This window comes from Bacteroidetes bacterium GWF2_43_63 (genome assembly GCA_001769275.1).
Classification (GTDB): Bacteria; Bacteroidota; Bacteroidia; order Bacteroidales; family DTU049; genus GWF2-43-63.
This window is the reverse complement of record MEOQ01000041.1, coordinates 1-57,671: the sequence shown is the minus strand read 5'-3', so window position 1 is coordinate 57,671 and position 57,671 is coordinate 1. Positions and strand designations below refer to the sequence as shown.

At 42.9% G+C, this 57,671-nt stretch carries 55 protein-coding genes (1 of these 55 running past the window's edge); 32 read left to right on the top strand and 23 right to left on the bottom strand.

Annotated features, from left to right (window positions below; translation table 11 throughout):
• Positions 1-968: the 5' portion of a hypothetical protein gene (locus A2W93_15520; protein ID OFY53428.1), read on the bottom strand. It extends 2,386 nt beyond the left edge of the window; only the first 968 of its 3,354 coding nucleotides appear in the window; the start codon lies at positions 966-968; the stop codon falls past the left edge of the window.
• 224 nt (positions 969-1,192) lie between these two features.
• On the opposite strand from A2W93_15520, the gene glyA reads away from it, so the two are divergent.
• The 18 genes from glyA (at position 1,193) to A2W93_15430 (ending at position 21,246) form a co-directional block, all read left to right on the top strand.
• Positions 1,193-2,473, top strand: a complete 1,281-nt coding sequence (glyA, locus tag A2W93_15515; GenBank protein OFY53427.1) for a serine hydroxymethyltransferase — start codon at positions 1,193-1,195, stop codon at positions 2,471-2,473.
• 52 nt (positions 2,474-2,525) lie between these two features.
• Entirely contained in the window at positions 2,526-3,020 is a 495-nt protein-coding gene (locus A2W93_15510) for a hypothetical protein (protein ID OFY53426.1), read from the top strand.
• Positions 3,001-5,073, top strand: coding sequence for a polyphosphate kinase 1 (locus A2W93_15505; protein OFY53425.1), 2,073 nt, complete (start codon positions 3,001-3,003; stop codon positions 5,071-5,073). The genes A2W93_15510 and A2W93_15505 overlap by 20 nt, the downstream gene beginning before the upstream one ends.
• Positions 5,070-5,948, top strand: a complete 879-nt coding sequence (locus tag A2W93_15500) for a hypothetical protein (protein ID OFY53424.1) — start codon at positions 5,070-5,072, stop codon at positions 5,946-5,948. Before A2W93_15505 ends, A2W93_15500 begins: the two co-directional genes overlap by 4 nt.
• Positions 5,949-6,354: 406 nt before the next feature.
• The gene (locus tag A2W93_15495; GenBank protein ID OFY53451.1) at positions 6,355-7,197 is read left to right on the top strand and encodes an antirepressor; all 843 of its coding nucleotides are present in this window, start codon (positions 6,355-6,357) and stop codon (positions 7,195-7,197) included.
• A gap of 145 nt (positions 7,198-7,342) precedes the next feature.
• Positions 7,343-8,536, top strand: a complete 1,194-nt coding sequence (locus tag A2W93_15490) for an aminotransferase class III (GenBank protein OFY53423.1) — start codon at positions 7,343-7,345, stop codon at positions 8,534-8,536.
• 2 nt (positions 8,537-8,538) lie between these two features.
• On the top strand, positions 8,539-9,018 hold the full coding sequence (locus A2W93_15485; GenBank protein OFY53422.1) for a tRNA-specific adenosine deaminase: 480 nt from the start codon (positions 8,539-8,541) through the stop codon (positions 9,016-9,018).
• A gap of 83 nt (positions 9,019-9,101) precedes the next feature.
• Positions 9,102-10,001 (top strand): cysteine synthase B, encoded by a 900-nt coding sequence (gene cysM, locus A2W93_15480; protein ID OFY53450.1) that lies wholly within the window; start codon positions 9,102-9,104, stop codon positions 9,999-10,001.
• A 139-nt stretch (positions 10,002-10,140) separates the two neighbouring features.
• Positions 10,141-10,482, top strand: coding sequence for a hypothetical protein (locus A2W93_15475; GenBank protein OFY53421.1), 342 nt, complete (start codon positions 10,141-10,143; stop codon positions 10,480-10,482).
• Positions 10,483-10,573: 91 nt separating this feature from the next.
• Complete coding sequence (locus A2W93_15470; protein OFY53420.1) at positions 10,574-11,353, top strand: chromosome partitioning protein ParA; 780 nt, start codon at positions 10,574-10,576, stop codon at positions 11,351-11,353.
• A 34-nt stretch (positions 11,354-11,387) separates the two neighbouring features.
• A complete protein-coding gene (locus tag A2W93_15465; protein ID OFY53419.1) occupies positions 11,388-12,257 on the top strand; it encodes a hypothetical protein in 870 nt (289 codons plus the stop codon).
• 2 nt (positions 12,258-12,259) lie between these two features.
• Positions 12,260-12,805 carry a hypothetical protein gene (locus A2W93_15460; GenBank protein ID OFY53418.1) on the top strand — a complete coding sequence of 182 codons (546 nt, stop codon included), beginning with the start codon at positions 12,260-12,262 and terminating at the stop codon, positions 12,803-12,805.
• The gene (locus A2W93_15455; protein OFY53417.1) at positions 12,802-13,530 is read left to right on the top strand and encodes a 4-hydroxy-tetrahydrodipicolinate reductase; all 729 of its coding nucleotides are present in this window, start codon (positions 12,802-12,804) and stop codon (positions 13,528-13,530) included. Before A2W93_15460 ends, A2W93_15455 begins: the two co-directional genes overlap by 4 nt.
• A 207-nt stretch (positions 13,531-13,737) precedes the next feature.
• A complete protein-coding gene (locus tag A2W93_15450) occupies positions 13,738-15,162 on the top strand; it encodes a hypothetical protein (GenBank protein ID OFY53449.1) in 1,425 nt (474 codons plus the stop codon).
• 486 nt (positions 15,163-15,648) lie between these two features.
• Positions 15,649-18,009 carry an ATP-dependent DNA helicase gene (locus A2W93_15445; GenBank protein OFY53416.1) on the top strand — a complete coding sequence of 787 codons (2,361 nt, stop codon included), beginning with the start codon at positions 15,649-15,651 and terminating at the stop codon, positions 18,007-18,009.
• Positions 18,010-18,076: 67 nt separating this feature from the next.
• A complete protein-coding gene (locus A2W93_15440) occupies positions 18,077-18,706 on the top strand; it encodes a hypothetical protein (protein OFY53415.1) in 630 nt (209 codons plus the stop codon).
• 4 nt (positions 18,707-18,710) lie between these two features.
• The gene (locus A2W93_15435; protein OFY53414.1) at positions 18,711-20,015 is read left to right on the top strand and encodes a UDP-N-acetylglucosamine 1-carboxyvinyltransferase; all 1,305 of its coding nucleotides are present in this window, start codon (positions 18,711-18,713) and stop codon (positions 20,013-20,015) included.
• A 22-nt stretch (positions 20,016-20,037) separates the two neighbouring features.
• Positions 20,038-21,246, top strand: a complete 1,209-nt coding sequence (locus tag A2W93_15430) for a hypothetical protein (GenBank protein ID OFY53413.1) — start codon at positions 20,038-20,040, stop codon at positions 21,244-21,246.
• 389 nt (positions 21,247-21,635) lie between these two features.
• On the opposite strand, the gene A2W93_15425 is transcribed toward A2W93_15430, so the two are convergent.
• The 5 genes from A2W93_15425 to A2W93_15405 all read right to left on the bottom strand — a co-directional run bounded on the left by A2W93_15425 (position 21,636) and on the right by A2W93_15405 (position 29,827).
• Entirely contained in the window at positions 21,636-21,968 is a 333-nt protein-coding gene (locus A2W93_15425) for a hypothetical protein (GenBank protein OFY53412.1), read from the bottom strand.
• Between the two features lie 154 nt (positions 21,969-22,122).
• Positions 22,123-22,998, bottom strand: coding sequence for a hypothetical protein (locus A2W93_15420; GenBank protein ID OFY53411.1), 876 nt, complete (start codon positions 22,996-22,998; stop codon positions 22,123-22,125).
• Positions 22,999-23,431: 433 nt separating this feature from the next.
• Positions 23,432-25,801, bottom strand: coding sequence for a transglycosylase (locus A2W93_15415; protein OFY53410.1), 2,370 nt, complete (start codon positions 25,799-25,801; stop codon positions 23,432-23,434).
• Between the two features lie 84 nt (positions 25,802-25,885).
• A complete protein-coding gene (locus A2W93_15410) occupies positions 25,886-29,293 on the bottom strand; it encodes a hypothetical protein (GenBank protein ID OFY53409.1) in 3,408 nt (1,135 codons plus the stop codon).
• A gap of 21 nt (positions 29,294-29,314) precedes the next feature.
• Positions 29,315-29,827: a hypothetical protein gene (locus A2W93_15405; protein ID OFY53408.1), complete on the bottom strand. Its 513-nt coding sequence runs from the start codon at positions 29,825-29,827 to the stop codon at positions 29,315-29,317.
• A 62-nt stretch (positions 29,828-29,889) separates the two neighbouring features.
• Between A2W93_15405 and A2W93_15400 the strand changes: the two genes are divergently transcribed.
• The 5 genes from A2W93_15400 to A2W93_15380 all read left to right on the top strand — a co-directional run bounded on the left by A2W93_15400 (position 29,890) and on the right by A2W93_15380 (position 33,291).
• Entirely contained in the window at positions 29,890-31,191 is a 1,302-nt protein-coding gene (locus A2W93_15400; protein OFY53407.1) for a hypothetical protein, read from the top strand.
• Positions 31,191-31,724, top strand: a complete 534-nt coding sequence (locus A2W93_15395; GenBank protein OFY53406.1) for a TIGR00725 family protein — start codon at positions 31,191-31,193, stop codon at positions 31,722-31,724. Before A2W93_15400 ends, A2W93_15395 begins: the two co-directional genes overlap by 1 nt.
• Positions 31,725-31,876: 152 nt before the next feature.
• Complete coding sequence (locus A2W93_15390) at positions 31,877-32,110, top strand: hypothetical protein (protein OFY53405.1); 234 nt, start codon at positions 31,877-31,879, stop codon at positions 32,108-32,110.
• Between the two features lie 240 nt (positions 32,111-32,350).
• Positions 32,351-32,641: a hypothetical protein gene (locus A2W93_15385; protein ID OFY53404.1), complete on the top strand. Its 291-nt coding sequence runs from the start codon at positions 32,351-32,353 to the stop codon at positions 32,639-32,641.
• Between the two features lie 2 nt (positions 32,642-32,643).
• A complete protein-coding gene (locus A2W93_15380) occupies positions 32,644-33,291 on the top strand; it encodes a hypothetical protein (GenBank protein ID OFY53403.1) in 648 nt (215 codons plus the stop codon).
• A gap of 35 nt (positions 33,292-33,326) precedes the next feature.
• On the opposite strand, the gene A2W93_15375 is transcribed toward A2W93_15380, so the two are convergent.
• From A2W93_15375 to A2W93_15350, 6 genes are all read right to left on the bottom strand, one after another.
• Positions 33,327-33,848: a hypothetical protein gene (locus tag A2W93_15375; protein ID OFY53402.1), complete on the bottom strand. Its 522-nt coding sequence runs from the start codon at positions 33,846-33,848 to the stop codon at positions 33,327-33,329.
• Positions 33,849-34,080: 232 nt separating this feature from the next.
• Positions 34,081-35,409, bottom strand: a complete 1,329-nt coding sequence (locus tag A2W93_15370) for an ATPase (protein OFY53401.1) — start codon at positions 35,407-35,409, stop codon at positions 34,081-34,083.
• A 205-nt stretch (positions 35,410-35,614) separates the two neighbouring features.
• On the bottom strand, positions 35,615-36,838 hold the full coding sequence (locus tag A2W93_15365; protein OFY53400.1) for an ornithine--oxo-acid transaminase: 1,224 nt from the start codon (positions 36,836-36,838) through the stop codon (positions 35,615-35,617).
• Positions 36,839-37,014: 176 nt separating this feature from the next.
• Entirely contained in the window at positions 37,015-37,440 is a 426-nt protein-coding gene (locus A2W93_15360) for a hypothetical protein (protein ID OFY53399.1), read from the bottom strand.
• Position 37,441: 1 nt separating this feature from the next.
• On the bottom strand, positions 37,442-38,545 hold the full coding sequence (locus A2W93_15355) for a hypothetical protein (protein OFY53398.1): 1,104 nt from the start codon (positions 38,543-38,545) through the stop codon (positions 37,442-37,444).
• The gene (locus tag A2W93_15350; GenBank protein OFY53397.1) at positions 38,542-39,885 is read right to left on the bottom strand and encodes a phosphoglucomutase; all 1,344 of its coding nucleotides are present in this window, start codon (positions 39,883-39,885) and stop codon (positions 38,542-38,544) included. The genes A2W93_15355 and A2W93_15350 overlap by 4 nt, the downstream gene beginning before the upstream one ends.
• A gap of 276 nt (positions 39,886-40,161) precedes the next feature.
• On the opposite strand from A2W93_15350, the gene A2W93_15345 reads away from it, so the two are divergent.
• The 4 genes from A2W93_15345 to A2W93_15330 all read left to right on the top strand — a co-directional run bounded on the left by A2W93_15345 (position 40,162) and on the right by A2W93_15330 (position 43,647).
• Complete coding sequence (locus A2W93_15345) at positions 40,162-41,211, top strand: hypothetical protein (protein OFY53396.1); 1,050 nt, start codon at positions 40,162-40,164, stop codon at positions 41,209-41,211.
• Positions 41,212-42,033 (top strand): hypothetical protein, encoded by an 822-nt coding sequence (locus A2W93_15340; GenBank protein ID OFY53395.1) that lies wholly within the window; start codon positions 41,212-41,214, stop codon positions 42,031-42,033. It abuts the gene before it with no gap.
• A gap of 209 nt (positions 42,034-42,242) precedes the next feature.
• Positions 42,243-43,238 (top strand): hypothetical protein, encoded by a 996-nt coding sequence (locus A2W93_15335; protein OFY53394.1) that lies wholly within the window; start codon positions 42,243-42,245, stop codon positions 43,236-43,238.
• Positions 43,222-43,647: a hypothetical protein gene (locus A2W93_15330; protein OFY53393.1), complete on the top strand. Its 426-nt coding sequence runs from the start codon at positions 43,222-43,224 to the stop codon at positions 43,645-43,647. The genes A2W93_15335 and A2W93_15330 overlap by 17 nt, the downstream gene beginning before the upstream one ends.
• 868 nt (positions 43,648-44,515) lie before the next feature.
• On the opposite strand, the gene A2W93_15325 is transcribed toward A2W93_15330, so the two are convergent.
• Both A2W93_15325 and A2W93_15320 read right to left on the bottom strand, forming a co-directional pair.
• Entirely contained in the window at positions 44,516-45,067 is a 552-nt protein-coding gene (locus tag A2W93_15325; protein ID OFY53392.1) for a hypothetical protein, read from the bottom strand.
• A gap of 5 nt (positions 45,068-45,072) precedes the next feature.
• Positions 45,073-45,792, bottom strand: a complete 720-nt coding sequence (locus A2W93_15320; GenBank protein ID OFY53391.1) for a hypothetical protein — start codon at positions 45,790-45,792, stop codon at positions 45,073-45,075.
• A 148-nt stretch (positions 45,793-45,940) separates the two neighbouring features.
• Between A2W93_15320 and A2W93_15315 the strand changes: the two genes are divergently transcribed.
• The 4 genes from A2W93_15315 (at position 45,941) to A2W93_15300 (ending at position 48,578) form a co-directional block, all read left to right on the top strand.
• Positions 45,941-46,375, top strand: a complete 435-nt coding sequence (locus A2W93_15315; GenBank protein ID OFY53390.1) for a hypothetical protein — start codon at positions 45,941-45,943, stop codon at positions 46,373-46,375.
• Positions 46,376-46,388: 13 nt separating this feature from the next.
• A complete protein-coding gene (locus tag A2W93_15310) occupies positions 46,389-46,769 on the top strand; it encodes a hypothetical protein (GenBank protein ID OFY53389.1) in 381 nt (126 codons plus the stop codon).
• An 88-nt stretch (positions 46,770-46,857) separates the two neighbouring features.
• On the top strand, positions 46,858-48,054 hold the full coding sequence (locus A2W93_15305; GenBank protein ID OFY53388.1) for an aspartate aminotransferase: 1,197 nt from the start codon (positions 46,858-46,860) through the stop codon (positions 48,052-48,054).
• A gap of 53 nt (positions 48,055-48,107) precedes the next feature.
• Positions 48,108-48,578: a hypothetical protein gene (locus tag A2W93_15300; GenBank protein ID OFY53387.1), complete on the top strand. Its 471-nt coding sequence runs from the start codon at positions 48,108-48,110 to the stop codon at positions 48,576-48,578.
• 150 nt (positions 48,579-48,728) lie between these two features.
• On the opposite strand, the gene A2W93_15295 is transcribed toward A2W93_15300, so the two are convergent.
• The 9 genes from A2W93_15295 to A2W93_15255 all read right to left on the bottom strand — a co-directional run bounded on the left by A2W93_15295 (position 48,729) and on the right by A2W93_15255 (position 57,023).
• Positions 48,729-48,929: an Arc family DNA binding domain-containing protein gene (locus A2W93_15295; GenBank protein ID OFY53386.1), complete on the bottom strand. Its 201-nt coding sequence runs from the start codon at positions 48,927-48,929 to the stop codon at positions 48,729-48,731.
• Between the two features lie 2 nt (positions 48,930-48,931).
• Positions 48,932-49,462 carry a hypothetical protein gene (locus tag A2W93_15290; protein OFY53385.1) on the bottom strand — a complete coding sequence of 177 codons (531 nt, stop codon included), beginning with the start codon at positions 49,460-49,462 and terminating at the stop codon, positions 48,932-48,934.
• A 5-nt stretch (positions 49,463-49,467) separates the two neighbouring features.
• Positions 49,468-50,325 (bottom strand): hypothetical protein, encoded by an 858-nt coding sequence (locus tag A2W93_15285; GenBank protein ID OFY53384.1) that lies wholly within the window; start codon positions 50,323-50,325, stop codon positions 49,468-49,470.
• A gap of 116 nt (positions 50,326-50,441) precedes the next feature.
• On the bottom strand, positions 50,442-50,888 hold the full coding sequence (locus A2W93_15280; protein ID OFY53383.1) for a hypothetical protein: 447 nt from the start codon (positions 50,886-50,888) through the stop codon (positions 50,442-50,444).
• Between the two features lie 170 nt (positions 50,889-51,058).
• Entirely contained in the window at positions 51,059-52,198 is a 1,140-nt protein-coding gene (locus A2W93_15275) for a cytochrome C oxidase assembly protein (protein ID OFY53382.1), read from the bottom strand.
• Position 52,199: 1 nt separating this feature from the next.
• The gene (locus tag A2W93_15270; protein ID OFY53381.1) at positions 52,200-53,768 is read right to left on the bottom strand and encodes a cytochrome C oxidase subunit II; all 1,569 of its coding nucleotides are present in this window, start codon (positions 53,766-53,768) and stop codon (positions 52,200-52,202) included.
• A gap of 3 nt (positions 53,769-53,771) precedes the next feature.
• Positions 53,772-53,996 carry a DUF4492 domain-containing protein gene (locus A2W93_15265; GenBank protein OFY53380.1) on the bottom strand — a complete coding sequence of 75 codons (225 nt, stop codon included), beginning with the start codon at positions 53,994-53,996 and terminating at the stop codon, positions 53,772-53,774.
• A 423-nt stretch (positions 53,997-54,419) separates the two neighbouring features.
• Positions 54,420-54,998, bottom strand: a complete 579-nt coding sequence (locus A2W93_15260) for a LemA family protein (GenBank protein ID OFY53448.1) — start codon at positions 54,996-54,998, stop codon at positions 54,420-54,422.
• 123 nt (positions 54,999-55,121) lie between these two features.
• Positions 55,122-57,023 (bottom strand): molecular chaperone HtpG, encoded by a 1,902-nt coding sequence (locus A2W93_15255; GenBank protein ID OFY53379.1) that lies wholly within the window; start codon positions 57,021-57,023, stop codon positions 55,122-55,124.
• Between the two features lie 159 nt (positions 57,024-57,182).
• Between A2W93_15255 and A2W93_15250 the strand changes: the two genes are divergently transcribed.
• The gene (locus A2W93_15250) at positions 57,183-57,494 is read left to right on the top strand and encodes a hypothetical protein (GenBank protein OFY53378.1); all 312 of its coding nucleotides are present in this window, start codon (positions 57,183-57,185) and stop codon (positions 57,492-57,494) included.
• Positions 57,495-57,671: the final 177 nt, after the last annotated feature.

Here is a 57,671-nt window from a genome sequence, read left to right as displayed (position 1 = left end):
TTTACAGTTGCAAGGTTTGCAGGCCAGGCACTGATAGCGGTTGGAGGTGTTACATCGAGTGTTCCGAACACAACCTGAAAACAAGGATTGCTGATCATAACATTTCCGGTAACGTCTGCCACATTGGCAATGCAAATGGTATCTGCGACACCAAACGTAAGCGGCGTGGCAAGTACAATATGCACGCTGTCGAGCCCTGTAGTACGGGTTGCACTTGTTATTGTGCCAACACCGGTGTAATTTGTAGTCACTTCAGCTGAAGCTCCAACAGGTTCGGAAAAGCGCACCCAGATGTCTGTTAATGATGTTGCATTTGCTCCAAGTACTGTCGGAGGAACAATATCTGTAGCAGAAGTTGAAGTAGCATTAATCGTGATATTATCAACACGATTATTACCTGTTGAAGAAGTTGCACCGTCAAAAATTATGCGTATATACACATTGGCGGCTTCGTCAAGTACGTCAAATGCAGAAAGATCTATAGTCTTCAGCACAAACGTTGTTGTAAGTCCGCTAATGGTATCGCAACGCGTGAAAGTCACTCCATCAGTGCTGTATTCGATGAACTGATTCTGGAAACCCGTTGATGTGTTGCGGGCTGCATACGTAATTATTGGATTTTCATACCCGGTGGTACTGAAGCGTATCACAGCCCCTTTGCCGTTTGCAGTTGTGTTGATTGGACACAAAGAAAGGGTTGCGAGTGGCGTTGTACGTCCATCGTTAACGGTGGATCCACCAAAAGCAGACAATTCACCCCCTGTTGCGGTGTTGAAAAGAGACGAACCGTTGGTTCCATCCAGGTAAATTGTGGCTGAACCATCCTGAGATCCTGAATCAGCAGGAATGACCACATCAGTGTTTGGCGCTACTAAAAGTGTGTCGAAATGCCACGAACACAACAAATCCTGTGATCGCGCAGCGAACGAAGTAAACAGGATTAAAAAAATCAATTGTAGTTTTTTCATATTCAAATTTCTTTAAGCTAGCAAATATAAGAATTAAATTTGGCTTTAGACCTGTAAAATTTCAACATTAATCATAAAATATCCATCGAAATCTGAATTTGCTTTTCATTTGTTGTTGCTATATTGCATTTTATTGAAAGAAAACATGAATACGTATAAAGTGAATAAAATGCCCGAAAGAAATAATTTATACCTTTGAATCCTGAAACAAATTAATTTAGGAAATGAAACACGATAAACAGATTTTCGACCTGATAGAGCAGGAAAAAGACCGCCAGATGCACGGGATTGAACTTATTGCATCAGAAAATTTTGTCAGCGAACAGGTCCTGCAGGCCATGGGCTCGGTACTGACAAACAAGTATGCCGAAGGATATCCTGGCAAACGTTATTACGGAGGTTGTCAGATTGTTGATCAAACTGAACAACTGGCCATCGACCGCGCATGCAAACTTTTCGGAGCTGAATTTGCCAACGTGCAGCCTCACAGCGGTGCGCAGGCCAATGCCGCCGTATTTTTCGCATGTCTTAAACCTGGCGACACTTTTATGGGACTTGATCTTTCGCATGGCGGCCACCTTTCGCACGGCTCTCCGGTGAACCTTTCAGGAATTAATTACAAGCCGGTTGCCTATCATGTAAAAGAAGAAACCGGACAAGTGGATTATGACGAAATGGCTGTATTAGCCAAGGAGTGCAAGCCAAAACTTATTGTTGCCGGAGCTTCGGCCTACAGCCGCGACTGGGATTACAAACGTATGCGCGAAATCGCTGATTCGGTGGGCGCATTGCTCATGGCAGACATCGCACATCCTGCGGGATTAATTGCAGCCGGATTGCTCAACAATCCTGTTGAATATTGTCACATTATCACCACCACCACTCACAAAACCCTGCGTGGACCGCGCGGTGGAATGATTCTGGTCGGTAGAGATTTTGACAATCCATGGGGAATTACAACGCCAAAGGGTGTTGTGAAAAAAATGTCGGAAATGATCAACAGTGCTGTTTTCCCCGGACAACAAGGCGGACCACTCGAGCATGTGATTGCTGCCAAAGCAGTTGCCTTTGGCGAAGCACTGGAGCCGGAATTCAAGGTGTACATGCAACAGGTCAGAAAAAATGCAGCTGCCCTGGCCGATGCTTTTATCAAAAAAGGATATCACATCATCAGCGATGGAACTGACAATCATTTGATGCTGATTGACCTTCGTCAGAAATTTCCGGAACTCACCGGCAAAAAAGCTGAAAATACGCTTGTACTGGCCGATATCACCATCAATAAAAACATGGTGCCCTTCGACTCACGCAGCCCGTTCCTGACATCAGGAATCCGCGTGGGAACACCGGCCATTACTACCCGTGGACTGAAAGAAAATCACATGACACTGATTGTTGATTTAATTGACAAAGTACTCTCTAACCCCGACGATGAAACAGTTATTGCGGATGTGAGAAAGCAGGTGAATGCCATGATGAAGGATTTTCCGCTGTTTGCCTGGTAATTATTTTCATTGATTTTTTTTGCAGAATATGAACAGTAAGACATTATTAATAATGCGTCATGGGAAAGCTGATGGACTGATTGGTGGCCGAAAGGACATTGAAAGGCCATTAACCGATCTGGGTCGCAGACGCACCGGAATAATTGCAAATGAACTGAAGAAAAAGAAGGTTCTGCCGCAGTTTATAATTTCGAGTCCGGCTGCGCGTGCGTTGGAGACAGCGCAGCATATGGCTGCACTGCTGGAACTCGATAGCAAAAGCATGGGTATTAATGATGATCTTTATTTCAAAACGGTAAACGATTATTTCGATGCACTCTATGCTTTACCTGATGAGTATAACAATATAATGATTGTTGGGCACAATCCGCTGATAACGCAGTTTGCGAATTTTTTTCTTTCACAGAAAATCGTCGATATGCCAACCAGCGGATTGATTGCCTTACAGAGCGAAGCGCGCACCTGGCCTGAGTTTGTGATTGCTTTTAAAAAAGCGTTATTCTATCTCATTCCCAAAAACCTTGAGAATGAAAAAACAAAACCATAGTGTTCCTGCTGTTTATGTAAACCGCGAACTGAGCTGGCTTGATTTCAATGATCGGGTGCTGCAGGAAGCTGAATGCGTTGAGACCCCAATTCTTGAACGTATAAAATTTTTGGGGATCTTTTCCAACAATCAGGATGAATTCTTTCGGGTTAGGGTGGCAACGCTGAAACGCATTGTCAAGTTCAGACGAAAATCGGAATATGAGTACAGTCATTACTTTAGTCCGCAAAGCATTCTTGCAGAAATCAATCAGCGGATTCTTGGTCAGCAGAAACGACTTGCACAGGTTTATAATCATCTTGTGAAAGAGCTTGCCCACGAAGGAGTGCATCTCATCAACGAAAAAGAAGTAAAGCATGCAGAACATAAAAGTTTTGTAAAGTATTACTTCAACAATGTTTTGCGCACCTATGTTTTTCCCATAATCATGAAGAGCTTCAAAGCCGAAAGCATGCTTCGTGATAAGTCCATTTATCTGGCCGTTTCAATGCGCAATTCCGCCCGCAATGCAGCCCCCGAGTATGCATTGCTGGAAGTCCCATCCGAACAGCTTTCGCGGTTTGTTGTTCTTCCGGAAAAAAATGGTGAGCAGTTCGTGATGTTCATTGATGATATTATCCGCTATTGCATGGCTGATATTTTCAAAAGTTTCGATTACGATGAATTCAATGCTTACACCATCAAATTCACCCGGGATGCGGAACTTGAGATGGACAGCGATATTTCCAAAAGCTTTCTTGAAATTATTTCAGACAGTCTGAAGCAACGCAAAACCGGTAATCCGGTAAGGTTCGTGGTAGACAGAGATATGCCCGAAGTCATGTTGGATTTCTTTTTCGCCAAAATTGGTCTCACACGCGATGATACGCTGGTTTCGAGCGGACGTTATCACAATTTCAAGGATCTCATGAATTTCCCTTTTCTCGGGAAAGAGCAATTGATTTTCAAAGAGCGCGAACCGGTATTACATGCGCGTCTGGAGTTAGCCAGGAGTATATTTGACGAAGTGAAAAAGAAGGATATTCTTCTTTCATTTCCTCAACATCCGTTTAAATACATTATTGATTTCCTTCGGGAGGCCTCGATTGATCCTGCTGTTCGCAGTATCAAGATGACGATTTACCGCATCGGAAAAAACTCAAACGTGATCAATGCACTCATCAATGCTGCACGCAACGGAAAAAATGTAACTGTTTTCATGGAGCTGCAGGCGCGTTTTGATGAAGAAACCAATATTTACTGGAGCACCAAACTGCAGGAAGAAGGTGTTCGTGTTATTCACAGTATACCTGGTCTAAAGGTACACACCAAGCTCATTTCGGTGAAACGCACCGAAGGGAAAAAGTCGGTGTATTACACAAATGTTGGCACCGGTAATTTTAATGAGTACACCGCATCTCTTTATTGCGATGTCAGCATTATGACAGCAGATCAAACAATAGGCATTGAAACAGCGCAAGTATTCGAAATGTTTGAAGCCAGTTATCGATCTTTTTCTTTTAAGCATCTGGTTGTTTCGCCAATGGAAATGCGACCTTTTGTCGAAGGCATGATTGATAAGCTTACAGAATCCGCACTGCGTGGCGAAGAAGCATATGCTGCTATAAAACTGAACAATATTGTTGATAAGGATATTGCTGACAGAATCTATGCTGCAGCGCGTGCCGGAGTGAAATTTGATATTATTTGCCGCAGTGCATGCGTGTTGCAACCCATTAACGAAAACCTGAGAATCATCAGTATTGTAGGTCGCAATCTTGAACACAGCCGCATCATTTATTTTCGTTGCGGACAATGGGAGCGGGTTTACATCACTTCGGCCGACTGGATGAAACGCAACATGGACCGTAGGATTGAAGTTCTATGTCCTGTTCTCGATAACGATGCTGCTGATCTGCTCAAAAACATATTGTCCATTCATATCAAAGACAATGAAAAAGCACGTTTTGTGAATGGTAAAAAAAACAACACCTACGTTAGAAATAATGATACACCTTTTGATTCACAGGATGAAGTTTATAAACTGATTAAATCTGGTGATTTTGAAATATGAGATATGCTGCGATTGATATTGGCTCAAATGCGGTAAAATGCATGGTCGGTACTGTGATCGATAATGGATATCCTGTTGTTATAAAAGAAATGTATGCGCGTGTGCCTGTGCGGCTTGGCACCGATGTGTTTCAGTCGGGATCAATCTCTGCGGAGTCCGAAATCAAACTGCTTAATTCGCTCGAAGCTTTTATTCTGCTGATGAAATCGTGGAATGTTGACGGTGCTGTTATTGCCGCAACATCTGCTATGCGCGATGCATCGAATGGTCAGGACATTTTAAGAAGCATTGAAAGAAAAACAAATCTGAAAACCTGGATCATTAAAGGTAAGGTCGAAGCTGCACTTATAACTGATCTGTTTGCCGGACTTGGTAAAAATGAAGTACAGAAAATCATGATCGATCTTGGGGGCGGCAGCACGGAAGTGACTTTTGCAAATCCTGACGGGAAGCGGAAATCAAAGAGTTTTCAGATTGGAGCCGTTCGCTCATTGCTGCATGAAGTAAGCAGAGTGGAGCTGAGAAAAATGCTTGATTTTATAGAAGATTCCATCGATCCGTTTGGACACCTCATCATTGCTTCGGGTGGTAGTATCAATGCCTTGAAATCGCATTTCGGTCTGGCGGAGCCTTTGTATCTGACTTTTCAAGAGTTGCAGAAAGCGTACGACCAATTACATCCGCTATCTGTAAGCGAGCGCGTAGAGCGCTTTCTCATTCATCCCGACCGCGCCGATGTGATTGTCCCTGCAGCAGAAGTATTTCTGAAAATCATGAAATTCGCCAATGCGCAAAAACTCATGGTTCCCAAAGCCGGCCTGGCCGATGCACTCATTCTGATGCAGCATCAGGGCAGAACACCGGAGCAGTATTAGTACGGCGCACAATGCCTAGTGCTTATAGAGCCGAAGGTATCAAAGAAAGCTGCGCAGCTCCATCCGATACTCCTCCGCCTCCGGAGTTTACTCCGCTGGAAGCGGAGGAGTAAACTCCGGAGTTATATAATAATAGCTTTGGGCCCCGCCGGGCGGGATAAACTCCGCCCCAGGGACAAGGTGTGCGACGTGTCACGTTTTACGTTAAGCACCTTTGAGTCGGATGGTCACGCGTTATAGTCGCGCAGCCATGTTCGCAGCTTTTTTGCAACAGGAAATTATAAATGATCAGCATTTTTTATTCCGGCATCAAATTTATTTTCATAGTTTTGGATAACAAACATGTTGCATTTGTAAATTGAATTTTTTCTGGCTTACGCAAAACAAATATGCAAAACAAGTAGTTATGAAAAATGATAAGTCATTGGTTGTTTTTGAAAACAAGAAAGTCAGGCGTTATTATGATGAAGAAACCGAAGTTTGGTTTTTTTCGGTTGTTGACATTATTGAAGCTTTGACTGATTCTGTCAATCCAACCGATTATCTAAAGAAGTTAAGAAAACGTGATCCAGAACTCGGATCCTACCTGGGGACAAATTGTCCCCAGATAGAAATGCTCACAAATGGCAAAAAGCGTAAAACTCTAGCTGGCAATGTAAAGGACATTTTTAGAATTATCCAATCTATCCCTTCTCCCAAAGCGGAACCCTTTAAGCAATGGCTGGCTAAGGTTGGCTACGAAAGAGTTCAGGAAATAAATGATCCTTCGTTGAGCATGGACAGAGCCAGGGAAAACTGGCAGAAGATGGGTCGAAGTGAAAAGTGGATTCAACAGCGCATGACAGGGCAGGAAACCCTAAATAAACTCACTGATTATTGGAAAAACGCAGGTGTAAAAGTACAGGATGAATTTGCCCTGCTTACCAACATCATTCATAAAGAATGGACAGACTTAACCGTTAAGCAGCATAAGCAACTGAAAGGCTTGAAGTCTCAAAACTTGCGGGATCACATGAGCGAAGCTGAATTGATTTTTACTGCTCTGGCTGAATTATCGACTCGACAAATTGCTGACAGCGAAAAAGCCAAAGGATTAATCGAAAATGCAAAAGTCAGTAGAAAAGGCGGAGCAGTGGCAAAAAATGCGCGAAAAGAATTAGAATCAAAAACCGGCAAATCGGTCATCACCGGTGAAAACTTTTTGCCCCCTGCGAAAGAGAAAAAGAAATTGCCTCCCAAAAAGAAATAAGCAGGTTTACATTATGTAAACAAAGCATATTATTGATGAAGGAATCATTAAACGAGAAAAATCAACGCAGTACTACCTGTCTGATGTCGACCTTGAGCTATTTGCTGCACAATACGCGTTGAATTTTTTCAATTATCTTTGTAATATGAACTCGTCTCGCGATTTGTTTTTCCGACATGTGGCGCAAACATCGCCTGAACCGCTGGCACTCGAAATTGTGTCGGCGAAAGATTGTTCATTGTTTGCAGCCGACGGCCGAGAATATCTCGATTTTATTTCCGGAATTTCAGTGAGCAATCTTGGTCACAACCATCCGGAAATAAATGCGGCGGTGATTGAGCAAGTCAATAAGCATTCGCATCTGCTGGTGTATGGCGAATTTATTCAGAGTGCTCAAACCGGGCTGGCAGAAATGCTTTGCAGTTTATTGCCGGATTCGCTGAACAATGTCTATTTTGTGAACAGCGGAGCTGAAGCCATTGATGGCGCCATGAAACTCGCTAAGCGCAGCACCGGACGATTCGAAATTTTATCGTGTCGCAATGCCTATCATGGCAGTTCGACCGGTCCGCTTAGCATTATGGGAAGCGAAGAATACAAAAACGCTTTTCGTCCATTGTTGCCTGGAACCGGGTTGATCAAATTTAATTGTGTTGAAGATATTAAACACATCACAGACAAAACGGCGGCAGTAGTCATCGAACCCTTCCAGGCCGAAGCAGGGGTGCGGGTTCCCGACAAAAACTATTTCACAGAATTGCGCAAACGATGCAATGAAACCGGAACGTTGCTTATTCTCGACGAAGTTCAGACTGGCTTTGGACGCACCGGAAAAATGTTTGCCATGGAGCATTTCGGGTTTGTTCCCGACATTCTGGTTCTTGCAAAAGCGTTGGGTGGGGGATTTCCGCTTGGCGCCTTCATTGCAAACGAATCGCTGATGAAAAACCTGACCCATCATCCGGTGCTGGGACACATTACTACCTTCGGTGGCCATCCGGTTTCGTGCGCGGCAGCTTTGGCTTCGCTGAAAGTGATGGTGCGCGGGAAATATTATGAACAGGTTCCGGAAAAGGAAAAATTATTTCGAAACTTGCTCTCAGATTTACCCGGACTTGTGGAATTCAGATCGGCCGGATTGCTCATGGCAGCTGAGTTTGAATCGTTTGAAATGAATCAGAAAATCATAAAAGCACTGCTCGAAAATGGTGTGCTGACCGACTGGTTTCTGTTTTCACCACAAAGCATGCGACTGGCTCCACCACTTATTATCAGCAATGAGCAGATCGAAGTGGGCTGTGCAAAAATAATTCAGATTGTAAAATCAATTCATCAATAATCATGGAAAATAAAAATGACAGATATTTTCTGCAGATGGCAGTTGATCTTGCCGCAGAGAATGTACGCAGCGGAAGAGGGGGGCCCTTCGGAGCTGTCATTGTGAAAGATGGTGAAGTCCTGGCAACCGGGGTAAACCTGGTCACAAGCAGTAATGACCCAACGGCCCATGCCGAAGTAACAGCCATCCGGAATGCCACTTCGAAATTGAAAGACTTTCAATTGAAAGACTGCATTTTGTACAGCAGTTGCGAACCTTGCCCCATGTGCCTGGGAGCCATTTACTGGGCGCGCCCCGAACGGCTGGTATTTGCTACATCAAAGCATGACGCAGCCAGCGTTGGATTTGATGATGCATTTATTTACGAGGAACTGGAATTGAGCATTGAAGCCAGGCATCTTAAAACAGAGTATTGTCCCGAAGAAGCATTCAAACTACCTTTCCAACTCTGGAAAGAATCTGAAGGAAAGACGGAATACTGATTTAAAAACCAATCGCAATGATGTTTCCGATATTTCCCCAGGATGGGAAACGGTTATCTTATTGCCTGAAAACAAACAAAATGATTTGCGAAAATATTTTACAATCGATTGGAAACACGCCGCTGGTACTGATAAACAAGCTGAATCCGAATCCGGCAGTGCAGATTTTTGCCAAAGTAGAAGGAAATAATCCAACAGGAAGCATCAAAGATCGCATTGCTCTGAAGATGATTGAGCAGGCCGAAGCAGAAGGTCATTTGAAAAACGGGAGAATCATTATTGAGCCAACATCGGGCAACACGGGAATCGGTCTGGCCATGATTGCTTCAGTGAAGGGTTATCGGATCCAGATTGTTATGAGTGCCGCTGTATCACCTGAGCGCAGGAGCATGATTGCTGCTTTCGGAGGAGAAGTCATTCTTACGGATGCCAATGAGGGTACCGATGGCGCAATCCGCAAAGCTCGTGAAATGGTGTCTGCTGAACCCGACAAATATTTCATGCCTGATCAGTTCTCGAACCGTTACAATAAAATGGCGCATTACAAGACCACCAGCGAGGAAATCTGGAAACAGACCAATGGAAAGGTCGATTATCTCGTGTCGGCCATCGGAACATCGGGCACCATTATGGGCGTTGGAAAAGGACTGAAGGAAAACAATCCATCCATCCGCATTGTGTGTGCACATCCGGTAAAAGGTCATTACATCCAGGGATTGAAAAACATGGAAGAAGCCATTGTTCCGTCAATTTACAAGCCGGAGCTGATCGATGAAACCATAATGATTGAAACAGATGAGGCCTATGAAATGGCTCGCCGGATTGTAGCCGAAGAAGGTATTTTTGTCGGGATGAGCAGTGGTGCAGCTATGATAGCTGCTATTGAAACCGCCAGAAAAATCAAATGCGGAAAGATCGTGGTTATTTTTCCTGACCGTGGGGAGAAGTACCTGAGTACCGGCTTATTTGGTCCGATGAATTAAAACCAATAAAAGGCATTAAAACGTCATAAATCAATATTGTAGCATTCCATGTGTATTTTTTGCCGGTATGCCGTAAAATATTTTTGAAATAACAGAATTAATATTTAGTTTTGCGTTTACATTGGGTAATATTTTTTATATGGAAGAATTTGACAGAAAAGAAAGGGATGAAATTTACTCGAGACCTGTACGTGCCGGAAAGCGCACCTATTTTTTCGATGTAAAGGAAATGAAGAGTGGTGAAATGTACATCACCATCACAGAAAGCAAAAAACGCTTCAATGAGGAAAGTGGAAAGTTCTTTTACGAGAAGCACAAGATTTTTCTGTACAAAGAAGATTTCGACAAATTCGCCAAAGGGTTGGATGTGGTGGTGAACTTCATCCGCACGGGCGAAAAGGCTCCGGAAGAAGTTTTTCATGAGTTTGCCGACCAGCAGGAGTATAGCAGCGATCTGAATCAGGAACAATCTGATTTGTAGTTGTATTCACACATTTAGTTATTCCGCTCATTGAAAAGTGCGGAATAATTTGTATTTTTGACCGTTCAATTTTTAACCTCGTAGTTGTTTTATGGGAAAAGTTATTTCAATCGCCAATCAGAAGGGCGGTGTAGGGAAAACCACCAGTGCTATCAATGTAAGCGCCGGGCTGGCTGTGCTGGAGAATAAAGTTTTGCTCATCGATGCTGACCCGCAGGCAAATGCCACTTCGGGACTGGGCTTCGATCCAAAGAATATCAGAACCAGTATTTACGAATGCATTGTTGACAATGTAAATCCGGCCGATGCCATTTTGCATACAAAAACCCCGAATCTTGATATTCTTCCAGCTCATATCGATCTTGTCGGTGCTGAAATAGAAATGATCAACATGGAAAACCGCGAACGCATGATGCGTAAAGTGGTGCGCCAGTTGAAGGACCAGTACGATTTTATCATTATCGATTGCTCTCCATCGCTTGGACTTATCACTGTAAACTCGCTCACCGCATCCGATTCTGTATTGATTCCGGTGCAATGCGAATATTTTGCGCTCGAAGGCCTTGGTAAACTTTTGAATACAATAAAAATCGTACAGACCAGACTGAATCAGGAACTCGCCATAGAAGGAATTTTGCTCACGATGTATGACGTTCGCCTTCGCTTGTCGAATCAGGTGGTCGATGAAGTCCGAAATCATTTTAAAGAAATGGTTTTTGAAACAATCATTCCCCGGAATACCCGTCTTGGAGAGGCTCCATCGTTTGGCGAAAGCATAATCATGTTTGATGCGGAAAGCAAAGGTTCAATCAGTTATCTCAATCTTGCGCGCGAAATTCTGCAACGAAACAACATGCTGAAACCACAATAGTAATTTTCAAAATCAACGACTGAATTTCAATTTGATGAATACAAAAAAAAATGCATTGGGACGTGGACTGGGTGCTCTTCTTGAAGGTGCAAACGAAGAATCGTCTCATGGCGTATCCACTCCGGTAATAGCTTTCCCACTGATCGATATCGATGAGATTGAGGCAAATCCTTATCAACCCCGCGATCGTTTCGAGCAGGAAGCGCTGAAGGGATTGTCTGAATCTATCAAGCATCAGGGGCTTATTCAACCAATCACTGTACGCAAACTTAAAAACGGAAAATATCAGCTCATTTCAGGTGAACGCAGATTGCGCGCTTCGAAAATGGCCGGACTGAACCAGATTCCTGCATTTATCCGCGAAGCAGATGATGAAGCTGTACTGCAGATGGCACTGGTCGAAAATATTCAGCGCGAAAACCTCAATGCCATTGAAATCGCACTCACTTTCGACAAGCTCATGGAAGAGTATAAAATGACTCAGGAAATGCTGAGCGAGAAAGTCGGTAAAAAGCGCACTACGGTTGCCAATTACCTTCGTTTGCTGAAATTACCCATTGAAATTCAGGCTGGCATCCGCGATAATAAAATCACCATGGGCCACGCACGTTCACTCGTTGGACTTGATGATCAGGATAAAATGAGAACTGTTTTCGAACGCATAGTCAGTGAAGATTTGTCAGTTCGTCAGGTCGAGGATATCGTTCGCGGAATGGCTTCAATGCCTGAAAAGAAAACGGCAAGAAAAAAAGAGAAGGAAAATGCGCACGAAGCTTTGCAGAAAACCATTGCAGAAAAAATAGGATTGAAAGTCTTGGTGAAAGGTGGAGCTAAAGGCGGCACTCTCACCATTCATTTCAAGAATGAAGATGAGTTGAAAAAAATCGAAACAATTTTTCATTGACAATGAAAAGGATTGCTGCGACAATACTTCTGATTTTCGCATTCCTCAATATTGTCAAAGCTCAAAATATTGATGATACCACAGTTGTGGTGCATTCTCCTAAAAAAGCTACAATTATGTCTGCCTGCCTGCCCGGACTGGGACAGGCCTACAACAAAAAATACTGGAAAATTCCCATCCTTTATGCGGGCCTTGGTGGTGTTGGATATGCCATTGTGTGGAACAATAATAAATATCAGACATTTCGCGATGCGTACATTGCCCGCACCGACACCCTTGATGCAACCATCGATGCATTTCCGCGCTACTCAGCATCCAATCTGCTTGATCTGAGAAATTACTACCGGCATAATCTGGAATTATCAGTCATTATCATTGCGGCTGTATATGTACTGAACATTGTGGATGCATCTGTTGATGCGCATTTATACGATTTCGATATCAGCGACGACCTGAGTCTGCGCATACAGCCTTCGGTCTGGAGTGTTGGGCCAGGGACTTCCTCTTTCGGCGGCGGACTTTCATTAACCTTTAAATTGAAACCATGAAAATTTTCATTATTGGTTATGGGAAAATGGGTAAAATGATTGAGACGCTTGCAAAAGCAGAAAGACATGAAGTGGTGGCCGTTGTCGATGCAGGGCAGTTCTGGCCTCGTTTCACAGATGCTGATCGCCCCGATGTTGCCATTGAATTCACGCAGCCTGATAACGCAGCCGACAATCTGAAACATTGTATTGAGTGGGGAATTCCAGTTGTGTGCGGAACAACCGGATGGGATAAATACCGCGATGAAGTTAAAAAACTCTGTCTGCAGAAAAATGCTGCTGTAATGTTTGGCAGCAATTATAGTATTGGTGTGAACGTGTGGTTCAATGCGCTGAAAGTTGCTGCTGCGGGTTTGGCAATGTCATCCGGATATACGGTTATGATTGATGAAACACATCATGTGAATAAAAAGGACAAACCCAGTGGCACCGCCATTACTGCTGCAAACATTATACATGAGCGAATGCCTCAATATGATGGCTGGAGCCTGAAAAAGGAAGAAGGAAAAATTCACATCGACGCGCATCGGAGGCAGGATGTGACAGGAATTCATTCCGTACTTTTTTCTTCCGACATGGATGAAATTGAATTGGTGCACAGAGCCAGCAGCCGTGAAGGCTTCGCGAAAGGCGCATTGAAAGCTGCAGAGTGGCTTTGCGACAAAAAAGGATTTTTCGACTTTTCGCAGGTGTTCGAAGAAATATTTGCATCCGGCAATAAATAGAGTTTTAATCGTTATTTGTAAAAACTGAATCATATGGACTTGGTCATTCTTTTCACACTGGTATTTTTTCTGCTCACAGTTGTGAGTCTTGCATTTATTTTTCGCAAGGCAGGACAGTCGCCGTATCTGGCTTTCGTGCCGGTGTATAATGTGGTTATCTGGCTGCGGATTGTGAAGAAACCAATGTGGTGGCTCATTTTCACGCTCATGCCCTACATCAATGTATTTATGGTGATGCTGCTGATTGTCGAAACGCTCAAAGCATTCAACAAACACAGCATCGGGGCACAGATTCTATCAATCATGTTTCCATTTTTCTATTTGCCATATCTGGCTTTCAACAAAAAGCTTGTTTATATTCATCCGGATCAGCAGGAAAAAAGAAAGAAATCATTTTCGCGCGAATGGGTCGAAGCCATTGTTTTCGCAGTTATTGCAGCCACCGTTATCCGAATGTTTTTTATCGAAGCATATACAATCCCGACATCATCGATGGAAAAGTCGCTGTTGGTGGGCGATTTCCTCTTTGTTGACAAAATGACTTACGGATCGAGGCCGCCTATGACTCCTTTTTCGTTTCCATTTGTCCATCATACAATGCCCCTGACCAAGGAATCTAAAAGCTACATAAGCTGGATTCAACTCCCATACTATCGTTACCCTGCATTCAATAAAATAAAAAACAACGACGTGGTTGTTTTCAATTTCCCTGCCGGTGACACGGTGATGCTGAAAAACCAGGCCAAGACTTATTATGGAATGGTGATCGAACAGGCAGTTGGAATGGCTTTGGAAAGTGGAAAACAGATGCAAGATTATCCGCAATATATGGACATGGCTCGCCGTGCGGTTCTACAATGGTCTGAAATAACGGTACGCCCGGTTGATAAACGCGAAAACTACATCAAGCGCTGCATCGCAATACCAGGCGATGTTATTGAAATAAAGGGAAGGCAGTTGTACATTAATGGACAAGCCGCTGAAAACCCTGGAGATATGCAGTATAATTACAAATTCACTTTCAAGCCAGGCACACTCGCTCCACGTAAAAAACTCAATGAAATGGGAATTAGTCTCGATGACATCAAAGCATCGTCCGATTACGTGAGATATTCAAACATGCCGAGTAATGTGATGGTTCTGCCAATGACTTTTGAAATGCTGCGTGAATTCAACGCAAAATTCGGAACCATGCTTGACACTGTTCCTGAAGTTCTGAACGATACAGCGTGGGATCCGACCATCTTTCCACACAGCCCTGCATTCCCCTGGAACAGAGATTATTTCGGACCATTGCAGGTTCCTGCAAAAGGCCAGACTGTGAAAATCGATACAACCAATTATGTATTGTATTCTCGTATCATCAGTATTTATGAAGGCAATACGCTCGAAGTTAAAGGTGGAAAAATCTTTATTAATGGAAAAGTTTCCAACAGCTATACTTTCAAAATGGATTATTATTTCATGATGGGCGACAACCGGCATAACTCTGCCGACGGCCGCTACTGGGGCTTTGTTCCGGAAGATCACATTGTTGGTAAAGCTGCATTTGTCTGGCTTAGTCTTGATAAAGATCACTCTCTGACAACCGGAAAAATTCGCTGGAGAAAAATGCTGAGACTGGTGCACTGATGTGCTTCGCACATTAGTAGTGGAAAGTTAATAAAGTGGAAGGCATAAAAGAAAGCTCCGAAGTACCATAGGATGCGCTGAAGGCGCAAATTATGTTAGCCTTGGGCCAAAGGCCCCAGGGACAATGTGTGCGAAGCTCCTTTGAGATGGATGGTCATTAGTTTATAAAGTTTTTAAAGACGACGTTGGAGCATGCGGCACAACGCACAAGGCTCAACGCACAGAGGTCGCTTCACGTGAAACAGCTTGTCACGTTTCATGTGATGACAAAGTCGCGACGCAGAGAGGTTGACCTTCAAAGCTCCTTCTCAGAGCGGAAAGCCGACTTCAGATGGCTGTCAGCTATGATGTAACTTTGTAACGTTTGTAACGTCTGTAACGCGTAACGAATGTAACGACTAAGCTCCTTCTCAGAGCTGAAAGCTGGTAGCTGATAAAAGTATTTGATTATTTCAGTAATTCAGCGTAATTTTGCATTTATTCAATATGCCCCCATCATTTATAAATAATCTGAATGACGTACAGCGCGACGCAGTGACCTGTACCGAAGGCCCAGTAATGGTGCTTGCCGGTGCCGGATCAGGGAAAACGCGTGTCCTCACTTATCGCGTGGCTTATCTCATCCAGAGCGGCGTACAGCCCCACAATATTCTTGCGCTGACTTTTACAAATAAAGCAGCCCGCGAGATGAAAGAACGTATTTTTCAGCTGGTAGGCGGTGCAAAAGCTCATTCATTGTGGATGGGAACTTTCCACTCTATTTTCGCACGCATTCTGAAAATTGAAAGCGAAAAAATTGGTTATCCAAAAGATTTCACTATTTACGACACCGATGATTCGAAAAGTGTTGTGAAAGCCATTGTGCGCGAATTTCAACTTGATGATAAAGCCTACAATCCCGGCTATGTTCTCAACAGAATTTCTGCAGCCAAAATGAATCTGATAAATCCGGAGCAGTATAAAAACGATCCGGAAATTCAATATCAGGATAAAACGGCGAAAAAACCTCAGATTACTGAAATTTACAAAGAATATTGGAACCGCTGCAAACGTTCTGCAGCCATGGATTTCGACGATTTGCTTTTCAACACAAATCTGTTGATGCATCATTATCCTGAAGTGCTTAAAAAATATCAGGACCGGTTTGAATATATTCTTGTTGACGAGTATCAGGATACAAACTACGCTCAGTATCTTATATTGAAGCGTCTGGCTGCACTTCGCGAAAATATCTGCGTGGTGGGCGATGATGCACAGAGCATCTACGGCTTTCGTGGTGCCAATATTCAGAATATTCTCAACTTCAATAAAGATTATCCATCTGTTCACACCTTTAAGCTTGAGCAAAATTATCGCTCAACCAAAACCATCGTTGCTGCCGCCAATTCTGTGATTCAGAACAATCAATCACAGCTGCACAAAATGGTATGGACCGGAAATGATGAAGGAGAAATGATTTCGCTTTTAAAAGCATCCAACGATGTTGATGAAGCTTTGCTGATAGCCAATTCCATTTTCCACACCCGGATGACTTATCATCTTAAAAACAGCGATTTTGCCGTTCTATATCGCACCAATGCGCAATCGCGGGCTATGGAAGATGCCTTGCGTAAACTTAATATTCCTTACCGCGTTTATGGCGGAATGTCATTTTACAAACGCAAAGAAGTCAGAGATCTGATCGCATATTTTCGCATTGTGATCAACCCAAACGATAACGAGGCATTTTACCGCATTGTGAATTATCCGGCGAGAGGAATTGGAAATACTACGCTGCATAAGCTTTCGGTGCATGCAAGCGAGCAGGAAGTTCCGGTTTGGAATATTCTTCAGAACATCGATATTTATCATCACGATTTCAACGCTTCAACCATCAAGCGTTTGAAAGATTTTATGGAGCTGGTTCGTCACTATCAGCTTCAGCTCGACTCATCCACAGCCTGGGAACTCGCAACTAAAATTGCAACCGGCAGCGGATTGATCAAAGAATTATTCGAAGATCGCTCTCCGGAAGGCGTCACGAGATATCAGAATATCGAATCGGTTCTTAACGGAATCCGTAGTTTCGAAGATGAGTTTGAACAGGCCAATGACGGCGAAAAACCATCGCTGAGCGACTTTCTGCAAATGGTTTCGCTTCTCTCTACCGTTGATGAAGGTGAGGACAAGGACAACCCCGACCGGGTTTCGCTTATGACCGTGCATTCCGCCAAAGGACTTGAGTTTCCATATGTTTTTATTGCCGGCCTTGAGGAAAATTTATTTCCAAGTTCCATGTCGATGGGATCCAGAGCTGAAATAGAAGAAGAGCGCCGATTGTTTTATGTGGCTGTTACACGCGCCATGCAAAAACTGACGCTGAGTTATGCCGATACCAGACTGAAATGGGGTGAGCTGAATTTCTGCACTCCGAGCCGTTTTCTGGAGGAACTTGATTCATCGCTGCTGGATATTCCACAAAAGTTTTCGCCGGGAAACAAGCTGAAAGAGAATACTGAATTCAGCGTGAAATCGCAGAATACTACTCCCGGATATACATTCAGGGAGAAAACTCAAAAAGCATCCGGACATTCTTATAACAAAAAAGCACAGGATTCATCAAGCCCTGAATTCAAAAAGAAAGAAGTTCCACAACCGAAATCTGCTCCTGCTTTTAGCGACAGTGAGATTGCAGATGTTGAAGATATTATGGAAGGTATGCGGGTCGAGCACGCACGGTTTGGAGCCGGCACAGTGATTCTTATTGAAGGAATCGGTCAGAATAAAAAAGCCATGGTTGAATTTGATGCAGCCGGTCAAAAACAGCTTGTACTGCGGTTTGCGAGATTGAAGGCCGTCAAGAACTAAAACTAATCGACTCTTCATTGAATTGTCGAAATAAAATCAGATATTTGTAAACAAATACATCCACTTTATGGAGTACAACACTCAGCGTGAACATTTGGAAATTACTGAATATGGCAGGTATGTCAAACAAATGATTGAATTCATTAAAACCATGCCTGACAAACAAACCCGGACAAAGGCTGCCCATGCCATTGTGCAGGCTATGATGACTGTTCAGACGGGCCCCCGCGACATGGCTGATTACAAACGCAAATTATGGGATCACCTGATGGTGATGAGCGATTTTCAGCTAGATGTAGATTCTCCATACCCGCTTCCTGAGCCGAATAAAGAGGTTGTCCCCCAGATTCTGAACTATACAGTTGCTTATGAAGTCAGGTTCCGATTTTACGGTCGATACGTTGAGAAAATGGTGAAGAAAGCCGTAGAAATGGAAGATGGAGAAGAGAAGACAGAACTGGTGCGGTTGATTGCCAATACCATGAAAAAACTCTACCTGACCTGGAACAAAGACAGTGTGAAAGATGAAATAATTATTGAGCAACTGAATATTCTTTCAGGAGGAAAATTGGCGCTGGATCCCGGATATGTACTGCAGGACACTACTGAATTTGTCCTCAACAACAAGCCACAACCAAAAACCTGGAGTCAGCAAAAAAATAAAAAGAATAAAAACAAGTATCGGAAATTAAAATAGTCACATGAGCAGCTTTGAAATCATTGGCGGGAACAGGCTTTCAGGGACCATCACTCCGCAGGGAGCCAAAAACGAAGCATTGCAGGTTATCTGTGCTGTTTTGTTGACAAATGAAAAAGTCACCATTTCTAATGTTCCTGACATCAGAGATGTGAATAAGCTTATTGATGTGATGCGCTTTCTGGGCGTTGATGTGAATAATCCTGCTCCCGGAACATGGGAATTTACCGCTGCTGATGTTCATACTGATTACCTGAAAACTGAAGAATTTCGTCAGAATGCCGGTGTTCTTCGGGGTTCCGCTATGATTCTTGGCCCTATGCTTTCACGATTCGGTGTTGGCGCAATCCCTCGTCCGGGTGGTGATAAAATTGGCCGGCGTCGTATGGATACGCACTTTATTGGACTTGAAAAACTTGGTGCCACGTTCGAAGATAATGATTCTACGTTTTATATCGCTCGTCGGAAAGGCCGTCTGAAAGGGACTTTCATGCTGCTCGATGAAGCGTCGGTAACCGGAACGGCCAATATTGTGATGGCTGCCGTTCTTGCAGAAGGCACTACAACCATTTACAATGCTGCCTGCGAGCCTTACCTGCAACAGCTATGCAAAATGCTTGTGAGAATGGGAGCCAGTATCGAAGGAATCGGCTCTAACCTGCTTATTATTCATGGCGTTGAAAAGCTTGGCGGAGCTGATCATGTTTTATTACCCGATATGATCGAAGTTGGCTCTTTCATTGGCCTTGCAGCTATGACACAGAGCGATATTATAATTAAAAATGCTTCAGTAAAAGATCTCGGAATAATCCCCGATGTGTTCAGAAGACTCGGCATTCCCGTTGAACAATTGGGCGATGACCTTCATGTTCCTTCAATTGATGTGTATGAAGTTGAGACTTTCCGCGATGGTTCAATCATGACCATTGCCGATGCACCCTGGCCTGGCTTCACGCCTGACTTGTTGTCGGTTGTGTTGGTTCTTGCAACACAAGCCAAAGGCAGTGTACTGATTCATCAGAAAATGTTTGAAAGCCGCTTGTTTTTCGTTGACAAACTGATTGACATGGGAGCTCAGATCATTCTTTGTGACCCGCACAGAGCCACCATTATTGGCCTTGAGCGTAAGACACAGTTGCGCGGAATCGAGATGACATCACCGGATATCCGCGCAGGGGCTTCGTTGCTGATTGCTGCGTTGTCGGCGAAAGGGAAAAGCGTTATCCATAATATTGAACAGATTGATCGTGGCTATCAGAATTTCGATGGCCGCTTAAGGGCTTTGGGGGCGGAGATTCGAAGAATTTAAATCTCTGACAAAACCTTTTTATATGAGACAATTATTTTTTTCCATTTTAATTGCTGTCATCGTTTTATCAGTCTCAGCGCAGAAAAACAGCGATATTGCCCTCACACCACCAATGGGTTGGAACAGCTGGAATCTGGTTGAAGCCAATGTGAGCGATGAAATCATTCGCGAAATCGCTGACTCGATGGTTGCCAACGGCATGCGTGATGCGGGATTTCAGTACATCATCATCGACGATTTCTGGGTCGGTGGGCGCGACGCACACAACAAGCTTTTTCCGGATCCCATCCGATTTCCGCATGGAATCAAGCCTTTATCTGATTATGTACATTCGAAGGGATTGAAACTCGGCATCTATTCCGATGCTGCAGACCGCACCTGCGGCGGTGTTACAGGTAGTCTGCATTTTGAAACCATCGACGCACAGACCTTCGCGGAGTGGGGAATTGATTATTTGAAATACGATTATTGCCATGCACCCACTGATGTTGTAACAGCTTTTCAACGGTACAAAACCATGGGCGATGCGCTGAAAGCCACAGGACGTCCGATCGTTTATGCCATCTGCGAATGGGGCCAACGTCAACCATGGCTCTGGGCAAGGGCTGCAGGAGGACACTTGTGGCGCACCACCTACGATTCGCGCGACACATGGTATTCTCACGATACAGGTCTTGCTGGCATCATGGATATTTTTGAGTTGCAGCATGGGCTGGAACAGTATGCCGGCCCAGGTGGCTGGAATGATCCGGATATGCTGATGGTAGGATTGTGGGGAAAAGGAAAATCGTCATCACCCGATGCGCGTTTTCAGGGATGCACATTTACGGAATACCGCACTCACTTTGCGCTTTGGGCTATGCTTGCAGCACCACTTATTTTAAATTGCGATGTCCGGAATTTAGATCAGCAAACAAAAAATATTATTCTCAACAACGAAATCATCGCAATAGATCAGGATTCATTGGGCGTGCAGGGTGAAATTGTTTTCGAAAAAGACAGTTTACTGGTTATCTCAAAGCCGCTTCAGCAAGGCGATGTAGCAATATGCATCCTGAACAGAAAAAACACCACAGCAAGCTACAAACTTGATGTGCAGCGCGATCTCAACATCTGGTTTCCGCACAATTGCCGCGATATTTTCAACAGAAAAAATCTGAGTACAATCAAATTATTGCAAGGCAAGCTTGAATCGCATGACTGTGCGGTGTTTCGGTTTGAGATGAAATAAATTTTTTCCTCAATCAGAAAATCTTCAAAACGTCTGAGCAAAAACGACATTCCACCGTCCGAAAGCGACGTAGGAGCGAAAGGACATGGAACCGTTGTTTTTGCTGATGCCACAACGATTCCATATTCTGCGCAGAGACATTTCTATTTGACGTCTCAAAAGCTCCGAACGATGGAATATTGTGACAGGCTGCAACGATATTCCATCGTCCGATCGCAGAGAGGATATGGGATCGTCGTTGCTAAGGATGTACTCAGCAATCCGACTCTTCCATTTCGCCTCGGTTAAGTCCATTGCATTCCGGAATGTTGAAGGTCGTGCATGAATTTACTCGTTTGATTTGATTTTTCGAGAAGGTCTCAATAATAAACCAACACTGCAAATGCAGCTTAAATCATCATCAGCGCCAGAAACACCACAATTCCAACGATGCGAATTACCGATGAAATAATATATGACCGGATGTACGAAGCCGGATAATCATTGCTCTTCAGGCGTTTCCATGCAATATAATTCGTGACAATCACATACACGAATAGCAGTGCTGCATAGATAAGAAATGTGGCCATCGGGTCCAGTAATTCATATTTGAGGCTAACAACAAATATCACAACAATGCCTGCCAGCGCTATGTACATGAAAATTCTGCCTTTTGCAAAAAGATCGAACAATGCAGCCCGCTTATCGGAATCCAGTTGTCTGTTTGCTCTGTCATTAATCAACCTGGCCCCAATGATGACAACCACGAAAATCAGAAACGCTATCTGAATAGTATCCATTTCAGTTTATTTTCCCGATTCGTTTTCGGGATATTTATTCAAAGATAAAACAGTTTTACAGACTGACACAATTCTATACTGGCAGCTGTGCGAAGTTTCAGCTTCGCGCATGCCTGATAAACGTCCCTTCGTCCAGCTCTTCAAAAGCCTGGTTTAGTTCTTCCTGCGTGTTCATTACGATGGGGCCACCCCATGCAATCGGCTCGTGCAGCGGTTCTGCTGCTATCAGTAGAAAACGCGCACCTTCCGGACCAGCTTTTACTATAACTTCGGAAAACTGTTCAGCTGAATTTGTAGAAGCTTTCATCAGCATGGCACATGCTTTTTCTTCAAATTTCTGAAGCGATTCATCGGCAGCCAGTGTGCCGTCGATCAGATACAAAAACAAAGTATGATTGTCTGGTGTTTCGGCATAAGTCCATATGGAGCCTCCTTCCAGCGCGATATCGAGATACTGTACTTTCACATAATGACTTTTCAGTGCGCCCGCTGTTCCTTTGTACAAGCCGGAAAGTACGCGCACAATGGCGTTTTTTTCCGCAACATTCGGAACATCATTTTGCTGAATGTCGTTGTATGCAGGATCACACATTTTATCCTTCGCCGGAAGGTTTACCCAGAGCTGACATCCGAGCATCCGCTCCGAAGCCATGGGCATTTCCTGATGAATAATGCCGGAACCCGCGGTCATCCATTGGCATTCCAGATCGCGGATTACACCTTTGTTTCCAAGACTGTCACCATGTTCAATTTCACCTTTAATGAGGTAGGTCACTGTCTCAATGCCTCTGTGCGGATGCCATGGAAACCCTTTTATATAATCCTGCGGATTCGTTGAATCAAAACCATCGAGCATCAGAAACGGATCAAAATCAGTAACCGTGCGTAATCCCAAAACCCTGCGAAGATGAACTCCTGCGCCGTCAACAGCCTGCTGTCCGCGCACTGTTTGTGTATTTATTCTTTTTGCCATTATTTATTTCTTTATTCAATGCAAGTTAAGAATTATTTTTCGGGTGCGTTTTAGATTGCTGATAAGTTACTATTGAAAAAAATGCGTTGAAGAATACGATTATTCTCCACATGAAATAAATTTTAATTTTTATTAAACCGCTAAACTTTTTAGCGATGATAAATATTCACCTTTAAAACTTTAGGACTCTCATTGGGCGCGCGTCTCCTGCTTGCAACGTTTTACGTTGACGCGTGTCCTCTATATTTTGCCCTATGGGCTATCTGATTGAGCTTTGCATCTTTTATTATTCCCGGGACTTCATCCCGGGCAAAATTCTGCAGCTCCTTCAGAGCGTTTTGTATTTTGTAGCTTTATTTGAGGCTTCGCCCACTTGACCTTAACCTTGATCTTAACCTTGATCTTGACCTTGACCTTAATCTTGACCTAATTCTCATCCGCCATTCAGCAATGAATCTACACCCCGCATATCGGCCGAATCGCCCATGAGCGAATCGGGAATCGAGGTCCAGCAGTCGAATTGTTTTGTGAGTTTCTTTTTTGGCTCAGGAAATTTTGCACGGTATTTTTTGAGCGATTCGTCTTTCATTACTTTTTGCATGAAGATTCCAAACACGGGCAGGGCAGAGTAGCCGCCTTCGCCCAGCTCAAATCCATTGCGGAAATGTATGCAGCGCTGTTCGCCTCCAACCCAGGCCCCGCCTACGAGTTTATGCGATACGCCAACGAACCAGCCATCACTGAAATTCGACGATGTTCCGGTTTTGCCTCCGTATTCGGTGCCGTAGCGGAAAAGGTCATATTTGCGCAATGCTTGTGTTGTACTGCCGCGCTCTCTCATACCGGCTTTCAGCATTTCCTGCATCATTACAGCCGTTTCATAATCAACTGCGCGTTTGCGGTTTGGTTTGTATTCCCAAACTGTGTTCCCTTCCCTGTCTTCGATGCGGGTAACAAGTACGGGTGGTTCATAAATTCCGTCGGCGATAATACTTGCATATGAATTTACCAGATCCAGCAAACGCACATCGGAGGAGCCCAGACACATGGACGGAACATTTTCGAGCTGACTCCGGATTCCCAGGCGGTATGCGTATTCCATCACTTTGTCGAGCCCAACTTCGCGCGCTACCGCAACCGCAATACTGTTGATGGAATGTGCAAAAGCAAAGCGCAATGAAACAGGAATTCCATAGTGTTTTCCAGTCACATTGTGCGGGCGCCAGACCATATCTTTTCCGTTTTCCTTGTATTTCCATTCGATAAATTGGTCGCGCCGGGTATCGCATGGGGCCATGCCTGCAGCGATGGCAGCGGTGTAAACAAACAGCTTGAAAGTTGATCCGGGCTGACGCTCAGCCTGACTTACATGATCGTATTTAAAAAACTGGTAATCGATGTCGCCAACCCATGCTCGTACATAACGGTTTTGTGGTTCGATGGCTACAAAGCCGATGTGGAGCAGTCGTTTTGTGTATTCTATTGAATCTATCGGACTTAGCACGGTGTCAACTGCGCCGAGTTTAGGATCAAAGATCTTCATGGCAATTGGCTGATTCATCAGCACCATGGCGGAATCTTCACTGCCGGTTTCTTTTCGAAACTGCTTGTAGCGCGGACATTCGAGTGCATTGGTGTAAATGAAATCAGGAATTTCGTTGTAATTGATATCACGCCACGGATTTTCATTGCCCCAGTGTTTATCAAATTCGCGCTGCAGAAAAGTCATTTGTTTATTCACTGCTTCTTCGGCGTATTGCTGCATGCGTGAATCGATGGTGGTATAAATTTTTAGTCCGGAACTGTAAATATCGTATCCGTTGGCGCGGCACCATGTGTCGATTGAGGCGGCCACTGCATTGCGGAAATACGGAGCAGCTCCATCTGACACGTCTTCAATTTTATATTTCAAACCCAGTGGCAGAGCGGATAACGAGTCGGCTTCTGATTTCGAAATCAGCTGACGCTTCTGCATAATGCCGAGAATAACATTCCGGCGTTTTGCGCAGTTTTTCGGGTTCTTCAGCGGGCCGTAGGTTGTTGGTGCTTTCAGCATTCCCACCAGCATAGCAATCTGCTCTGGTTTCAGCTTTGCGGGTGTTGTCTGGAAATACACTCTGGATGCCGTTTTGATGCCGAAGGTATTGTTCCCGAAATCAACAGTATTCAGATACATTGCAATGACTTCTTCTTTGGAATAATACACTTCAATTTTAAAAGCACCAATCCATTCTTTCAGTTTCATGATTACAACGCGCACAAACGGTATTCTTCCACACAGCCCTTTGGAATAGGCCGATCTTGATTTATACATATTCTTCACCAGCTGCTGCGAAATAGTGCTGGCGCCGCGATAATCACCCGAGAACCAGTCTTTGAAGGCAGAAACCAATCCGACAAAATCAATTCCCATGTGAGAATAGTAACGCTCATCTTCTGTTGCTACCAGTGTTTTCACAAGCAGTGGCGAGAGTTCATTGTACTCAACCGGCGTTCTGTTTTCGCGGTAAAAACGTCCGATCATTTTTCCATCCGAACTGTAAACCTCTGAAGCGATGCTTTGCTGCGGATTCTTGATATCTGAAATGCGCGGTGATGAACCAAACAGCCACAGGAAATTAATATTGATCAGAAAAAGAAAAAGAATGAACGCAAGAAATGAAAACAAAATGAATCGCAAAACCCGGACATACCATTTCCGTTTTTTGCGAAGTTCTTTTCTTCGATGCCACCAATTTTTTAATCGTGAAAACACTTGTATGGAATTTTCGGCAAAGGTATTTGAAATCCAGGGCGATTGCATTTATTTACAAATATTTTTTTAGTGTAAAAGAAAAGCCGGTACGTCTTTTCAGATGTACCGGCTGTGTTTAAAAATTAATAGTAATTACTGCAGTATCAGTCGAAGCGTCTTTGTTTCCTCACCTTCAGTAACAACAATCATGTAAAGACCAGGATTCAAGCCATTCAGCTGTAAATCGATCTTCGACTCTGATGTCAATATTTCGTTTACAAATGAGCCTGCCGGACTGAAAATGCGAATCATTCGGTCTGCCACAGTTTCAAAATTCAGCGTTGCTGACTCTGAAGTGGGGTTTGGATATAGCGAAACATGAATGTCTCCATCTTCAAAGCCAACTCCGGTTTCAGTAGTAAAACTCCAGGTGCTTGCATAAGGAGAATACACTGTGCCATCGCTGCTGCGCACTTTCCAGAAATAGCTGGTGTTGTTGTTCAAGCCGCTGATGGTGACCTGCGACACTGTAACAATAGCGTGAGTCGGATTGGTGAAATTAATGTCGGTATCGTAGAAATATTCATACATAGAGGCCCCAGAAACATCGCTCCAGTCAAGTGTCAGATTACTCAATGGCTGATTGCTGGCACCATTGGCAGGAGAGATCAATGTTGGAGCAGTGAGCGTTCCGGTAGTGAAACTCCATGGTGAACTCCATGCTGAAAAATTAGTCCCGTCGCTGCTTCTAACGCGCCAGTAATAGCTTGTGTTGTATGCGAGTCCGCTCAGTGAGGCCTGCGAAATCGTAACCGATCCGTTGGCAAACGGGCTTCCAAACATAATATCATCATCACATTCGTATTCATAGAACGTGGCTGCAGCTGCATCCTGCCAGTCTATAATAAGACTGAGAGCCTGGGCTGAAGCTCCATTTATAGGACTGATGTGTACAGGAACCGCCAAACCGCTTGTTGCAAATGTCCATGCAGATGACCATGGGCTGTAGCCGCTACCGTTGTTGGCGCGCACTTTCCAGTAATAGGTGGTGCCAGGCAAAAGTGTAGCTGTGATCTGTGCTGCTGATACAGCTGATCCGGAAACGGCATTTGTAAATGCAGCATTATCGGCATACATGTATTCGTAGAACACTGCAGTTGCATAGGTTTGCCAAGTCATATTCACTGTTGATGAGCCAATACCGGTTGTACCGTCAGCTGGGCTGCTCAATACAACAGGAGTGGTTAGCTGAAACAAGGTAGTAAAACTCCATGGATTGCTCCAGTCCGATGTGTCTGCAATATGACAGGTACGAACCCGCCAGTAATAAGTCTGTCCATAACTCAGGTTGCTCAATCCAGCCTGGGAAGTTGTTCCAGTACTGGTTGGTATAGCGCTGCTGAAAGTTGGATCGGCTGAATATTCATATTGATAGATATTGATACCGCCAACAAAGCCCCAGTCGATGGTCGGATTTAGCGACACACCTGTGGCTGTATTTGCCGGACTTACATGCGCAGGTTTTCCATCGGTGGTGGTAAATGACCAAACTGAAGACCATGTAGATGTATCCAGTGAATGCCTCGAACGGGCGCGCCAGTAATAGGTTGTGGAAAACAACATATTGCCGGGTGTGTAGTTCGAATATCCGGAAAGTGTTGTCTGAACCTGATGCAGTGGGCTGTTGAATGAGGCTGTAGTGTCGTATTCAACGTCGTAATGGGTGATTCCGTTAATGGCAGCCCAATCAAGATTTACATTGACAGCTTGATTTGTTGCTCCGTTTGACGGCAACGAAAGCGCCATACCGTTCATTGTTGTAAAATTCCAGGTGGCTGACCACGAGGTGGTGTCAGCTGAATGCCTTGAACGGGCGCGCCAGTAATATTTTGTACCAAATAATAAGCTGGAAGGAGAATAATTGGAATACCCAGTTATTGTGGTCTGAACCTGATGCAGAGGACTATTGAATGATGCAGTTGTATCAAATTCAACATCATAATGTGTGATTCCGTTTAAATAATCCCAGTCCAGGTTTACATTGACATCCTGATTGGTGGCTCCGTTTACTGGAGTAACCAATACAATGACAGATTGAGTAGTAAAGTTCCAGGTTGCGCTCCAGGCACTGGTATCGGCACTGTGTCTTGCTCTCACTCGCCAATAGTATTTTTGACCGAAAAACAGATTTGAAGTCGTGTACTGCGACGATGCACTACTTACTGGAATCAGCTGATGCTGTGTGCTGTTGAATGAACCTGTGGTGTCGTACTCAAGATCATAATAAGTCGCTCCGTAGGTAGAATACCAATCCACCGTTGTATTGAGATCCTGTCCGGTGCTGCTGCTTGAAGGCGAATACAAAGCAACAGTATTTATAGTGGTGAAGTTCCAGGTTGCGCTCCAGGCACTGGTATCAGCACTGTGTCTGGCTCTGACTCGCCAATAATATTTCTGACCAAAAAACAAATTAGAAGTAGTGTACTGTGATGATGCGCTGCTAACCGGAATCAGCTGATGCTGCGTGCTGTTGAATGATGCTGTAGTGTCGTATTCAAGATCATAGTAGGTTACACCATAGGTGATATACCAGTCAAGCGTTACATTTACATCGAGTCCTGAGTTGCCACTGGCCGGCGATGTCAGCGCAACAGTATTCATTGTTGTAAAATTCCAGGTTGCGCTCCAGGCACTGGTATCAACACTGTGTCTGGCTCTGACTCTCCAATAATATTTCTGACCAAAAAACAAATTAGAAGTAGTGTACTGCGATGAAGCGCTGCTTACAGGAATCAGCTGATGCAGCGTGCTGTTGAATGATGCGGTGGTGTCGTATTCAATATCATAATAGGTGGCACCATAAGTAATATACCAGTCGAGCGTTGCATTTACATCGAGTCCTGAATTGCCGCTTGCAGGACTTGTCAGTGCAACAGTATTCAATGTTGTAAAATTCCATGGGGCACTCCAGGAGCTTGTATCAGTATTATGCCGCGATCTGACGCGCCAGTAGTACTTCTGTCCGAACAACAGATTAGAAGTTGTATACTGCGAAGATGCTGCACTGACAGGAATCATCTGATGCAAAGAACTGTTAAATGAGGCTGTTGTATCCAATTCCACATCGTAATATGTAATGCCCGCAACTGAGTTCCAGTCAAGTGTATGATTTACTTCAGCTCCCACAAAGCCGCTTATGGGACTAATCAGCGTTAGTCCGTCCATGGTTGTGAACATATAAATAGTGGACCAGTCACTGCTATCAGTGGCACTGCGCGCACGGGCCGTCCAATAATAGGTTGTGTTGAATTTGAGTTCCGAGGTATAAAAATACGTGTTCGAACCGGTCGATGTCGCTGTGGCCCCCGCCAAAGTCGGACTCGTACTCAGTTTGTATTCGTAATATGTTGCTCCGCTTGATGTAGACCAGTCGAGCATGATATTCACAGCAATCCCCGTTGAACCATGAACAGGCGACACCATCGAGGGGGTAACCAGCAATGCAAATGATGAAAAATGCAAAAGCATCGCTGCAATTCCGGCAAGGAAAAGTTTTTTCATAACAAGTAACGATTTTTGTGATTATTCCTGATGTCCGTCGCCGTGCGAACAGGCTTTGTTGTTCAGTTTGGTGTCGGCCGGATCGCCTTCAACCAGATAACCGATCTGATGAATGTATTCCTTTATTGCATCAGGAGTGGTCTCTTTGGTATTGTAGGTCACATCAACTATTTTTGTATCCAGATGCGCTACAGCTGATACTACGCCACGCTTTTTTACCAGCTCGGTTTCGAGCAAAGCTTTACCGTTGGCGCAATGAAACATTACTTTGACGTTAAAAACAGCCAGGTCGGTTTGAACAGCATTTGCATTTACAGGTGCGGTTGTGTTTTGCGCATTTGCCCCAATAGTGACAAAAACGAAAAGAAGCAATGCGGAAAGTTTGAAGATGTTTTTCATGCAGTTATGATTTTTTTTTGTTTTCAGACAAAGAATGCGGGAATTTATTGTAATGCAAATATAGACATTTTCAATGAATTCATATTCAGCATCTCTATCCTGTGGCCGGCTGCCCTTACAAATCTTTTGCCACAATATTTTGAAGCTTCACAAAAAAAATGTAGGTTTGCACTCCGATTTAATGAATCTACAAGGGTATGAAAAAAATTATCGCCATCCGTCATGAAAATAAATATGAAATGGAGCGCCGCGTTCCTATTATTCCGGACCATGTTGGCACTCTTATCAATAAGGGATATGAAATTCATGTCCAATCTTCTTCAAAACGGGTTTTTTCGGATGACGAATACAGAAAAGCAGGCGCCATTGTCAACAACGACATTTCGGATGCCGACATTATTTTCGGAGTGAAAGAAGTGCCTATGCAGGACCTGATGGCCGGTAAGACCTACATGTTTTTCTCTCATGTCATCAAAGGGCAAGCTTACAACATGCCTATGCTGAAACGGCTCATGGAGTTGAAATGCAATCTGATTGATTACGAAAAAGTCACCGATGAATTCAATAAGCGTGTAATATTTTTTGGAAAATATGCGGGACTCGCAGGTATGATCAACACCCTGTGGTCGGTTGGACAGCGTTATCAGAAACTGGGTATCGAAACTCCATTTGTAAAGCTGCGCCAGGCCTATACTTATTCGTCACTGACTGAGGCAAAGAAAGCCATCAGCAAGGTAGGATATGAAATTATGAAACATGGTCTGCCGAAAGAAATACTTCCTTTTACTGTTGGCGTGACCGGTTACGGCAATGTAAGTATGGGCGCGCAGGAAATCCTGCATCTGCTGCCTGTGAAGGAAATTTTCCCCGAAGATCTGCCGTTGCTTAAAGACGATATTTCCGATGGTAAAGTGGTGTACAAGGTTGTTTTTAAAGAGCAAGACATGGTGAAACATGTGGGCGAAGAACGTCCGTTCGATTTGCAACACTATTACCAGCATCCGGAAGAATACAAATCACGATTCTTCGATTATCTCGAAAACATGACGGTTCTTGTTCATGGCTCATACTGGGATGCCCGCTATCCACGCATTGTGTCGAAAAGTGAGATTGCACGGTTGTATTCAAAACCCAATCCCAAGCTGGTTGTGGTTGGTGACATTTCATGCGACCCCGATGGTGGCGTTGAATTCACGCATAAAGGAACTGAGATCAGCGATCCGGTATTTGTTTACAATCCTGCCACAGGCGCTCCCGCCATGGGCTTTGACGGCGACGGCGTTTGTGTGATGTCGGTCGATATTCTTCCGAGCGAGCTGCCACGCGATGCTTCACGTGGATTTTCCGATGCACTGCGGCCTTTTGTTGAATCTATTGTTGAATGCAATTTCAATAATGAATATGACGATCTGAAAATCGCGCCGGCCATCAAACGCGCACTGATCCTGCATAACGGAGAACTGACCAAACCGTTCGAATACATTTCAAAATATCTCTGATGTCGCAGGAACCCGCACGCAGATTCGTAAGTGTTATTGGCCCAAGCTACTGTAAAGTATCGGATCCGATTTATGCATTTGCGCGCGAACTGGGTACTAAGCTGGTTGATAATGGTTTCACGATTTTCTCGGGAGGCCGCCGGGGCATTATGGAAGCGGTTTTTCGTGGTGCGCATGAATCAGAAAATTATTCTTTCGGCGCTACCGTCGGCATTCTGCCTGACAGCAACCGGCAATCGGCCAACCGTTATACCGATATTGCCGTTGCGACAGGCATTGGCTATGCACGCAACAGCATTGTGGCGCAGAGCGGCGATGTGATTATTGCTCTGGGCGGGGGCTCTGGCACTTTGTCCGAAATTGCCTTTGCCTGGCAGTATGGTAAAAAAATAATTGCAGCCTCCGTTTTCGAGGGCTGGTCACGCAATCTGAGCGGTAAGAAACTCGATCACCGCCGCCGCGACACCATCATTCAGGCAAAGACCGTGGATGAAATTATTGCGCAGCTGAATAAATTGCTGGTGGTGAAATAGTATTGAGAAATATTGATTTGTTTATCAACTATCGTTATCAACGATTCATCAATAGCAAAACTATGATTGAAACAAAAGCTGTACTCGTTGAAATCAAATACAGAATAGTATAAGTCTTATTGTAATTCCTGAAACGATTGATAACTTGTCGTTTGATATTCATAGAATGTCGAATCCTGATTAAAGAAACCAACGCCAGCAATATAAAAAACGACAGAACAAAGACAATTGGGCCTAGTGGTAACTCTTTTGATAACACACTATTCATCATATTCGATTTTGCCAAGATGTCAAATATTATGAAGAAAAGAAAAAAGTGTGTGAATAGACATGTTATTGCGAGCGCAATCGCACTAGACTCCATTCCTATCCATCTTTTTTTATAAACTTTCCTAACAAAGAGATAATATGTAATCCAGCACTTGTACATCAAAATTGATTCTTTGTTAATACTAAAACTGGCACGAATTTAATAAAAATCCAACAACTTAATTTTCTAAATTTTCCCCAGCTCCATCGCGATTGTTTCACGCGACAGCAATTAAACAAAAAAAGGCCATCCACGCACAGCGGACAGCCTTTTAAATTTTGAATGCAATTGGAATTACATTTCGAGAATCGATTTTTTGAAAACCCCGGAAACGGCTGGCCTAAAGCGCAGTACAAATCAGAACAGCTGGCCTGGTTTTAAGGGAGCTTACCTTCGAAAATTAGTGTATTGCAAAATAAAACTACTGAATTACAGTTCTTTGAAATACAATAAAATATTTCGTATTTTTATCAGACAAAATGATAAACAAAGAAAAATGAAGATCAAAATCACAATTTATTTTTTACTTAATGCCATGGTTTTTTTCAATCATGCTTTAATTACAGACATTTTCAAACGATACAATAATCCATTTACATTGTATTGATTATGAAAAAAATCAACATTATTTGTTTTATCATTGTTGCTACTGTAATATGGTCGTGTGATATTATCAGAGTTCCTGCCTATGTAAAAAGGGAATTTAATGAATATCATGGTGCATTTAACAATGGATACGATACAATAATTAATACACAAGGATACTACAGATATATATCTGATGATCGGATACCGTATTATACTTTCATTATGTTTTTCCCGGATGGGACTTTCCTCGGCTTATTCAGTTCAAAAAATAATCTTGAGAATGATTTTTTTGAGCATCTCCTGTATGATGATGAAAGAAACATTAAGTCTTTTTTGAAGCATTATTATTGGGGGTGCTATTTTATTCACAAAGATACTATTGAAGCAATAAGTATAAATCATGTTATATCATTAAATCAGTATTATGATGGGATTGCAATGGATGTTTTCGTGATAGACAATGAACAGAATTTAATCTTAATAGCAGAAAAATCAAAAAATAGAAAACAGGACAGATTTGTTTCTGTCAGTAAGAATAATATTAGTTATCCTGCCAAATTAACATTCATTCCGCTATCAAAACTACCCCCATCCGATTGCTGGATAAAGAATAGAAGGTGGTTCTGGAAAAATACAGACGCATGGAAACAGTATAAGCGAACTTATTAGTTGGGACAGTGTGTTGTCAGTCTGCGACAATTCACTCATTTAATTCTCACTGTTCGCCACTTTGAGTTTTCGAGAATTCCATATGTTTGGTTTGTTATTTCACCTTTTTCATTATAATAAGTGAACAAATACGAGGATTCAATGCCGTTATATTTTTCCAAATAGTCCATTTCCATTGCCATATATTTGCCAGTCACGTCATATCCAATCATTTTCTCAAGCCACCCATTTTTAAAAAAACATGTCATAAATATTGTATTTTTTTTCGCATCATAAAAATCGAATTTCCCATCGAGCATAACAGGCTTATTCATTGAGTCAATTTTGACAGGAGTTACAATCCTGTTTTGTTTTTTGGAAATAAAATTAAACTTAAGAATACTGGTGTGAAATATTACTCCATGCTGGTATTTGACATATCTGAAATAAGTCGCTTTTTTTTCTTTTTTTACAGGACAAAAATACTCAGAAATGTACTCAATCCAAACCCCGTCTTTTTTCCCTTTGCTGTCAAACTGGTTTAATGAATCAGCCGGTACTATTTCCTGCGATAACATTGGTCCGCAAAGCAGCCAAAAAAATATAAGCACACAAAACTGAAAACACCTCATGCATTACTTATTTTGGTGAAACAAAAGCAATAATATCAGCTAAAATATGAATTTTCATTATAATGATATCAGAATTTCCATTACTGCATGATTTGCCTGCGATACAGCAATTATTCAGACAACAAAAAAAGCCATCCACACAAAGCGGACAGCCTTAATAATTGTGAGTTGAATAATTTTATTTCGGGGAATAGAAAGTCTTGATAAGATCAAATGTGTTATCGGCGAGAAACAAAGGAATATTCAACACACCATCGTCCAGCTTCAGGTTTCGCAATGAGTAGCGGATGGAAATTTCCGGGGAATAGGTTTTCCGATAAACAGCCAGACTCTTCGAGCGGATGTTTTCATCTGATTTTACTTCAACCGGGATTATTTCATTTTCATATTGAATCAGAAAATCTATTTCCGCCTGATTCCCCGAGGTCCAGTAACGAGGCACACCTTCAAACTGTTGAATCAGGCTTTGAAGTATATAGTTTTCAGTCAACGCTCCTTTGAACTCTGTAAACAACCTGTTGCCTTCAGCTATTGCAATCGGATTGAGCAAAGACATACGGCGCAGCAGCCCAACATCGTTCATGTACACTTTGAAGGAGCTCAGGTCATCGTAGGCTGACAGCGGCAAACGGGGAGCAGCCACTTTGTTTATTTTGAAAATCAATCCTGCATTTTTAAGCCACTCCAGTGCATTTTCATATTCCCTTGCACGGGCGCCAGGTTTCACACTTTGATAAAGGAATTTTTTATTTTCTCTTGATAATTGCGATGGAAGCGATGTCCAGATATAATTTATTTTATGAAAATCATTCACAGAGGCATGTTTCGTAAAATCAAGTGCATATGCATTCAGAATATTTTGCAATGACGTCTGCGTTTCGTCGATATTCTGGTTTTGAAGCAACGAAACAACAGCCTCCGGCATTCCACCAGAAATAAAATAGCGTTTAAATTGCTCCAGCAGACGATTGAAAAAAATCTCAGGTATTGGTTCTGGTTTACTAATGTTATTTACTACTGGAAGCAAATCGGGTGAGGCCGCTGATAAAAACTCCATGAAGCTGATGGGATAGAGTGTCATAAAATCTACTTTCCCTACCGGAAATGAGCTGCCGCTGGTCAGGGCAACACCAAGAAGTGAGCCTGCAGAAACAATACAATATTCCGGCACTTTTTCGTAAAAATACTTGAGCGCGTTCAGTGCTTCATTGCATTCCTGAATTTCGTCGAAAACAACCAGTGTGGTTGCTTCTTCAATCGGCTTTCCGAAAACCAGCGACAGATTCCCGATTATTCTTCTCGCATCTCTCGTGCCTGTAAAAAACTGCTTTAATTCCGGCTGCTCCTCAAAATTAAAATAGGCAACCTGCTTGAATTGTTTTTTTCCGAATTCATTTAAAAGCCATGTTTTGCCTACCTGCCTTGCTCCCTGTAGGATTAATGGCTTACGCTTTGGCTTATTCTGCCATTCAATTAATTGATTAATACTTCGACGAAAAATTTCCATAATCACGCAATTAATATGAAAAATGTGAACGCAATCACGTTATACTTGCTAAACATTGGCAAAGTTACACTTTTATAAATTGCTGCTTACATTTTGAATGTTAAAATTTTTCATGAAAACGCATTGATATAGTGCAAATTTTGTAAACAAAAAAAGGCCATCCACGCACAGCGGACAGCCTTTTTATTTTTGAATGCAATCGAAATTACATTTCGAGAATCGATTTTTTGATGATAGCTACAGCTTCCATCACCTGTTCTTCGGTAATGGTCAAAGGCGGAGCAAAGCGGATGATATGACCGTGGGTTGGTTTGGCGATCAGACCGTTTTCGGCCATCTTCAGACAAACGTCCCATGCTTCTTTTCCATCTTTGGGTTTAATAATAACAGCATTGAGCAAACCTTTACCACGAACGAGTTCGATCATCGGGCTGTCGATTTTGCGGATTTCGTCGCGGAAAAGTTTTCCGAGTCTTTCAGCATTTTCGACCAGTTTTTCTTCTTTGATTACTTCGAGAGCGGCAACAGCAACGCGGGCTGCAATTGGGTTTCCGCCGAAGGTTGATCCATGTTCACCGGGTTTAATGTTGAGCATGATGTTGTCGTTGCAAAGAACGGCAGACACAGGGAATACACCGCCACCGAGGGCTTTGCCAAGAATAATCATGTCGGGCTTGATGCCTTCATGATCAACGGCCAGCATTTTTCCGGTACGTGCAATACCAGTCTGTACTTCATCTGCAACGAAAAGCACATTGTGTTTTTTGCAGAGGTCGTATGCTTTTTTCAGATATCCTTCGTCCGGAACAAACACACCTGCTTCGCCCTGGATGGGCTCAACAATGAATCCGGCAATATTCGGATCCTGTTGCAGTTCTTTTTCAAGAGCGGCCAGGTCGTTGTACGGAATCTGAATGAAACCAGGGGTGAACGGACCGTAATCATCATAAGCTGAAGGATCATCCGAGAAGCTGACGATGGTGGTTGTGCGGCCATGGAAATTGCCTTTAGCCACAATGATTTTTGCTTCGTAACGTTTGATACCTTTTGTCAGATAAGCCCATTTACGGGTGAGTTTGATAGCTGTTTCAACAGCTTCGGCACCTGTGTTCATGGGTAATACCTTGTCATAACCGAAAAATTCGGTGACATATTTTTCGTAAACGCCCAGAGAATCGTTGAAAAACGCACGTGATGTCAGGGTAAGTTTTTTAGCCTGATCAATCATGGCGCCCACGATTTTTGGATGGCAATGACCTTGATTCACGGCTGAATAAGCTGAAAGAAAATCAAAATACTTTTTGCCTTCCACGTCCCAGACAAATACACCTTCTCCGCGTTCAAGAACTACGGGAAGCGGATGATAATTGTGCGCACCATAATGGTGTTCCAATTCCATGAGCTGCGCTGAAGAAAGACGTTCTGCCATAATAAATTCTCCTTTTTTTTAATGTTAATGCGGCAAAGATAAGAATGTTATGCACACGACAATGAGAACGGAAGAACAAATTTTTCCGCCAAAAATCTAAAAAACACTATAAGATTGTGCCCGTCTGGCTTATAAACCCTCGAAGGGTTTCAAAACCCTTCGAGGGTTTTATAGTCCTATTTGCAGAACTTCGTTTCTTCCCGGATGGATTTATTGCCGCATTCTTCTGCTTTCAGCCAATCGCGGCAGGCATTGTCCCGATCATTTCGTTCTTTGTAAAGTCGTCCACGATTGATGTAAGGCTGATCGTAAGTTGAATCAACCTCAATAGCCCTGCTGTAATAGTTAAATGCCGAATCCTTTTTATTCAACCCATAATAGGCGGTTCCAATTACAAAATATGTTTCCGCATCCTGATCGTTGTATCGGAGTGATTTATTGAGCGTTTCGATCGCTTTGTCAAATTGCCTTTTGTAAGTGAGATCAATGCCTTCAAGTTTCAGATCGATGGCTTTGCGCTTGGGATCCTGACAACCGGTCAGAATAAATGAAAATATAAATACAGCTGCCAGCGAGCGAAGAAAAGAAATGGAGAAATTCATATCAGTTTCCTAATGTTGTTGTCAAAGTTACATAAATTCCCGAAACGTAGTTATCACGGTACTGTGCACCCAATGCCATCACATTGGGTCCTTCGGCTGAAAGCAGGTTTGTGTATCGGATAAACTCTGTTCTGTAATTCACCGTCCAGGTCTCTCCTCCGTCGAGTGTGCGCAGGATGCAGCCGGTCATAGCATCGAAACTGTCGCCGCAATTCACTACTGTAGGACAGGCAATGGCTGCAAATCCGTTGTTGGCATCGAGAAAATGAACCGCCTGCGTCTGTGCCGGTCCCGAATATGGATAAATGTTGGTCAGAATAAACTTCTGAGTCCAGCTGTTGCCATTATCGGTGCTCTTAAGCAAACACCCGTTTTTACCCCCTGCAAACCAGTTGCCGTCAGGATTTTTGTAAAGGCAATACAATGTTTGAGACACGGTGCTGAGAAGAGTCCAGTTAGAACCCAGATCATCAGAAACACGGATTTCGTTTCCAAAAATTCCGATCAGCGAGTTTTCATCGTAATTCTGAATATCTGTTGCATTAAATGTGCTGTTGATGGTCCAGTTTAATCCGCCATTCTGACTTACTCTGATTCCATCGGAACCGAAAGCATACAGGGTGTCCTCGTTGAGAACTCTTATTTTACTGGCATTCCCGGCCATGCTGCTCCATGACCAGGAGCCACCGTATTGCTGGCCCGATCCGAATTCCACATTGGAAAGGTAGTTTCGCAGCGCATAGGATTTTTCGCCCAATTGGGTGGTTGAAAGAAAGTATCCATTTTGCGAGCTTTGCATGGTCCAGGTTAGTCCGGCATTTTTCGATGTGAAAATATATGTGTATTCAGTGCTGAGTTTCAGGCTGGCATACCCCGAAATGGTGTCTCCTTTCACATACAGAAAACCAGTCTTGACTTCGCAATATTCTCCATTTAGAGCCTGAGGTAAATTGCTGTATGGACGCTGGATCAGCAATCGTTTGCTCCAGTTTGTCTGCGCTTCGTTTAGTTCAAATTCATTGTCGGGCAAATCATCATTGTCTTTGCATGATGTCACAGACAATAATGCCAGAGCCAGAAATGAAAGGAATATTATTTTTTTCATGACTGAAAATTTGCAAGAATTTTATTAATGGTCTCCGTTTTTTCTTGAAGCAATTCAGCTGTTTTTGCTTCAACCAGCAGGCGCAAATAGGGTTCTGTGTTCGAAGGCCTGATATTGAACCACCAGTCGGGATACTCAACACGGTAGCCATCGAAATCGAGAAACAGAGTGGGAGAGGCCTGTGCGAAAAAATGATCTTTCACAGCATCCATTGCTTTTTGTTTTTCCGCGATGCGAAAATTGATTTCTCCTGAGTTTTGGTATTTGCAGATTCTACCTACCACTGCCGAAGCTGATATACCCTCACGTTTGAACTGAGCAAAGAGATTGATGATCAGAATTGATGCAAGTATGCCGGAATCACTGTAGTAAAAATCCTTAAAGTAATAATGTCCGGCCAGCTCTCCGCCATAGATTCCGTCAATCTCGCGCAACATATTGGCTGCATAGGCCCGACCAACGCGCCAGATTTTCATTTCAGCACCCAGAGGAGCGAGGTATTCTGCAACAGATTTAGAAGTGCGTATATCCTGAATCACTTTGCCCTTCAATCCTTTTTCTTCCAGAAAATAATGTCCGAGCAGACCTATCAGAAGATCAGGCGGAATGAAGGTTCCATTCTCATCGGTAAACATCACACGGTCGGCATCGCCATCGAATATTACCCCTAAATCGGCTCCGGTTTCCTTCACTTTCTGCTGCAACTGAATGATGTTTTTCATATCGAGCGGATTCGGCTCGTGGTTCGGGAAGCGGCCGTCGAGCTCATCGAACAGGTAAACCGGATGCGAACCAAAAATATCTTTTACCATCAGCGAGGCCATGCCATTGCTGCAGTCCATCACTATTTTCAGATTGCTGATGTCTTTTTTATAAGGCATCATGAACGCTACATAATCTTTCAGAAAATCCAGTTCAATCACCTTTCCGGGCGTCACTGTCACTTCCGGAATTTCTTTTATTTTTTGTTCCAGCTTGTTCAATCCGTTATCGTATCCAACCGGGACTGCATTGGCTGCCGAAATTTTCAACCCGTTGTATTCACTGGGATTGTGGCTGGCCGTAATCATTACAGATGCGTCGAATCCAAATTTTGCAGTACCCCAATACACCATGGGTGTTGTGCAAAGCCCGGCATCGGATACCTCACAGCCCGCATCAGTCAGACCTTTCAGCAGCTGCCGGTGAATTTCAGGCGATGATTCGCGCACATCGCGGCCTACCAACCATCGTTTTGCATTCATTATTGAGGGCAGAAAAAAACCCATCCTGTACACGTCTTCGGCATTGAAATCTTTTCCGTATACTCCACGGATATCGTAGGCATGAAATGCTCCCATAGTATTTTTTTATTTCAAAGATAAGCAATAATTGATAAAGAGCAATAGCGCTGTTTATCCGAATTCCTGCACGCTGGTACGAGAACGAGGTCAAGAACAAGGTCGAGAACACGGTCAAGGTTGAGATTGAGGTCAAGGTCGAGAACAAGGTCGAGGTCAAGTGGCGATGTCGTCAAGAAAGCTGCGGAGAAACCTGCTGGTGTTGGACCGATTCGGAATAAAATCCAAACAACTTAATTTATTTTTATACTTTAGTCACCTGATTTAGGCAAAAAAATGTACGAATTTTCCAACCATCTGGGCAATGTGCTCACCACGGTGTCAGATATAAAACTGACTGCCGATGGCGATGCCGATGGTGTGGTTGATTCGTATGCTGCTGTGATCACCAGCGCCCAGGATTATTATCCTTTCGGTTCACTTGAAACAGACAGAACCTATTCTTCGGACAACTACCGTTTCGGATTCAATGGTAAAGAGAATGACAATGAGGTGAAAGGGACTGGAAATAGTGTTGATTTTGGTGCGAGGATTTATGATTCGAGATTGGGAAGGTGGATGAGTGTGGACCCATTGTTTAAAGATTATCCTGATTTATCTCCATATTGCTTCGCGGCAAATTCTCCAATAATGTTGATGGATAGAGATGGGAAAAAAATATATATGTCTTTTAGTAGTCAAGAGTCTATTGATGCTTTTTTGAGTGTTATGAAAATGGGCTTGGAAGGTCAATTTGATGTTGGGTTAAAAGCTGTTGGGAATGGGCAATATGAGGTGGTAATTGGAACCAACAAAAATTTTCCAGGTAATGTAGATGATATGACACCTAATGGTAAGGCTTTTTATAATGTTATGAGTAAAATTGTAACGGATAAATCAGTTGTTAATATTAAAGCTGTATATGGTTCGTCTGATGTTAATGTTGGAAAAGCCGCGACTGGCGAAATAGATATGAAGGACATAAAACAGTTTAATCTAACGGGAAAGTTTAATAAGGTAATGGTTGGAAGTAAATCTTATTCAGGATACCTTAAATCCAGGGGATTTACTCAAATTGGAAAACTTTCACATGAATTATATGAGCAATATATGATTCAAGTCTTCCGTAAAGATTATGATCCTGCTCATTCAGATGCAATTAAGAATGCCGAAAACCCTGTTAATAATAATACTCGTGAGGATGAATATGAAGATTATTCTAATGGCACAGTGACGCAGGGCGCAACAGAAAGCGATAATAGTGTGACAAAAATGAATTATGATGCAGACGAACCATTTGAAGTAAAACAACCACTTTCAATTCCAGTGATTACAAAAGAAGAATAAATGATTATGAAAAAGAAAATTCTTTTTATAATTATAACAACAATAATGACAATACATTGCGGTTGTAATAAAGGAGTTGATCCAGCATTTAAGTGCAAATTTGACTCTTGTGTTAATGGTCTTAAAAATGGCTGTAAAACTAAAAGATGTGTTAGCATCATAGCATATCTAACATATCTCACTGACACAGTACCGAATATTGGGGAGGGATGGGTTGTCGGAGAAGATCTTTGGGTGAGTCAAGATGAAATGTTTCAGGATATTGATAGATGGAATTGTTGGTATGAAATTAATAAAGAATGCACATCTTTATCAAAGGCAGATTCAACTGTTTTCACAAAAATTGATTCTATTAATGACCTTATTCCAATCAGATCTATTTATAAACAGTCGTACATTAAGGATTCATTAGGTTTAGAAATTACAAAAAGTGATTTGAACAACCAGTCATTAACATTGCTTTATGAGTATGGGATGCTTAAATCTACCGAATTATTTGAAGTTGATTCAATGCTAAAGTCATATATTGAGAAACTAAGAATCAATTCGTTTTCTTTCATTATACCTGGAGGTATGTTGTATTCAACTCTTATTCGTATTGATCGCAATAAGTTTTTTTATTTTAATTTTTTAAATTCAGTAATAATAATCAAGAATGATAATGGACTTTATGTTGTATATGAATATTTGCAATCATCAATGCTAACAAAATTCAGATATTGTAATTTTAATGACTATTCAGTTAGCAATAATACTTTTAGGCATATTGAGGAGAATTGGTACGGATGGAGTTTTATTGATGTTAGAATATTTGATGAGTAAAGATTGGTCAATATATGTTGCTAATTTGCGATTGCGCACATTTTTATTATGTATAATACAAGCGTGTGCTCCAGGTCAATTTCAATAAAAAGCATCATTCATGGGACGCCACATCCCGCACCCACACAACTCAAACCCCCTGGCGTCCCAAATTTAACATTATGCACACTCAGAAATAATTTTCTATCTTTACTCAGCGTTAATTTTCCATGCCCGAAACATCTTTCCATACAACATATTCAGACGATCGTTATTTATTGGCGCGCGCTGAGAATGGCTCCCAGAGCGGGCTGCAGAGGCGCGGGTGTCACCGTTTCGGATTCAATGGCAAAGAGAATGACAACGAGGTGAAAGGGACTGGAAATCAGCAGGATTATGGTGCAAGAATTTATGATAATAGAATTGGACGATTTTTGTCGGCTGACCCATTAATAGTTCAGCAACAAAAATACCCAGAATTGTCACCATATCAGTTTGCTTCCAATACGCCTATTCAGGCAATTGACTTTGATGGGTTGGAGGCTTTTATTATTCATGGGTCTAATCAGAACTCAAGCCGATACGTTTTTTCATCATCTGTTAAAAATCAACTAATGAGAATAGGTGGAAATTCAAGCTGTGATGATTCATTTACTTGGGATGCACCGTTATTAAATAAAGAAACCGATAGATTTATTAGTGCACTTGTTCTTACTGTTCATGTCATGAAAACGAGAGCGACAATGTTGGCTTCAGGGCAAATTTCAGAAAATGAACCAGTAACTCTTATTGGTTATAGTCACGGAGGAAATGTGGCAATTCAAGCTGCTGGCTTTTTAAGTTCGATTGGTATAAATGTGAATTTAATTACTGTTGCAACACCTGCCTATAACGGAAAAAATGACAGTGAAAACCCTGCAAATCATCCAGGTATTAAGAATCATTATAGCTTTGTTCATATTGATGACCCAGTTCAGACTTTTGCAGGAGGAGAAATATATTATTTCAACAACAAAACCGAAAATTTCGTCTTAGAAGATAAAGAAATGAATTCAACAGGCAGTTTAGTGCAATGGAAGCCTCATACTGATTTACCATGGAGTGAGGATTTTGCAAAATTTCTCAAGAATGTCCCTCAAATGAAAAGTGACCCATCGAATACAAAAGTTTTTGACGAGAAAGCGAAAGAATATAACTCATCACAACCAAATGGCACAGGAAACTAAAAAATCACCATTGTTGATTATATTAGTAATTGCTGCAGTAACAATAGTTGCAGTAATTGTTTTCTTATCAAGCTTAAGTTCTCATTTAAAAAATGCACCTATTATTCACATGCAAGAGTATTACACACGTGTATATTTAAATCAAGAATTTAGAGGAGTGTTGATAAAAAAAGACTATTCTGGTATTGATAGCAGTGGCGCGATGATTTCCATTCAATCAGCTGATTCGATTTATTTTTATGATATTGATGTTAAACCAAATATGTCCTTCTTCAAAAATGTCTGTATTAATGACACAATAATAAAAAACAAAGGAACAGATTCCGTTACTGTTATATCAATCAACTCAGGTTTTTCAAAAAAATATTTATTTGCTCCATTTTCTGGTGGATGTGAATCCACACAGTAATATTCACAATAAATATTTACATCCTTTTATATGTAAACGCCCCGCCCTCCAGCGGGGCTTTTTACTCTCAGAAAAGCATTGAAATTATTAAATTTTCGGGGGTTGGGAATTTGGAGGAGAGTAGTGTAAAAAATTTGATGTGTGCTGAACATGAGTTTTCTATTTTGGGACACCAAATGGGACGCCACGATCCGCTCCCACAAAGGCCAAACCCCCTGGCGTCCCAAATTTAACATTTAGTGCACGTAGAAATAATTTTTTATCTTTACTCAACGTTAATTTTTAATGGCTGAAATATCTTTCCATACAACATATTCAGACAAGCAATATTTGTTGGCACGCGCGGAGAATGCCTCCCAGAGCGGTCTGCAGAGGCGCGGGTGTCACCGTTTCGGATTCAATGGTCAGGAGAATCAGAGTGAGTGCGTAGTTGTCACTTGATCAAACGTTACCTTTTAACTTGATAACTTTATAATTTCCATTTCGTATTCCCAACGCCAGAATGTCACCTCCGGCGACGATTCCGGGATGGGAAAACGTGTGGCGTAGTGGCGGTTTAGCATTTTATTCAAAATAGGTTTTCGAAAAAACCGCCTAACAAAGTAAACGAAAATGTCCGTTTATTTTTCCGAAAACCATATCTGGCGACTAGCTTTTCTGGAGTTTATGCCGCTGAAAGCGGTAATACTTTTCTTGGAGTTTATCCTGAGCTTGTCGAAGGACAATGAAAAAGAAAAGTATTGACAATGCGACGCCAGAATGTCGCCTCCGACGTAGTCGGGACGTTAAACCGAATGCCTAACGCCTTATGCCTAACGCCTTATGCCTTACGCCTAACGCCTTACGCCTAGCGCCTAACGCCTAACGCCTAAAGCAGTGACTCCACTTTCAGAATCAGATTGTCGGGCAGATAAGTGCGCCAGGGTAACTCGTTAATTTCATCGTTGATCGTTATGTAGCGGCTGATGCGGCCTTTGCGCATATCTTCAACAACATGGGGTAAAAAACCGATGCAGGTAATATAGCCTTCATCGAGCTCTTCGAGCCATTCTTCGTAGTAGTCGGTGTCGGAATAATGAAAGTTGAGGACGTTTTCGCCAATGAGAATAAAGTTCGAAACTCCGCTTTCAATCAAAGTTTCAACAACGTTCCGCTTCAGAAACATAATGTCATTATACAGCAGATCATTCCATTCGCCAATAAATTCAATAATGGCGGTCCTGCTGCGATAATCTGCAAAAATGATTTTCAGATACAACGTGTTGGATCCGAAATCGTCCCATTGAGGATGGATATAATAATTGTAAACAGCGTGGGTAAAATAAATATCGCTGTATTCCCTTCCATAAAAGGGCGACATGCTATCTTCCTCGCTTATGTAGAGGTGGCGCCAGTTGTAAAATGGTTCAATATCATGCATGGCTCTCAGCCGCGGTCACTGATCATTTGCAGTCGATCGAAATCAAGAATCTCAATTTCTTTGCCTTCGATGCGAATAATTTCTTCTTTGCGGAATTCGCTCAGGATGCGGATTACATTTTCCGTAGTCATACCGATTAATTCAGCAATTTCTTTACGCGAAATAGGCATTTCAAAAATTCTGGACTTATAGATTTCTTTCGAGAAATCAAGCAATGTCAATGCTATGCGTCCGCGCAGGTTTCGACTGTTGTTCTGCACAAAACGGTCAATGATATCATCGGAGGTTTTGCTCGATTTTTTCAGCAAACCAATGGCAAGGTTCCCATAACGCATCGCCATATCTATAATCAGATTGAGCGGGAATATACAAATCTCGGTATATTCAATGGCAGTCATTGTGTAAGCGTAGTTTTTGCCGTGAAATACTGTTAGGAGACTTATGTAGTCGTGTGGTTTTGCAATCGAAATTATGTGGGTTCGCTGTGATTCGGTTGTTGCTGACAATTTGACAATACCACTTTTGATATAAAAGAAATCTACGATGGGTTCGCCTTGCTTTACAATGATTTCGCCTTTTTTAAAAGCTTTTTGCCTCTTTATGCGGCATAAAACATCATTATCTTCTTCGGGAACATAACTCGAAATCAGCCCACGCATAATGCAATTTTCGCATCGGCACTGGTCTGCATTGTGATCGGTCATTTGAATTTTTATATCCGGCATGTGGCAATATTTCCTACAAATGTAAAAATTCTATGAGATTTAAACTATTATCGTTTGCATAAATCAAATTGATCGAAATGAATTAGATGGCACATGATTTGTTATTGCGCACCGGATTTTTGTATTTTTGTCAAAATTTCATGATACTATGAAAACGATGTCTTTATTTCTTGCATTGTTCTTCCTCACTGGTATTGCGATCAATGCTCAGAGTGGTGCAACAGTCAAATTCGACAAGCTTGTTCACGATTTTGGCGAAATCACTGCCGGTGACCGTGCAGAAGTTGATTTCACGTTCACTAACACTGGCAATGAGCCCTTACTCCTGTCTAATGTACGCTCTACGTGCGGATGTACGGTGCCTACCTGGCCTCACGAACCCATTCTTCCCGGGAAAACCGGCGCCATAAAAGTCAAATATGACTCTGGCCGCATTGGTCCGATCAATAAGCAGGTCACCGTGGAGTCAAATGCGACCAACGGAACTGTCTATCTGAAAATAAGCGGCAACATTAAGAAAAAGCCGGAAGAAATCATGCCTTTCCAGAACTACGACAACAACGGAACTCCTTTTGTTAATTAATAAAACACTCAATATGAAAAGAATAATTTTCTCTCTGCTGATGATGGCTCTGCCATTTGCTTTTGTTGCAGCCCAGAATGTGGCCACCGGTCCCGTCATTTCCTTCGAAAAACTAACGCACGACTTTGGTTCAATCAGCAAAGGCACACCAATTTCCTATGATTTTGTGTTTACAAACACCGGCAAACAACCATTGCTGCTTTCAGAACCCCGTTCCAGTTGCGGATGCACAGTTCCGTCGTATCCGAAAGAGCCCATTATGCCAGGTCAGAAAAAAAGCATCAAAATAACCTTTGATGCCGAAAAAGAAGGCGACTTCAGTAAGCAGGTAAATATCCTTTCCAACGCCGAAAATTCACCGGTTGTCATTGTAATCAAAGGCAAGGTGATTTAATATCATTTGTTTGTCATTTGTCATTTTTTTTTTGAAACTTTGTCCCGTCAAATGCTGACGGGATTTTTTTTACTTAAAACACATAGTCATGCCCGGAATATCAAGAAAAGCTCAGAACATGCCTGCTTCGCCCATACGCAAGCTGGTTCCTTTTTCCGATGCCGCAAAAAAACGCGGAGTGAAAGTTTATCACCTCAATATTGGACAGCCCGACATTCCTACACCCGATGTGGCGATGAATGCCATTCGCAATTTCAGTCAGAAAGTAGTTGAATACAGCCATTCGGCAGGAATTCTTTCATACAGGCAGAAGCTTGTTGGCTACTACGAAAAAAACAATATTCACGTCACAGCCGACGATATTATAGTTACTGCAGGCGGGTCTGAAGCCATTTTGATTGCCCTCAGTACAATAATGGATCCTGACGATGAACTGATTGTACCCGAACCATTTTACGCTAATTACAATGGCTTTTCGGTCAATTGCGGTGTGAAAAATGTTCCGATTCCTTCAAAAATAGATACCGGCTTTGCTCTTCCTGCCATTGAGGAATTCGAAAAAGTAATTACTCCGAAAACCAAAGCCATTCTGGTCTGCAACCCAAATAACCCGACCGGATATTTATATTCGAAAGAAGAAATCGAGACACTCGGCCGGCTCGCAAAAAAGCATAATTTGTATCTTTTGGCCGATGAAGTTTATCGCGAATTTATTTATGGCGATGCTAAGCACTTTTCAGTCATGGAACTGGAAGGCCTCGACCAGAACAGCATTTTGGTTGACTCTGTTTCGAAACGCTACAGCGCCTGTGGATTCCGCATTGGTGCATTGATTTCGAAGAACAAAGAAGTGATGGCAGCAGCCATGAAATTTGCGCAGGCCCGTCTGAGTCCGCCGACTTTTGGCCAGGTGGCTTCGGAAGCGGCCATCGACACCCCCGAATCTTATTTCACTGAAGTTAAAGCGGAGTATGTTGCCCGTCGCAATATCGTTGTCGAAGCCATCAATAAAATGGAAGGCGCTTTCTGCCCAAATCCTAAAGGTGCATTCTACGTGGTTGCCCGCCTTCCGATTGATGATAGCGATAAATTCTGTCAGTGGCTGCTCGAAGATTTTAACCTCAACGGTGACACCGTTATGCTTGCGCCGGCAACAGGATTTTATTCCACACCTGGCATGGGAAAAGACGAAGTCCGCATTAGCTATGTACTGAATGTGACTGACATGAAACGCAGCATGGAAATTCTGGAAGCCGCTGTTAAAGCGTATCCCGGGAAAAAATAATCCGGCACCCCCTCCGGCAAACTGTCTCTATTTACTAACTAAATTTTTTTACTATGGGATTTTTCCAAAACATGAAGAACAAACTCGGAATCGGCGGAGTGAAAGTTGAACTTCGTATTCCGGCTCAGGCTGGCAAAGCCGATGGCACAGTTACCGGAACCATTGTGCTGACTACCAAAAGCGATCAGGAAGTCAAAGGCATCGAAGTGAAAATGATCGAAGAGTACACCACCGGCAGAGGTGAAGAAAAGGAAACAAAAGAACTCACACTCGGTCAGGTGAAATTGAGCGAAGTATTCACCATTAAAACTGGTGAAACAAAGGAAATCCCTTTTACACTGCCATTTTCAATCATCAAATCTTCCAATGACGAAATGAAAGAAAAAGGTGGTGCATTGGGCGCTTTGGGAAAAGTGGGCGCATTTGCCGATAACGAAAAATCGGCTTATTTCGTCGAAGCTGATGTTGATGTTACCAGCGCAGCGCTGGATCCAACAGAAAAGACACCAATCAAGCTTGTTTAATCAGGTATTGAAAGAAATAAAAAAGCTGCCCGAAAAGGCAGCTTTTTTTGTAAATACGAGATTTGTAATACGATTTCTTTTTTCTAAACCTACCACTGGGCGCGCGTCTCCGGACGCGTGACCCTTCTCTTGGCAGGATCAGGAATGGATTCAGCTCGCGATACCGTCTTGATTTCCATGATTATCAGAATTATTTTTATCTTTTTTCGGAACCCGTCCGGCTTTGGCCAGCGATTGATGCAGGATCCATTCAATCTGTCCATTGACTGAGCGGAATTCGTCGGCAGCCCACTTTTCCAGAGCTTTCATCACTTCTTCGTCGATGCGGAGCGCAAATGCTTTTTTGCCCATGGCTACGGTTTTTTATTGAATCCAATGGATTCCAGTGCTTTTGCTGCCTGTTCATGATTTTTTACGCCCAGCAATACTCTGCGTTTATTTTTCAGAATGATCTGAATGCCCCACCGGCCGCTGACATTATAGGCCTTGTCGTGAATCCCGCGCCAGCCCCAGCCGCCGTATTGTCTTATCGGGAGATATTTGCGCACATACGCAAATTCAATTTCTTCCGGCTTGTAGGTTACTGGCTTTTTGAATGGCGGCATTTCGAAATATATTCCACTTGAGGTGATACTCACTTTAAGTTCAAGCCGCAGCATTATAAACAACAGGAACGCAAATGTCAGACTGAGAAAAACCATGATTACAATAAAGAGTGCCACTGGCATTTCTTCGCCATTTTTCCCAAGCGGTGTTCCAACAGTCTGATAGTTGTATAGCGTTATTACAGCATATACCATATATGCGATCCACAATACGATGGGAATTGCTATAAACCAGGGTTTTCGTGTGTCCTGTGTTTCACTGAAAGTGTTCATGACCATTGATTTTAATATAATGTACCTGCGTTAACAATGGGCTGGGCCGCGCGTTCCGAAGTGAGGACAACCATCAGATTGCCAACCATGGCAGCTTTACGCTCGTCGTCAAGCTCAACGATATTTTTCTTGCTTAGCTGATTCAGAGCCAGTTCAACCATACTTACAGCACCTTCAACAATGCGTGTACGAGCCGCAATGATGGCGGTAGCCTGCTGGCGCTGCAACATGGCTCCTGCAATTTCCGGCGCATAAGACAGATTTGAGAGTCGCGACTCAAGTACTTCAACGCCTGCAATGGAGAGTCGTTCCGAAATTTCTCTTTCAAGTTCCGCATTGATTTCGTCGCCACCGGCACGCAGTGAAATTTCTTCCTGCGCATCGTCGAATGTGTCGTAGGGGTAAGTATGAGCGAGCTTGCGCACAGCTGCTTCGGTTTGTGTTTTTACGAATACTTCGTAGTTATCGACTTCGAAAGCGGCTTTGTAGGTGTCGCGTATGCGCCAAACCATGACAACACTGATGATAATTGGATTACCCATTTTGTCATTCACTTTCAACGATTCGCTTTCCATGTTGCGGGCACGCAGCGAAATCTTTTTCTTGACATAAAAAGGATTCACCCAGAAAAATCCGTTGTCGCGTGCAGTTCCCATGTATTTTCCAAAGAGAATAAGCACCATGCTTTCGTTTGGGTTTACTACAAACAAACCGATAAAACCAAAGATTGAAAGAAATGAAAGCACGATGGTGCCGGTAATGAGGAGCAAACTGTTGTCATTTGCAAAAATCAGAAAGGGTGAGCAAAGCATCAGAAAACTAATGGCTAATGACAGATACCCTTGCGATGGTTTGATGTTCTTTTCCATATGATATTAAATTGATATCACAAAGATATAAATATGAATTATTGATTTGCAAACAATTAACACTGTAATAACAATATTCTATTCAGCTACACGCTGCAGTAAAGCATAATCATTTATCAATAAGACGATTGAGTTTTCAACCGCTTTAGTTGCCAAATGTATTCAGCTTCAATATCGCTGCCGGCCAGTGTTACTGCTTTAATTGCATATATTGCCGCATGGATGGCGTGTCCAGCCACATGTGCCGTGGCTGCTGCATGTCCGCAGGAACGTGCAACAGCGGCTGCAGCGGTTGAACCTGATTCACGGGCAGCTGCATGAGCGGCAAAGGCCGATTTCCGGGCTTCACCAACGCTCATTTGCCCGGATGCCCAGACGCGGACGGCTGCTATAGCTAAAGATGGGCGAGTGTCGTCGGGATTCAAATCAGCAAACAGGGGTAAAACACGCTCTGCACAATCTGCAGCCCAGAGAGCTAGTGTTTGATGATCGCTCTGTGCAGCCAGTAATACAACCTCCACCGACAATTTGTTGGAGCCTTTATTTGAGCTGGATTGCTTCATTTGTATTTCAAACTAAATTAGAAGCTTTGCACAAAGTTTTTTTTACTCAGTTTTCTCCAGCTTATCGCCGTATTTTTTCAACAGCAGGCGTATTGTCTGGTAAGAAACAAAAATCAGCAGGGGCCAGGTAAGAAGCCATAATATAGAAGAGAGGTACATGACTTTTTGTTTTAATATTTATGTGAGTCGTCGTTCATTTCATCAATGTCGATTTTCTTTTTGTTGAGCGCCCGCCACGCAAAGAAAATATAAGCTGCAACAAATGGTACGAGCAGCGACACATAGCTCATAACGGTCAACGTAAACTGGCTTGAAGAAGCCTTTTCGATTGTAAGTCCACTCTGCATGGAAATAAGCGAAGGATAGAAAACGGTGTTGTTGTAACCCAGATTACAGAAAAGCGAAAGTACCGTAAGGAAAGTACCTATTCCAACCGGATAGAGGGCTTTTCCGCCACATGTTTTGTAGCAGGTATTTCCGCGGAAAAGGCCCAGCAAAACCAACAATACACCAACCAAAAATAATATCCCGGTGAGCGGATGCTCAATATTATTGTAGAAATATTTATTCGGTTCCGTGAAAATCTTTCCGGTTACAGAATCGTAGGCATAGCCGTCGATGAGCCAGGACGCGATAATGAAAGTCAGAAAGAAAACAAGAAATAAAACTGAATTAATGAGCAAATGTTTTTTATTTCGTTCACGGATTAAATTGTCATTGATGGTGCTGTTGAAATATAGAATGGCAATTACCCGCGACAGAAAGAAAACGGCAAGACCAAGCGCGACATTGATCGGATTAGCAAAAGCTTCGAGTCCATGCCAGTTGTTGCTCCACGAAGTGAAATTCATTTCATTGTGAATAAAATTTCCACCGGTGAACATAGTCGCAACGGCCACTCCAAGTGATACAGTTCCTATAAATCCATTCAGAAAAAGAAACCATTCAAAGGTTTTTTTACCAAAAACATTCCCCTGCTTTGAGCGGAATTCATAGCTGACAGCTTGCAAAATAAATGTAAATAGAATTAGCATCCAGAGCCAGTATGCGCCACCGAAGCTGGTGGAATAAAACAGCGGAAACGACGCGAAAAAAGCACCGCCAAAAGTAACCAATGTAGTAAAAGTAAATTCCCATTTGCGGCCGAGCGAATTCACCAGCATCGATGTCTGTGGTTCTTCTTTACCGATGGTGTAAAGCAGACTTTGTCCGCCCTGAACAAAAAGCAGGAAAACCAGTACCGATCCGAGTATCGAAACCAGAAACCACCAGTATTCCTGTAAAGCGAGGTAAGAGAGTGTTTCAAACATATTATTTTCCTCCTTCTGTTGGTCCGTTTTTGATTGCGCGGGTCATGATCGAAATTTCGGCAATCAGCAACGAAGTGAATATAATAGCGAATAAAATAAACGTGAGTTGTACGGCTGAAGCGCTTATCTGCGAGACAGCTGTATTAACCGGCATCAGATCCTGAATCACCCAGGGCTGGCGACCTACTTCGGCCACAATCCAGCCGGCCTGCGAAGCCAGAAAGCCAAGTGGAAATGTCCATATAGCAAGGTGCAGCCAGAGTTTTCGTTTTTCAATTTTATTTTTCATCAGGAAAAGCAACAAGACTGCAAAGAATAAAATAAAGAAAAATCCGAGTGTCACCATGATGTGAAAACTATAGAAAACAAGCGGCACATTGGGCACAATGTCTTCTGGTTTTCCGATGTGACCATAACCGAAATAGCGGAAATAATTATCGTAGAATTCCTGACCAGCCGGTTTGCTGCGGTCGAACAGCAATGCGAGTTCTGCTGTTTTAATGCTGTCTCCATTTTGTTTTGCCTGCTTGAATTCGCGCAAAGTTTCAACAGCTACGGTTCCGCGCTCCATTTTCTCCTGCGCTGAAATCAGCCCCTGCTCTTCGTTTCCGAAAACAAGATCCTCAACTCCTGGAACGAATGCTTTGGCATCGCGATAGCCAAGGAGCGACAACAATTTTGGAATTTCAAGTTTAAACACATAATCGTCTTTGTCGTCACCGGGTTGTTTTCCGGGAGTGAGGACGCCAACCATAATCAAACCGGCTTCTGTCTGTCCTTTGTATAAACCCTCCATGGCAGCCAGTTTCATCGGTTGCTTCTGAGCCACCTGATAGGCCGATCCGTCACCGGTGAGCGCAAGGAATATGGAAGAGAGAAGTCCGAATGCGACGGCGATAAGCATGCTCTTTTTCGCGAAAACCACTTCGCGTTTTTTGATTATGAACCACGCACTGACAGCAGTCATGAAAAGTGCTGACACCACAAAGCCGTTCGAAATGGTATGCAGAAATTTGTTGATGGCAACCGGGCTGAACAATATGGCCCAGAAATCAACCATTTCATTTCGGGCGGTATCCGGATTAAACACGGTGCCAATTGGAAACTGCATCCAGCCGTTGGCAACCAGAATCCACAAGGCAGACAGATTGGCGCCGATGGCCACCAGCCATGTTGAGAGCAGGTGGAATTTTTTACTCACTTTATTCCAGCCGAAAAACATGATTGCGATAAAAGTGCTTTCCATGAAGAAAGCCATGATGCCTTCCACGGCCAGTGGTGCCCCGAAAATATCGCCCACAAACCAGCTGTAGTTGCTCCAGTTGGTGCCGAATTCAAATTCGAGAATAATGCCGGTTGCAACGCCAATGGCGAAGTTGATGCCGAAGAGTTTGGCCCAGAACTTTGTAATGCGCTTCCATTCTTCGTTTCCAGTGCGCACATACAGGGTTTCCATGAAGGCAATCATGAAAGTCATACCCAGTGTGAGCGGAACGAAAATCCAGTGGTACATGGCGGTCAGCGCGAATTGCGCCCGCGACCATTCGACCAGGGAAGAAATTTGATCCATGTGTTATTTTGTTTTTGTTAGTTGATCGAGTACGTGTTCGCTGCGCTGTTCATCGGTGTCGAAATTTTTCTTCAGCTGATTTGGGAAAAAGACAAACTTCATGATTATAAACACAACAATTCCTTTAAAAATGACTACAGCCCATGCCTGACGACCCCAGGAAGGCATGTTGCGAAAGCCATCCGCGTAAAATTTCCAGACTTTTTGAAATGGTCGGAATATTTTCACAAAAGTAAATTTCGGTAAAGATAAAAAATCGTTTGATTACTAAAAATAGCCTTGTGACTATTATCATTTTTTAATATTGCCTTCCAACAACCTGAGTGCGTCGCGAAGCGACCTCTCTGCGTTGTTGGAAGCCCCTATACAGGCCGATGCACTCAGGTCGATTGCATCGACGCAGAGAGATCGGCGATGCTAATTGGAGCGACCTCTCTGCGTTGTTGGAAGCCCCTATCCAGGCCGATGCACTCAGGTCGATTGCATCGACGCAGAGAGATCGGCGATGCCTGTTGAAGGGACTTCTCTGCGTTGTTGGAAGCCCCTTTCCAGACCGATGCACTCAGGTCGATTGCATCGACGCAGAGAGATCGGCATGCGGCGCAAAAAAAATCCCGGCTTTTTGGGCCGGGATTCAGTAGCAAAATTATTTTATTCAAAGCTCACAGTAGGCGCATTTTCGGCACCCTCTGATGATTTGAAATAACCTTTCTTTTCGAATCCAAACATACGCGCAAACAAGTTTCGCGGAAATGTGCGGATGTATCTGTTGTAGTCCATCGCCACTTCATTGTATACGTTTCTTTGGGTCAGAATTTCGTTTTCAATTCCTTTCAGGTCGTTCATCAGGTTTTTGAAGCCTTCCACTGCCTGAAGCTGAGGATATTGTTCCATGACGACCATTAACCGGCTCAGAGCTCCGCTGAATTCATCCTGGGCCTGCTGGAATTTGGCAAAGGTTTCTTCATCGAGGTTTTCAGCATTGATGTTTATGGACGAAGCTTTACTTCTGGCTTCAATGACAGCGGTCAGAGTGGATTTTTCAAAATCAGCCATTCCCTTAACCGTGTTTACAAGATTCTGTACAAGATCCATTCGTTTCTGGTAAACATTCTCGACCATGGCCCATTGCTTTGTGACAAGCTCATCTTTGGTAACCATGCGGTTGTATGCGCGCCACATCCAGATTCCGATGGGAAGCAGAATGATAAGCAATAGAATGATTATCATGGTTGATCCTAAGCATCCCGTTTTGGGTTTGGGATTACTGCGGTTGGCCTGTGAGCCGCCGGGTAAGGTCTGGGTTGTGTTTTCCATGTGTTTTTTGAGTTGTTTGAATGTAAAATTAAAAATTTATTTGATAATGTCAATACTCCGGTTGATAAACCTTGAAAGTTTTTCTCCTTTCAGCAGTCCTTGTGAGAGCAGAGCGAGGTCGATGAGCTGACTTACGGTATTTTTGTTTTTCTCCTCATCAGAGGAATCTACCAAGCCTGTCACAACCGGATGATTTGAATTGACAAGCAACGTGTAGCTGCGGCCCATGCCCGACATATAATCCATTCCGCCCAACTGCGACATATCGCTCATGCGACGCATGAATTCAGGCTGCATCATGCTTACCGGCGCTGAATCTTCGGTTGCAGCTTCCACTTTTACAAAAACCTGCACATCGGAAGGAACGCTGCTTTTGAATAAGTCTTCTACTTTTTTTGATTCTTCTTCGTTCAGTTTACTTATAATGTTCTCGACATTTTTTTCAACAAGCTTGTCGGCGAGTTCTGCATCAACCCTTTTGAAAGCGATTTTTTCGTTTTTACGCTCCAGAAAATCGATGTAATGTATATCAATCACGGAGTCCATTTCAATGACCGAATAACCTTTGGCCTGTGCTGCTGAAATGTAGGTATGCTGCTCTTCTTTGTCAGTAGTGTAAAGAATCACAAGTTTTTCGTCCTTGTCGGTTTGAGCATCTTTGATCTTTTCTTTGTATTCTTCGAGCGTAAAGAATTTTCCGTCGGTATCTTTCAGCAAGGCAAATTTCTCAGCTCTTTCGGCAAACGTATCGGTAGTAATCATGCCATAGCGGATGAATACGCGGATATCGTCCCATTTCTTTTCAAAATCTTCGCGGCTGTTTTTATAAAGTTCTTCGAGTTTGTCAGCAACTTTTTTAGAAATATGACTGCTGATTTTTTTTACGTTTGGATCGCCCTGCAAATAGCTCCGGCTCACATTTAGAGGAATATCGGGTGAATCAATCACACCGTGCAGCAATGTGAGAAAGTCCGGAACAATATTCTCAACATTGTCGGTCACAAAAACCTGATTGCTGTACAACTGAATTTTGTTGCGCTGAACCTCCAGATTTTTCTTGAGTTTCGGGAAGTAAAGTATGCCGGTCAGGTTGAATGGATAATCGACGTTGATGTGAATATTGAAGAGCGGTTCGTCAAAAGAAAACGGATACAATTCTTTGTAAAAGCTTTTGTAATCTTCATCTTTCAAATCTACCGGAGCCTTTTTCCAGAGCGGGTCAGTATTATTGATGATGCGGGGTTTTTCAACGTCCTTGTATTGCTGGTTTCCGTCTTTGTCTTTTTCGCCTTCAATGGGTTCCGACGTTTTTTCCACGCCAAACTGAATCGGGTAGGGCAGAAAGCGACAGAATTTTTTCAACATGTCGAGTATGCGATATTCCTCATTGAATTCGAGCGATTCTTCGGAAAAATGAAGTGTAATTTCGGTGCCACGATCTTTTCTTTTTGAATCGGTCATGGTGTATTCTGGTGATCCGTCGCAGGTCCATTTGACAGCTTTGGCTCCTTCCTGATAACTCAGCGTATTGATCTCAACTTTTTCGGACACCATAAATGATGAATAGAAGCCAAGTCCGAAATGGCCTATGATGCCGCTGATTTCTTTGTCGTCTTTACCAACGTATTTTTTTACAAAATCTTCGGCTCCGCTGAAAGCAATTTCATTGATATACTTCTGAACTTCTTCTTCGGTCATGCCAATACCGCGATCGGTAATTTTCAGTGTTTTCTTTTTTGTATCCAGATCAATCTGAATGGTCAGATCGCCGAGATCGACATCGGTTTTGCCTAAAGAGACCAGTTTTTTCAGCTTGGTTGTGGCATCAACGGCATTTGAAACCAGTTCGCGTAGAAAAATTTCGTGTTCCGAATAAAGGAATTTCTTGATAATGGGAAAGATATTCCCGGTTTGTACATTGATTGAACCTTTCTGCATGGTATATTTATTTTAGCGGCTGCCGCACTGTCAAAGCGTGTGCCATTGCACAAAGCGTGTCATTTTGGCAGTAATCGCGATCGGGAATGCGATTTATGTCGCAAATCGACAGTTTATGGGCATAATTGTTGTTTATTTTGCCGCTCAAAACACACAATCATGAAAGCAATTTTGTTTTTCGCAATGATCTTTTCCGCCTTCGTATGGTCCGAAGCGCAGGTTGTTTATGTGACCGAATGGAAAAGCGAAGCCGATAAGATAGTTTATGTAACCGAGTGGAAATCCGAGGCGGATATGATTGTGTATGTGACTGAATGGAAAAGCGATGCCACGTCGGATTCGGGTCTCTGGTATTTTTCAGAATGGAAAAGCGAAGCTCATTGGAAAGTGTATTTCACCGAATGGAAAAGCGAAGCCAATCTGATCATTTATTACTCCGAGTGGAAGAGTGAGGCTGGATATACGGATTGAGATTTTGAAAATTGAACTATAAATCAGGCCACTGGCACGGATTACAAATCCGCGCCAGTGGCCTTTTAAACATTTGCATCGCGCGGATTTGCAATCATGAGTGTTCGAAACACTGAAAACGATTAAATCATTTTTTGGATTTTTAATTTCAGACAGTTATCAACAAAATATGTTAAT

Excerpts from the sequence above, each read along its gene's own strand:
- A2W93_15370 (OFY53401.1), bottom strand. The coding sequence starts at position 35,409 with ATGGAAATTTTTCGTCGAAGTATTAATCAATTAATTGAATGGCAGAAT.
- A2W93_15315 (OFY53390.1), top strand. The coding sequence starts at position 45,941 with ATGAAAACGATGTCTTTATTTCTTGCATTGTTCTTCCTCACTGGTATT.
- A2W93_15270 (OFY53381.1), bottom strand. The coding sequence starts at position 53,768 with ATGGATCAAATTTCTTCCCTGGTCGAATGGTCGCGGGCGCAATTCGCG.
- A2W93_15490 (OFY53423.1), top strand. The coding sequence starts at position 7,343 with ATGAACTCGTCTCGCGATTTGTTTTTCCGACATGTGGCGCAAACATCG.
- A2W93_15485 (OFY53422.1), top strand. The coding sequence starts at position 8,539 with ATGGAAAATAAAAATGACAGATATTTTCTGCAGATGGCAGTTGATCTT.
- A2W93_15335 (OFY53394.1), top strand. The coding sequence starts at position 42,243 with ATGCCCGAAACATCTTTCCATACAACATATTCAGACGATCGTTATTTA.
- A2W93_15305 (OFY53388.1), top strand. The coding sequence starts at position 46,858 with ATGCCCGGAATATCAAGAAAAGCTCAGAACATGCCTGCTTCGCCCATA.
- A2W93_15460 (OFY53418.1), top strand. The coding sequence starts at position 12,260 with ATGAAAAGGATTGCTGCGACAATACTTCTGATTTTCGCATTCCTCAAT.
- A2W93_15250 (OFY53378.1), top strand. The coding sequence starts at position 57,183 with ATGAAAGCAATTTTGTTTTTCGCAATGATCTTTTCCGCCTTCGTATGG.
- A2W93_15345 (OFY53396.1), top strand. The coding sequence starts at position 40,162 with ATGTACGAATTTTCCAACCATCTGGGCAATGTGCTCACCACGGTGTCA.
- A2W93_15400 (OFY53407.1), top strand. The coding sequence starts at position 29,890 with ATGAAAAAAATTATCGCCATCCGTCATGAAAATAAATATGAAATGGAG.
- A2W93_15260 (OFY53448.1), bottom strand. The coding sequence starts at position 54,998 with ATGATAATCATTCTATTGCTTATCATTCTGCTTCCCATCGGAATCTGG.
- glyA (OFY53427.1), top strand. The coding sequence starts at position 1,193 with ATGAAACACGATAAACAGATTTTCGACCTGATAGAGCAGGAAAAAGAC.
- A2W93_15470 (OFY53420.1), top strand. The coding sequence starts at position 10,574 with ATGGGAAAAGTTATTTCAATCGCCAATCAGAAGGGCGGTGTAGGGAAA.
- A2W93_15275 (OFY53382.1), bottom strand. The coding sequence starts at position 52,198 with ATGTTTGAAACACTCTCTTACCTCGCTTTACAGGAATACTGGTGGTTT.
- A2W93_15410 (OFY53409.1), bottom strand. The coding sequence starts at position 29,293 with ATGAAAAAACTTTTCCTTGCCGGAATTGCAGCGATGCTTTTGCATTTT.
- A2W93_15450 (OFY53449.1), top strand. The coding sequence starts at position 13,738 with ATGCCCTACATCAATGTATTTATGGTGATGCTGCTGATTGTCGAAACG.
- A2W93_15420 (OFY53411.1), bottom strand. The coding sequence starts at position 22,998 with ATGGCAAAAAGAATAAATACACAAACAGTGCGCGGACAGCAGGCTGTT.
- A2W93_15255 (OFY53379.1), bottom strand. The coding sequence starts at position 57,023 with ATGCAGAAAGGTTCAATCAATGTACAAACCGGGAATATCTTTCCCATT.
- A2W93_15350 (OFY53397.1), bottom strand. The coding sequence starts at position 39,885 with ATGGGAGCATTTCATGCCTACGATATCCGTGGAGTATACGGAAAAGAT.
- A2W93_15415 (OFY53410.1), bottom strand. The coding sequence starts at position 25,801 with ATGCAATCGCCCTGGATTTCAAATACCTTTGCCGAAAATTCCATACAA.
- A2W93_15445 (OFY53416.1), top strand. The coding sequence starts at position 15,649 with ATGCCCCCATCATTTATAAATAATCTGAATGACGTACAGCGCGACGCA.
- A2W93_15440 (OFY53415.1), top strand. The coding sequence starts at position 18,077 with ATGGAGTACAACACTCAGCGTGAACATTTGGAAATTACTGAATATGGC.
- A2W93_15510 (OFY53426.1), top strand. The coding sequence starts at position 2,526 with ATGCGTCATGGGAAAGCTGATGGACTGATTGGTGGCCGAAAGGACATT.
- A2W93_15295 (OFY53386.1), bottom strand. The coding sequence starts at position 48,929 with ATGGGCAAAAAAGCATTTGCGCTCCGCATCGACGAAGAAGTGATGAAA.
- A2W93_15330 (OFY53393.1), top strand. The coding sequence starts at position 43,222 with ATGGCACAGGAAACTAAAAAATCACCATTGTTGATTATATTAGTAATT.
- A2W93_15435 (OFY53414.1), top strand. The coding sequence starts at position 18,711 with ATGAGCAGCTTTGAAATCATTGGCGGGAACAGGCTTTCAGGGACCATC.
- A2W93_15505 (OFY53425.1), top strand. The coding sequence starts at position 3,001 with ATGAAAAAACAAAACCATAGTGTTCCTGCTGTTTATGTAAACCGCGAA.
- A2W93_15360 (OFY53399.1), bottom strand. The coding sequence starts at position 37,440 with ATGAATTTCTCCATTTCTTTTCTTCGCTCGCTGGCAGCTGTATTTATA.
- A2W93_15290 (OFY53385.1), bottom strand. The coding sequence starts at position 49,462 with ATGGTCATGAACACTTTCAGTGAAACACAGGACACACGAAAACCCTGG.
- A2W93_15355 (OFY53398.1), bottom strand. The coding sequence starts at position 38,545 with ATGAAAAAAATAATATTCCTTTCATTTCTGGCTCTGGCATTATTGTCT.
- A2W93_15375 (OFY53402.1), bottom strand. The coding sequence starts at position 33,848 with ATGTTATCGCAGGAAATAGTACCGGCTGATTCATTAAACCAGTTTGAC.
- A2W93_15310 (OFY53389.1), top strand. The coding sequence starts at position 46,389 with ATGAAAAGAATAATTTTCTCTCTGCTGATGATGGCTCTGCCATTTGCT.
- A2W93_15340 (OFY53395.1), top strand. The coding sequence starts at position 41,212 with ATGATTATGAAAAAGAAAATTCTTTTTATAATTATAACAACAATAATG.
- A2W93_15280 (OFY53383.1), bottom strand. The coding sequence starts at position 50,888 with ATGAAGCAATCCAGCTCAAATAAAGGCTCCAACAAATTGTCGGTGGAG.
- A2W93_15365 (OFY53400.1), bottom strand. The coding sequence starts at position 36,838 with ATGGCAGAACGTCTTTCTTCAGCGCAGCTCATGGAATTGGAACACCAT.
- A2W93_15500 (OFY53424.1), top strand. The coding sequence starts at position 5,070 with ATGAGATATGCTGCGATTGATATTGGCTCAAATGCGGTAAAATGCATG.
- A2W93_15395 (OFY53406.1), top strand. The coding sequence starts at position 31,191 with ATGTCGCAGGAACCCGCACGCAGATTCGTAAGTGTTATTGGCCCAAGC.
- A2W93_15325 (OFY53392.1), bottom strand. The coding sequence starts at position 45,067 with ATGCATGATATTGAACCATTTTACAACTGGCGCCACCTCTACATAAGC.
- A2W93_15320 (OFY53391.1), bottom strand. The coding sequence starts at position 45,792 with ATGCCGGATATAAAAATTCAAATGACCGATCACAATGCAGACCAGTGC.
- A2W93_15430 (OFY53413.1), top strand. The coding sequence starts at position 20,038 with ATGAGACAATTATTTTTTTCCATTTTAATTGCTGTCATCGTTTTATCA.
- A2W93_15380 (OFY53403.1), top strand. The coding sequence starts at position 32,644 with ATGAAAAAAATCAACATTATTTGTTTTATCATTGTTGCTACTGTAATA.
- A2W93_15300 (OFY53387.1), top strand. The coding sequence starts at position 48,108 with ATGGGATTTTTCCAAAACATGAAGAACAAACTCGGAATCGGCGGAGTG.
- A2W93_15285 (OFY53384.1), bottom strand. The coding sequence starts at position 50,325 with ATGGAAAAGAACATCAAACCATCGCAAGGGTATCTGTCATTAGCCATT.
- A2W93_15495 (OFY53451.1), top strand. The coding sequence starts at position 6,355 with ATGAAAAATGATAAGTCATTGGTTGTTTTTGAAAACAAGAAAGTCAGG.
- A2W93_15465 (OFY53419.1), top strand. The coding sequence starts at position 11,388 with ATGAATACAAAAAAAAATGCATTGGGACGTGGACTGGGTGCTCTTCTT.
- A2W93_15475 (OFY53421.1), top strand. The coding sequence starts at position 10,141 with ATGGAAGAATTTGACAGAAAAGAAAGGGATGAAATTTACTCGAGACCT.
- A2W93_15455 (OFY53417.1), top strand. The coding sequence starts at position 12,802 with ATGAAAATTTTCATTATTGGTTATGGGAAAATGGGTAAAATGATTGAG.